Annotated in this window: 69 protein-coding genes and 2 other annotated features (1 of these 71 running past the window's edge); all 69 genes read left to right on the plus strand. The window is 36.7% G+C overall.

What is annotated here, in order from left to right; all coding sequences use genetic code 11:
• The first annotated feature begins 380 nt into the window (after positions 1-380).
• Positions 381-842 (plus strand): CtsR family transcriptional regulator, encoded by a 462-nt coding sequence (locus RAH41_RS19780; RefSeq protein WP_331224992.1) that lies wholly within the window; start codon positions 381-383, stop codon positions 840-842.
• Positions 843-861: 19 nt separating this feature from the next.
• Positions 862-1,410, plus strand: a complete 549-nt coding sequence (locus tag RAH41_RS19785; RefSeq protein WP_331224994.1) for a UvrB/UvrC motif-containing protein — start codon at positions 862-864, stop codon at positions 1,408-1,410.
• A 5-nt stretch (positions 1,411-1,415) separates the two neighbouring features.
• Positions 1,416-2,483, plus strand: coding sequence for a protein arginine kinase (locus RAH41_RS19790; protein ID WP_331224996.1), 1,068 nt, complete (start codon positions 1,416-1,418; stop codon positions 2,481-2,483).
• A gap of 20 nt (positions 2,484-2,503) precedes the next feature.
• Positions 2,504-4,945, plus strand: a complete 2,442-nt coding sequence (gene clpC / locus RAH41_RS19795; protein WP_331224997.1) for an ATP-dependent protease ATP-binding subunit ClpC — start codon at positions 2,504-2,506, stop codon at positions 4,943-4,945.
• A 179-nt stretch (positions 4,946-5,124) separates the two neighbouring features.
• Positions 5,125-6,501, plus strand: coding sequence for a DNA repair protein RadA (radA, locus tag RAH41_RS19800; protein WP_331224998.1), 1,377 nt, complete (start codon positions 5,125-5,127; stop codon positions 6,499-6,501).
• 2 nt (positions 6,502-6,503) lie between these two features.
• Positions 6,504-7,577, plus strand: a complete 1,074-nt coding sequence (gene disA, locus RAH41_RS19805) for a DNA integrity scanning diadenylate cyclase DisA (protein WP_129692059.1) — start codon at positions 6,504-6,506, stop codon at positions 7,575-7,577.
• Between the two features lie 49 nt (positions 7,578-7,626).
• Complete coding sequence (locus tag RAH41_RS19810) at positions 7,627-8,697, plus strand: PIN/TRAM domain-containing protein (protein WP_331225000.1); 1,071 nt, start codon at positions 7,627-7,629, stop codon at positions 8,695-8,697.
• 20 nt (positions 8,698-8,717) lie between these two features.
• Positions 8,718-9,404 (plus strand): 2-C-methyl-D-erythritol 4-phosphate cytidylyltransferase, encoded by a 687-nt coding sequence (ispD, locus tag RAH41_RS19815; protein WP_331225001.1) that lies wholly within the window; start codon positions 8,718-8,720, stop codon positions 9,402-9,404.
• An 11-nt stretch (positions 9,405-9,415) separates the two neighbouring features.
• Complete coding sequence (gene ispF, locus RAH41_RS19820) at positions 9,416-9,895, plus strand: 2-C-methyl-D-erythritol 2,4-cyclodiphosphate synthase (RefSeq protein WP_056467343.1); 480 nt, start codon at positions 9,416-9,418, stop codon at positions 9,893-9,895.
• Between the two features lie 41 nt (positions 9,896-9,936).
• On the plus strand, positions 9,937-11,397 hold the full coding sequence (gltX, locus tag RAH41_RS19825; protein WP_331225004.1) for a glutamate--tRNA ligase: 1,461 nt from the start codon (positions 9,937-9,939) through the stop codon (positions 11,395-11,397).
• Positions 11,398-11,439: 42 nt separating this feature from the next.
• Positions 11,440-11,659: a binding site (T-box leader), on the plus strand.
• A gap of 78 nt (positions 11,660-11,737) precedes the next feature.
• On the plus strand, positions 11,738-12,376 hold the full coding sequence (gene cysE / locus RAH41_RS19830; RefSeq protein ID WP_331225006.1) for a serine O-acetyltransferase: 639 nt from the start codon (positions 11,738-11,740) through the stop codon (positions 12,374-12,376).
• 4 nt (positions 12,377-12,380) lie between these two features.
• A complete protein-coding gene (cysS, locus tag RAH41_RS19835; protein ID WP_331225008.1) occupies positions 12,381-13,781 on the plus strand; it encodes a cysteine--tRNA ligase in 1,401 nt (466 codons plus the stop codon).
• A gap of 4 nt (positions 13,782-13,785) precedes the next feature.
• Positions 13,786-14,202: a Mini-ribonuclease 3 gene (locus tag RAH41_RS19840; RefSeq protein WP_331225010.1), complete on the plus strand. Its 417-nt coding sequence runs from the start codon at positions 13,786-13,788 to the stop codon at positions 14,200-14,202.
• Between the two features lies 1 nt (position 14,203).
• Positions 14,204-14,947, plus strand: coding sequence for a 23S rRNA (guanosine(2251)-2'-O)-methyltransferase RlmB (rlmB, locus tag RAH41_RS19845; RefSeq protein ID WP_097978208.1), 744 nt, complete (start codon positions 14,204-14,206; stop codon positions 14,945-14,947).
• Between the two features lie 34 nt (positions 14,948-14,981).
• Positions 14,982-15,461, plus strand: a complete 480-nt coding sequence (locus RAH41_RS19850; protein WP_387332445.1) for an NYN domain-containing protein — start codon at positions 14,982-14,984, stop codon at positions 15,459-15,461.
• A 65-nt stretch (positions 15,462-15,526) separates the two neighbouring features.
• Entirely contained in the window at positions 15,527-16,177 is a 651-nt protein-coding gene (sigH, locus tag RAH41_RS19855) for an RNA polymerase sporulation sigma factor SigH (RefSeq protein WP_056467364.1), read from the plus strand.
• Between the two features lie 132 nt (positions 16,178-16,309).
• Complete coding sequence (gene rpmG / locus RAH41_RS19860; RefSeq protein WP_331225014.1) at positions 16,310-16,456, plus strand: 50S ribosomal protein L33; 147 nt, start codon at positions 16,310-16,312, stop codon at positions 16,454-16,456.
• 111 nt (positions 16,457-16,567) lie between these two features.
• The gene (gene secE / locus RAH41_RS19865; RefSeq protein WP_235832964.1) at positions 16,568-16,765 is read left to right on the plus strand and encodes a preprotein translocase subunit SecE; all 198 of its coding nucleotides are present in this window, start codon (positions 16,568-16,570) and stop codon (positions 16,763-16,765) included.
• A gap of 114 nt (positions 16,766-16,879) precedes the next feature.
• Positions 16,880-17,413, plus strand: coding sequence for a transcription termination/antitermination protein NusG (gene nusG / locus RAH41_RS19870; protein WP_098848460.1), 534 nt, complete (start codon positions 16,880-16,882; stop codon positions 17,411-17,413).
• Positions 17,414-17,582: 169 nt separating this feature from the next.
• Entirely contained in the window at positions 17,583-18,008 is a 426-nt protein-coding gene (gene rplK, locus RAH41_RS19875; protein WP_056467373.1) for a 50S ribosomal protein L11, read from the plus strand.
• A 115-nt stretch (positions 18,009-18,123) separates the two neighbouring features.
• Entirely contained in the window at positions 18,124-18,813 is a 690-nt protein-coding gene (gene rplA, locus RAH41_RS19880; RefSeq protein ID WP_331225019.1) for a 50S ribosomal protein L1, read from the plus strand.
• Positions 18,814-18,867: 54 nt separating this feature from the next.
• Positions 18,868-19,003 (plus strand) — a sequence feature (ribosomal protein L10 leader region).
• Between the two features lie 44 nt (positions 19,004-19,047).
• On the plus strand, positions 19,048-19,548 hold the full coding sequence (gene rplJ, locus RAH41_RS19885; protein ID WP_331225021.1) for a 50S ribosomal protein L10: 501 nt from the start codon (positions 19,048-19,050) through the stop codon (positions 19,546-19,548).
• 56 nt (positions 19,549-19,604) lie between these two features.
• Positions 19,605-19,964 (plus strand): 50S ribosomal protein L7/L12, encoded by a 360-nt coding sequence (gene rplL, locus RAH41_RS19890; RefSeq protein ID WP_069033604.1) that lies wholly within the window; start codon positions 19,605-19,607, stop codon positions 19,962-19,964.
• 107 nt (positions 19,965-20,071) lie between these two features.
• Complete coding sequence (locus tag RAH41_RS19895) at positions 20,072-20,671, plus strand: class I SAM-dependent methyltransferase (RefSeq protein ID WP_331225024.1); 600 nt, start codon at positions 20,072-20,074, stop codon at positions 20,669-20,671.
• 245 nt (positions 20,672-20,916) lie between these two features.
• Positions 20,917-24,447, plus strand: coding sequence for a DNA-directed RNA polymerase subunit beta (gene rpoB / locus RAH41_RS19900; RefSeq protein WP_331225026.1), 3,531 nt, complete (start codon positions 20,917-20,919; stop codon positions 24,445-24,447).
• Positions 24,448-24,493: 46 nt separating this feature from the next.
• Positions 24,494-28,102, plus strand: a complete 3,609-nt coding sequence (rpoC, locus tag RAH41_RS19905) for a DNA-directed RNA polymerase subunit beta' (protein WP_331225028.1) — start codon at positions 24,494-24,496, stop codon at positions 28,100-28,102.
• Between the two features lie 245 nt (positions 28,103-28,347).
• On the plus strand, positions 28,348-28,770 hold the full coding sequence (rpsL, locus tag RAH41_RS19910; RefSeq protein WP_056467392.1) for a 30S ribosomal protein S12: 423 nt from the start codon (positions 28,348-28,350) through the stop codon (positions 28,768-28,770).
• A gap of 32 nt (positions 28,771-28,802) precedes the next feature.
• Complete coding sequence (rpsG, locus tag RAH41_RS19915) at positions 28,803-29,273, plus strand: 30S ribosomal protein S7 (RefSeq protein ID WP_088014608.1); 471 nt, start codon at positions 28,803-28,805, stop codon at positions 29,271-29,273.
• A 235-nt stretch (positions 29,274-29,508) separates the two neighbouring features.
• Positions 29,509-31,587: an elongation factor G gene (fusA, locus tag RAH41_RS19920; protein WP_331225030.1), complete on the plus strand. Its 2,079-nt coding sequence runs from the start codon at positions 29,509-29,511 to the stop codon at positions 31,585-31,587.
• A 132-nt stretch (positions 31,588-31,719) separates the two neighbouring features.
• A complete protein-coding gene (tuf, locus tag RAH41_RS19925; RefSeq protein WP_088014606.1) occupies positions 31,720-32,907 on the plus strand; it encodes an elongation factor Tu in 1,188 nt (395 codons plus the stop codon).
• Positions 32,908-33,243: 336 nt separating this feature from the next.
• Positions 33,244-33,552: a 30S ribosomal protein S10 gene (rpsJ, locus tag RAH41_RS19930; protein WP_056467407.1), complete on the plus strand. Its 309-nt coding sequence runs from the start codon at positions 33,244-33,246 to the stop codon at positions 33,550-33,552.
• Between the two features lie 33 nt (positions 33,553-33,585).
• A complete protein-coding gene (gene rplC, locus RAH41_RS19935; RefSeq protein ID WP_056467410.1) occupies positions 33,586-34,215 on the plus strand; it encodes a 50S ribosomal protein L3 in 630 nt (209 codons plus the stop codon).
• A gap of 27 nt (positions 34,216-34,242) precedes the next feature.
• Positions 34,243-34,866, plus strand: coding sequence for a 50S ribosomal protein L4 (gene rplD / locus RAH41_RS19940; protein ID WP_331225034.1), 624 nt, complete (start codon positions 34,243-34,245; stop codon positions 34,864-34,866).
• The gene (gene rplW, locus RAH41_RS19945; protein ID WP_056467416.1) at positions 34,866-35,156 is read left to right on the plus strand and encodes a 50S ribosomal protein L23; all 291 of its coding nucleotides are present in this window, start codon (positions 34,866-34,868) and stop codon (positions 35,154-35,156) included. Before rplD ends, rplW begins: the two co-directional genes overlap by 1 nt.
• 31 nt (positions 35,157-35,187) lie before the next feature.
• Positions 35,188-36,018: a 50S ribosomal protein L2 gene (gene rplB / locus RAH41_RS19950; protein WP_056467419.1), complete on the plus strand. Its 831-nt coding sequence runs from the start codon at positions 35,188-35,190 to the stop codon at positions 36,016-36,018.
• Between the two features lie 57 nt (positions 36,019-36,075).
• Positions 36,076-36,354, plus strand: coding sequence for a 30S ribosomal protein S19 (gene rpsS, locus RAH41_RS19955; RefSeq protein WP_069033610.1), 279 nt, complete (start codon positions 36,076-36,078; stop codon positions 36,352-36,354).
• A gap of 17 nt (positions 36,355-36,371) precedes the next feature.
• Positions 36,372-36,713: a 50S ribosomal protein L22 gene (gene rplV / locus RAH41_RS19960; RefSeq protein ID WP_056467425.1), complete on the plus strand. Its 342-nt coding sequence runs from the start codon at positions 36,372-36,374 to the stop codon at positions 36,711-36,713.
• Between the two features lie 3 nt (positions 36,714-36,716).
• On the plus strand, positions 36,717-37,376 hold the full coding sequence (gene rpsC, locus RAH41_RS19965) for a 30S ribosomal protein S3 (protein WP_088014603.1): 660 nt from the start codon (positions 36,717-36,719) through the stop codon (positions 37,374-37,376).
• A gap of 2 nt (positions 37,377-37,378) precedes the next feature.
• Positions 37,379-37,813, plus strand: a complete 435-nt coding sequence (gene rplP / locus RAH41_RS19970; protein WP_069033611.1) for a 50S ribosomal protein L16 — start codon at positions 37,379-37,381, stop codon at positions 37,811-37,813.
• Positions 37,803-38,003, plus strand: a complete 201-nt coding sequence (rpmC, locus tag RAH41_RS19975; protein WP_056467434.1) for a 50S ribosomal protein L29 — start codon at positions 37,803-37,805, stop codon at positions 38,001-38,003. Before rplP ends, rpmC begins: the two co-directional genes overlap by 11 nt.
• A gap of 20 nt (positions 38,004-38,023) precedes the next feature.
• Positions 38,024-38,287 carry a 30S ribosomal protein S17 gene (gene rpsQ, locus RAH41_RS19980; protein ID WP_056467437.1) on the plus strand — a complete coding sequence of 88 codons (264 nt, stop codon included), beginning with the start codon at positions 38,024-38,026 and terminating at the stop codon, positions 38,285-38,287.
• Between the two features lie 46 nt (positions 38,288-38,333).
• Positions 38,334-38,702 carry a 50S ribosomal protein L14 gene (gene rplN / locus RAH41_RS19985; protein WP_088014602.1) on the plus strand — a complete coding sequence of 123 codons (369 nt, stop codon included), beginning with the start codon at positions 38,334-38,336 and terminating at the stop codon, positions 38,700-38,702.
• Between the two features lie 56 nt (positions 38,703-38,758).
• The gene (gene rplX, locus RAH41_RS19990) at positions 38,759-39,070 is read left to right on the plus strand and encodes a 50S ribosomal protein L24 (protein ID WP_056467443.1); all 312 of its coding nucleotides are present in this window, start codon (positions 38,759-38,761) and stop codon (positions 39,068-39,070) included.
• A gap of 28 nt (positions 39,071-39,098) precedes the next feature.
• Positions 39,099-39,638, plus strand: coding sequence for a 50S ribosomal protein L5 (rplE, locus tag RAH41_RS19995; protein WP_248267601.1), 540 nt, complete (start codon positions 39,099-39,101; stop codon positions 39,636-39,638).
• Between the two features lie 34 nt (positions 39,639-39,672).
• Positions 39,673-39,858: a type Z 30S ribosomal protein S14 gene (locus tag RAH41_RS20000; RefSeq protein ID WP_056467450.1), complete on the plus strand. Its 186-nt coding sequence runs from the start codon at positions 39,673-39,675 to the stop codon at positions 39,856-39,858.
• A gap of 33 nt (positions 39,859-39,891) precedes the next feature.
• Positions 39,892-40,290 carry a 30S ribosomal protein S8 gene (gene rpsH / locus RAH41_RS20005; RefSeq protein ID WP_056467453.1) on the plus strand — a complete coding sequence of 133 codons (399 nt, stop codon included), beginning with the start codon at positions 39,892-39,894 and terminating at the stop codon, positions 40,288-40,290.
• A 30-nt stretch (positions 40,291-40,320) separates the two neighbouring features.
• Positions 40,321-40,857, plus strand: coding sequence for a 50S ribosomal protein L6 (gene rplF / locus RAH41_RS20010; protein WP_056467456.1), 537 nt, complete (start codon positions 40,321-40,323; stop codon positions 40,855-40,857).
• Between the two features lie 33 nt (positions 40,858-40,890).
• Positions 40,891-41,253 (plus strand): 50S ribosomal protein L18, encoded by a 363-nt coding sequence (gene rplR, locus RAH41_RS20015; protein ID WP_098848446.1) that lies wholly within the window; start codon positions 40,891-40,893, stop codon positions 41,251-41,253.
• Between the two features lie 20 nt (positions 41,254-41,273).
• Positions 41,274-41,774: a 30S ribosomal protein S5 gene (gene rpsE / locus RAH41_RS20020; protein WP_056467462.1), complete on the plus strand. Its 501-nt coding sequence runs from the start codon at positions 41,274-41,276 to the stop codon at positions 41,772-41,774.
• A 15-nt stretch (positions 41,775-41,789) separates the two neighbouring features.
• Complete coding sequence (gene rpmD / locus RAH41_RS20025) at positions 41,790-41,972, plus strand: 50S ribosomal protein L30 (protein ID WP_088070790.1); 183 nt, start codon at positions 41,790-41,792, stop codon at positions 41,970-41,972.
• Positions 41,973-42,002: 30 nt separating this feature from the next.
• The gene (rplO, locus tag RAH41_RS20030; RefSeq protein ID WP_056467467.1) at positions 42,003-42,443 is read left to right on the plus strand and encodes a 50S ribosomal protein L15; all 441 of its coding nucleotides are present in this window, start codon (positions 42,003-42,005) and stop codon (positions 42,441-42,443) included.
• Between the two features lies 1 nt (position 42,444).
• Positions 42,445-43,752, plus strand: a complete 1,308-nt coding sequence (gene secY, locus RAH41_RS20035; protein WP_331225039.1) for a preprotein translocase subunit SecY — start codon at positions 42,445-42,447, stop codon at positions 43,750-43,752.
• Between the two features lie 49 nt (positions 43,753-43,801).
• Complete coding sequence (locus RAH41_RS20040; protein ID WP_331225040.1) at positions 43,802-44,452, plus strand: adenylate kinase; 651 nt, start codon at positions 43,802-43,804, stop codon at positions 44,450-44,452.
• 226 nt (positions 44,453-44,678) lie between these two features.
• Positions 44,679-44,897: a translation initiation factor IF-1 gene (gene infA, locus RAH41_RS20045; protein WP_056467475.1), complete on the plus strand. Its 219-nt coding sequence runs from the start codon at positions 44,679-44,681 to the stop codon at positions 44,895-44,897.
• Between the two features lie 38 nt (positions 44,898-44,935).
• Positions 44,936-45,049: a 50S ribosomal protein L36 gene (gene rpmJ / locus RAH41_RS20050; protein WP_000868344.1), complete on the plus strand. Its 114-nt coding sequence runs from the start codon at positions 44,936-44,938 to the stop codon at positions 45,047-45,049.
• Between the two features lie 21 nt (positions 45,050-45,070).
• Positions 45,071-45,436, plus strand: a complete 366-nt coding sequence (gene rpsM, locus RAH41_RS20055) for a 30S ribosomal protein S13 (protein ID WP_056467478.1) — start codon at positions 45,071-45,073, stop codon at positions 45,434-45,436.
• Between the two features lie 29 nt (positions 45,437-45,465).
• Positions 45,466-45,855, plus strand: coding sequence for a 30S ribosomal protein S11 (gene rpsK / locus RAH41_RS20060; RefSeq protein ID WP_056467481.1), 390 nt, complete (start codon positions 45,466-45,468; stop codon positions 45,853-45,855).
• A 167-nt stretch (positions 45,856-46,022) separates the two neighbouring features.
• Positions 46,023-46,967: a DNA-directed RNA polymerase subunit alpha gene (locus RAH41_RS20065; RefSeq protein WP_056467484.1), complete on the plus strand. Its 945-nt coding sequence runs from the start codon at positions 46,023-46,025 to the stop codon at positions 46,965-46,967.
• An 84-nt stretch (positions 46,968-47,051) separates the two neighbouring features.
• Positions 47,052-47,414 (plus strand): 50S ribosomal protein L17, encoded by a 363-nt coding sequence (gene rplQ / locus RAH41_RS20070; protein ID WP_056467487.1) that lies wholly within the window; start codon positions 47,052-47,054, stop codon positions 47,412-47,414.
• A gap of 112 nt (positions 47,415-47,526) precedes the next feature.
• Positions 47,527-48,369 (plus strand): energy-coupling factor ABC transporter ATP-binding protein, encoded by an 843-nt coding sequence (locus tag RAH41_RS20075; RefSeq protein WP_331225043.1) that lies wholly within the window; start codon positions 47,527-47,529, stop codon positions 48,367-48,369.
• Positions 48,345-49,211, plus strand: a complete 867-nt coding sequence (locus RAH41_RS20080; RefSeq protein ID WP_331225044.1) for an energy-coupling factor ABC transporter ATP-binding protein — start codon at positions 48,345-48,347, stop codon at positions 49,209-49,211. The genes RAH41_RS20075 and RAH41_RS20080 overlap by 25 nt, the downstream gene beginning before the upstream one ends.
• Complete coding sequence (cbiQ, locus tag RAH41_RS20085) at positions 49,208-50,002, plus strand: cobalt ECF transporter T component CbiQ (RefSeq protein WP_331225045.1); 795 nt, start codon at positions 49,208-49,210, stop codon at positions 50,000-50,002. The genes RAH41_RS20080 and cbiQ overlap by 4 nt, the downstream gene beginning before the upstream one ends.
• A gap of 12 nt (positions 50,003-50,014) precedes the next feature.
• Entirely contained in the window at positions 50,015-50,758 is a 744-nt protein-coding gene (gene truA, locus RAH41_RS20090) for a tRNA pseudouridine(38-40) synthase TruA (RefSeq protein WP_331225046.1), read from the plus strand.
• A 157-nt stretch (positions 50,759-50,915) separates the two neighbouring features.
• Complete coding sequence (rplM, locus tag RAH41_RS20095; protein WP_056467502.1) at positions 50,916-51,353, plus strand: 50S ribosomal protein L13; 438 nt, start codon at positions 50,916-50,918, stop codon at positions 51,351-51,353.
• 21 nt (positions 51,354-51,374) lie between these two features.
• Positions 51,375-51,767, plus strand: a complete 393-nt coding sequence (gene rpsI, locus RAH41_RS20100; RefSeq protein WP_056467505.1) for a 30S ribosomal protein S9 — start codon at positions 51,375-51,377, stop codon at positions 51,765-51,767.
• A 306-nt stretch (positions 51,768-52,073) separates the two neighbouring features.
• Positions 52,074-53,345, plus strand: a complete 1,272-nt coding sequence (locus tag RAH41_RS20105; RefSeq protein ID WP_331225047.1) for a cation:dicarboxylate symporter family transporter — start codon at positions 52,074-52,076, stop codon at positions 53,343-53,345.
• An 18-nt stretch (positions 53,346-53,363) separates the two neighbouring features.
• On the plus strand, positions 53,364-54,800 hold the full coding sequence (aspA, locus tag RAH41_RS20110) for an aspartate ammonia-lyase (protein WP_331225049.1): 1,437 nt from the start codon (positions 53,364-53,366) through the stop codon (positions 54,798-54,800).
• 219 nt (positions 54,801-55,019) lie between these two features.
• Positions 55,020-56,714: an NAD-dependent malic enzyme gene (locus RAH41_RS20115; RefSeq protein ID WP_331225050.1), complete on the plus strand. Its 1,695-nt coding sequence runs from the start codon at positions 55,020-55,022 to the stop codon at positions 56,712-56,714.
• Between the two features lie 174 nt (positions 56,715-56,888).
• A protein-coding gene (locus RAH41_RS20120) for an ATP-binding protein (RefSeq protein WP_331225062.1) crosses the window boundary here: on the plus strand, positions 56,889-57,671 show its 5' portion. Its footprint extends 471 nt past the window's final position; only the first 783 of its 1,254 coding nucleotides appear in the window; its start codon is at positions 56,889-56,891; the stop codon falls past the right edge of the window.

The raw sequence follows: 57,671 nt of genomic DNA on the forward strand, positions 1-57,671 counted from the left end.
TGTGTTCACAAATGCTCATATGATCAAATGAAATAGATCAAGATAATAAATTTTTAATAAAAGTAAAAAGGAAAAAAAGCTTCTTAAAAGAATTGTATAACATATATATATATATACTGATAAAAAAATCGCCGATTCCAATTAGTAAGACTTTAAATAAAGACAGAGAGGATAAAGCAAATCTTCTATTTAATACGCAAAATTGAAAAATAATTCAATATTTCATCCAGGTTACCAATTTATACAATTCTTATTGTGTAAAAAAAGATTAAGAGCTGTATCGTTTGGAAAAAATGGTAAAGAGATAATAGTTGAAATTTTTCATGAAAGGAATATAATAATAGTCAAAGATAGTCAAAGTCAGTAAAGGTGGTAAATAGATGAAGAATATATCAGATATTATTGAACAATATCTAATGCACTACTTTGACATATCCGATAAAGATTATGTCGAGATAAAAAGAAGTGAAATAGCGAATAAATTTGATTGTGTACCTTCTCAAATAAATTATGTAATTAATACTAGATTCACATTAGAAAGAGGATATGTAGTAGAAAGTAAACGTGGTGGTGGCGGCTATATTCGAATTATTAAAGTGCAATTTCATGATAAAGCGAGCGTGATTGATCAAATATTAAGTAGCTTTACTAATAATATTGCACAGTCTAGCTCAGAGGATTATATTCGTCTACTACTTGAAAAAAATGTAATTACTGAGCGAGAAGCAAAAATGATGTTGAGTGTATTAGACCGTTCAGTAATAATGGTTAATTTACCTTATCGAGACGAGTTAAGAGCAAGAATGTTCAAGGCAATGCTAAGAAGTTTAAAGTATAAATAGAATATGGAGGTTGCCCATAATGATTTGTCAAGAGTGTAAAGAACGTCCGGCAACATTACACTATTCTAAAATTATAAATGGTGAGAAAACAGATATTCACTTATGTGAGAACTGCGCAAATGAATCGAACAATAAACATATTTTTTCTGAAATAAGTGGTTATTCTGTAAACGATTTGTTAGCTGGATTGTTTAAAGGTAATAATGGTATTTATGAAATGAAGAAAAATAAATTTCATCAAGATTCCCAAATTGAATGTCCTAGATGTAAGATGACTTTTCAAAAGTTTACTAAGATTGGACGTTTAGGTTGTTCTACTTGTTATGAAACATTTATGGATCAGATGAAACCAATTGTTAAAAGAATTCATAGCGGTAATGTATCGCATACAGGGAAAATACCTCAAAAGATTAATGGGGCAATCTCCTTGAAAAGGAAGTTACAAGACTTGAAGTCTCAAATGCAAACTTTTATTGATAAAGAAGACTTTGAGCAAGCAATTAAGATTCGAGATGAAATTCGTGAAATTGAGAAAGAATTACAAGCCCTTCAAAAGGAGGTGGAGTAAGTTATATGTCTATTAATCGAATTATTAATGAGGCCATCAGTCCATGGATGAAACAAGAAGGTCCAGATGATGATATTGTTTTAAGTAGTCGCATTAGGTTAGCTAGAAATTTCAGTGCATATTTGTATCCAACTTTACTTAGTCAAGACAAGGCTAAAGAAATTTGTCATTTAGTTAAACATTATTTTGAAGGTAGTACAGCTTTACCAAACGGACCTTTTGAATATATTGAAATGAATAAGTTAGAACCAGTAGAGAAAAGAGTATTAATTGAAAAACACTTAATAAGTCCTAATTTAGTTCAAGAGTCGGTACATGGTGCATGTATATTATCTCAAGATGAACAAATTAGCATTATGATCAATGAAGAAGACCATTTAAGAATTCAAGCTCTATTTCCAGGTTTACAACTTAGAGAGGCACTTACTCAAGCGAATCATATTGATAATTATATAGAGAGTCAGCTTGAATATGCTTTCGATGAAACAATTGGTTATTTAACCAGCTGTCCTACTAATGTTGGTACCGGATTAAGGGCCTCAGTGATGATGCATCTACCAGCACTAGTCATCACGAAACAATTTAACCGTTTAATCCCTACTATCAATCAACTTGGTTTAGTAGTAAGAGGAATTTATGGTGAAGGTAGCGAAGCATTAGGTAATATCTTTCAGATTTCAAATCAAATAACATTAGGGAAATCGGAAGAAGAAATAATAGAAGATTTAACGACAATTGTTCAACAACTGATTAAACACGAGAAATCAGCAAGAGATGCACTTGCCAGAACTTCTTTAATTCTTTTAGAAGATCGAGTCTTTCGTTCTTTAGGTACACTAAAATACGGAAGAATAATAGAAACAAAGGAAAGTGCTAAGTGTTTATCGGATGTGCAATTAGGAATTGATTTAGGTTTAATTGATGGATTATCTAAAAACTTTTTACATGAATTAATGATATTAACTCAACCAGGTATTTTACAACAGTATGTAGGTGATCAGCTTACTCCCGAAGAAAGGGATATTAAAAGAGCATCACTAATACGCGAAAGACTATCTAACAAAAATAATTAATTATATGGGAGGAACCAATTATGATGTTTGGTCGATTTACAGAACGTGCTCAAAAAGTATTAGCTCTTTCTCAAGAAGAGGCAATCCGAATTGGACACTCAAATATAGGTACAGAACATATTTTACTAGGACTTGTTCGAGAAGGTGAAGGGATTGCTGCTAAAGCATTACTTGCTCTTGGATTAAGCCCAGAAAAAGTACAACAAGAAGTGGAAACATTAATAGGACGTGGCCAAGGAGTTGCTCAAACAGTACATTACACTCCAAGAGCTAAAAAAGTAATTGAATTATCAATGGATGAAGCTCGTAAGTTAGGACATTCATATGTAGGAACAGAACACATCCTTTTAGGATTAATTCGAGAAGGAGAAGGTGTGGCAGCAAGAGTATTAAATAATCTTGGTGTTAGCTTAAATAAAGCTCGTCAACAAGTTCTTCAATTATTAGGTAGCAATGAAAGCTCGTCTAATCATCAAAATGGATCTGCTAATCAAGCAAACACACCGACATTAGACAGCTTAGCTCGTGATTTAACAGTATCGGCTAGAGAGGGTCGCTTAGATCCTGTAATCGGTCGTGGTAAAGAAATTCAGCGAGTAATAGAAGTGTTAAGCCGACGCACTAAGAATAATCCAGTATTAATTGGTGAGCCTGGTGTAGGTAAAACAGCTATCGCAGAAGGATTAGCTCAACAAATTGTTAATAATGAAGTGCCAGAAATTTTAAGAGATAAACGAGTAATGACACTCGATATGGGAACTGTCGTAGCGGGAACTAAGTATCGTGGTGAATTCGAGGATCGCCTGAAAAAAGTAATGGACGAAATTCGTCAAGCTGGTAATATTATTCTTTTCATTGATGAACTTCATACATTAATCGGTGCAGGTGGAGCGGAAGGTGCAATTGATGCATCTAACATCTTAAAGCCATCATTAGCTCGTGGTGAACTACAATGTATCGGTGCAACAACAATTGATGAATACCGTAAATATATCGAAAAGGATGCTGCGTTAGAGCGTCGTTTCCAACCAATTCAAGTTGATCAACCAAGCGTAGAGGAGTCAATTCAAATTCTTCAAGGCTTACGTGACCGTTATGAAGCACATCATAGAGTATCAATTTCTGATCAGGCAATTATTGAAGCTGTAAAACTATCTGATCGATATATTACAGACCGTTTCTTACCAGATAAAGCAATTGATGTTATCGATGAGGCAGGTTCTAAAGTACGTCTACGTAGTTTTACAACACCGCCAAATTTAAAAGAATTAGAATTAAAATTAGAGGAAGTTCGTAAAGAGAAAGATGCAGCTGTTCAAAGTCAAGAATTTGAAAAAGCAGCATCATTAAGAGATTCAGAACAAAGACTACGCGAACAATTAGAAGATACAAAACGTCAATGGAAAGAGAAACAAGGTAAAGAAAATTCTGAAGTAACAGTAGAAGATATAGCGAATGTTGTATCATCGTGGACGAATATTCCAGTTACAAAACTTGCTCAAACAGAGGCAGATAAATTGTTAAATATGGAAAGTGTTCTTCATAAACGAGTGATTGGTCAAGAAGAAGCAGTAGTAGCAGTTTCTAAAGCTGTAAGACGTGCAAGAGCTGGATTAAAAGATCCAAAACGCCCAATTGGTTCATTTATTTTCTTAGGTCCTACAGGGGTAGGTAAAACAGAGCTAGCACGAGCATTAGCTGAAACAATTTTCGGCGATGAAGATGCGATGATTCGTATTGATATGTCGGAGTATATGGAAAAACATGCAACATCTCGTTTAGTAGGAGCACCTCCAGGATATGTAGGGTATGATGAAGGTGGTCAATTGACTGAGAAAGTTAGACGTAAACCATACTCAGTAATTCTATTAGATGAAATCGAGAAAGCTCATCCAGACGTATTTAATATCCTACTTCAAGTATTAGAAGACGGTCGATTAACTGATTCAAAAGGCCGTACAGTGGACTTTAGAAATACACTTGTTATCATGACTTCAAACGTTGGTGCAAGTGCTTTAAAAACAAATAAATATGTTGGATTCAATATTAACGATGGAGAAAAAGATTACAAAGATATGAAAGGAAAAGTGTTAGAGGAACTGAAAAAAGCATTCCGTCCTGAATTCCTAAACCGTATCGATGAAACAATCGTCTTCCATTCATTAGAGAAGAAACATATTAAAGAAATTGTTCACTTAATGGTTAATAGCTTAACGAAGCGTTTAAAAGAACAAGAAATTGAATTAGAATTATCAGATGCAGCAATCGATAAAATTTCAGATGAAGGATTCGATGCTGAATACGGAGCTCGTCCATTAAGAAGAGCAATTCAAAAACAAGTAGAGGATCGTTTATCCGAAGAACTATTAAAAGGTAATGTAGAAAAAGGCCGAAAAGTTATTCTTGATGTAAAGGATAATGAATATTTGATTAGATCAGCGGCTGAAACTGTAAATCAATAAGCAATTACAAAGTTCATACCTTTTATGAAGGATAATTGAACAAATTAATTGTAAAGTTATCTAATTTGTGAAAAAGGGCGTGAAGCCCTTTTTCTTATATCAAAAAAGCGTTAGGATAGACTTTGAATACATACTCTATTAATATAGAAAATCATAGTAACAAAAGAGGTACTATACATATGGCTAAAAAGAAAACGAAATTCGTTTGTCAATCTTGTGGATATGAATCAGTTAAGTGGATTGGAAAGTGTCCTGCATGTAACGAGTGGAACACAATGGTTGAGTTTATTGAACAGCCTGCTAGTTCAAGAAGGCTAACATTTAATACAAATGCTACAGTAGAAGGAACGAAACCAATTTCAATCATGGAAGTCGAAATCGGTACTGAAACGCGTATCGAAACCTCCTTCGATGAGTTTAACCGGGTTTTAGGTGGCGGTATCGTTTTAGGTTCATTAGTATTAATTGGTGGTGACCCTGGAATTGGAAAGTCGACAATGCTATTACAGGTTTCCTCACAATTGGCTAAAAAGGACCATAAAGTTTTGTATGTTTCGGGCGAAGAATCTCAGAAGCAAATAAAATTAAGAGCGGAACGACTAGGTGTCGCTACTCAAAACTTATATGTTTTATCTGAGACAGATTTGTCTTATATTGCTCGATATATGGATGAGATGGCTCCTGATTTTGTTGTAATCGATTCGATTCAAACAATCTATTTACAAGAAGTAACTTCTGCTCCTGGTAGTGTTTCACAAGTTCGAGAGTGTACTTCCGAATTAATGAAAATCGCGAAGACAAAAGGCATCCCAATCTTTATAGTAGGACATGTGACAAAAGAGGGATCAATTGCTGGCCCACGATTACTGGAACACATGGTAGATGCAGTGTTATATTTTGAGGGTGAAAGACATCACACATATCGCATATTAAGAGCGGTTAAAAACCGTTTTGGCTCTACTAATGAAACAGGTATTTTTGAGATGAAAGAGTTAGGATTAGTGGAAGTGCTAAATCCTTCAGAAATATTCTTAGAAGAAAGACCATTTGGCGTAGCAGGTTCAACTGTTGTTGCTTCTATGGAAGGCACTAGACCTGTACTTGTTGAATTACAAGCACTTGTATCGCCAACGAGCTTTGGAAATGCAAGAAGAATGGCAACTGGTATAGATCATAATAGAGTATCGTTAATTATGGCAGTATTAGAAAAGAGAATGGGCCTTTTATTACAAAATCAAGATGCTTATTTAAAGGTTGCCGGAGGACTGAAGTTAGATGAGCCAGCTGTAGACTTAGCTGTTGCGGTAAGTATAGCATCAAGCTTTCAGGATAAACCTACTAATCCAACAGATGTAGTAATTGGTGAGATCGGTTTAACTGGAGAAGTTCGAAGGGTTTCTAGAATTGAGCAAAGAGTACAAGAAGCAGCAAAACTTGGATTTAAAAGAGCAATAATTCCATCAAAAAATATTGGAGGATGGAGTTTTCCTGAAGGAATGGAAATAATAGGTATTAATACAGTACATGAGGCATTAAAATACGTGTTAGGAGGGTAGAGATGGAGGATCAAAAACAAAAAGCTAAATCAATGTTGCCAGTTTTAGAAATGATTGCTCCAGGTACACCATTGCGTGATGGCATTGATAATGTACTTAGAGCACAGACTGGTGGATTAATTGTACTAGGCTTTAATGATGAAACAAAAGAAATGGTCGATGGTGGTTTTCATATTAATGACCCTTTTTCTCCAGCTAGCTTATATGAATTAGCAAAAATGGATGGAGCACTCATTTTAAATGAAACTGGGACAAAAATCCTGTTGGCAAATGCTCAATTGATACCAGATCAATCAATCTTTACAAAAGAAACTGGTATGCGCCATCGAACTGCAGAACGAGTATCAAGACAGACTGGAAACTTAGTAATTGCTATTTCTCAAAGACGTAATGTTATTACCTTATATAAAGGTAATTTGCGTTATACATTGCGAGATATTGGCGTAATTCTAACAAAAGCCAACCAGGCGATTCAGACTCTTGAAAAATATAAAATTGTTTGGAATCAAGGGATTACTTCACTTAGTATTTTAGAGTTTGAAGAGCTAGTTACATTATTTGAAGTTGTAAATGTTTTACATAGTGTTGAAATGGTTCTTCGAATAAAAAATGAAATTAATAACTATGTAATTGAGCTTGGTGATGAAGGAAGACTGATTGAATTACAGTTAATTGAGATCATTTCGGACCTTGAGGAGGAGGCATTACTTTTAATTAAGGATTATCATTATAGTAAGGAACAAGATCCTAAAAGTATTTTGCAAAAACTCCAGGAACTAGCAAATGAAGAATTGTTAGAGGATCATGCCATTATTAAATTACTAGGTTATCCGAATAACACAAATCTTGAGGAAATGGTAGAGCCGAGAGGGTATCGTATGTTGATGAAAATCTCTAGACTGCCGCCGCTAGTAATTGAAAATTTAACACAGCGATTTAAGCACCTTAAAGGGATCTACAAAGCTACTCTTGCTGAGTTAGATGATGTTGATGGAATTGGTGAAATTCGTGCAAAAAAAATCAAAGAAGGATTAAAACGAATTCAGGAGCAACTGTATATCAATAGACATAACTAAGCTATTTCGTCTAAGATAGAGTTATTATTTATTTAAAGGAGGTGGCGAATTGATAAAGAGGATCGTTCAAGTTATTTATATTTTTGTCGGAAGTACTTTAGGTTTAGTACTTTTTCCACTATTAGATAAACTGTTAAAAACAGAGTTACCTAATATTTTGCATAATTCATATGTGCAGGCTTTAAGTGGAGCAGTGATCTTTTTTATTTTATCGCTTTGGTTAGTTGATCCAACAGTAACGTTTATCAAGTATATTGAGGAGAAATTATTAAAAGCTCCTATTTCAATGATTTTGTTTGGTAGTTTAGGACTTGTTTTTGGACTTATTCTGGCATTTCTTATTTCATTGCCAATTGACTCAATTAGATTACAGTATGTTTCATCAATTATTCAAATAGTTGTTACGATTTTATTAGGATATTTAGGTTTTCAAGTTGGGATTAAAAAGAGAGAAGAATTATTAAGTTTATTTACTTTATCTTCTAAGGCCAAGAAAAAGGCTGCTGAAGAGCAAGATACATCATTCGATATTCCAGTTAAAATTTTAGATACTAGTGTAATCATTGATGGTCGTATTGCTGATATATGCCAAACTGGATTCATAGAAGGAACAATTGTGATTCCACAATTTGTATTAGCAGAATTACAATATATAGCTGATTCCTCAGATACGTTAAAACGAAATAGAGGACGAAGAGGATTAGATATTCTAAATAGAATCCAAAAAGAGCTAGCTATGAAAGTTGAAATCTACGAAGGGGATTTTGAAGATGTTCCTGAAGTAGATGCTAAATTAGTAAAGCTTACTAAATTAAAAAATGGTATTTTAGTGACAAATGACTTTAATTTGAATAAAGTAAGTGAACTTCAGCAAATTAAAGTTTGGAATATTAATGATCTAGCAAATGCAATTAAACCAGTAGTATTACCTGGGGAAGTATTAACTGCTTTTGTAGTAAAAGAAGGTAAAGAAAAATTACAAGGTGTTGCATATTTAGATGATGGTACGATGATTGTTGTAGAAGACGGTAAAGAATCAATTGGTAAACGAGTAGAGACAGTCGTTACGAGCGTACTACAAACTTCTGCTGGTCGCATGATTTTTGCAAAAGTAAAGTAAGTTAGAGGGGTATACGTAAAATGCAATATAAGGTCATCATTCCAGCAGCGGGTTCTGGCTCTCGAATGGGTGCAGGCTATAATAAATTATTTCTAAAAATAATTAACTCGCCAATTATTGAATTAACTTTAAAAGTATTTGGCGATGATCATCGTTGCAATGAGATTATCTTACCGATTAAAGAATCTGAAAAACAGTTCTTTGAAACTTTAAATTTACCAAGTTGTATTCAAAATAAAATAACCTATGTAAAAGGTGGAGCAGAACGGCAAGAAAGTGTTTATAATGGTTTAATTTCAATCGAGGATACTGAAAGTTTTATTTTAGTACACGATGGGGCAAGACCTTTTGTAACAAATGCAGTGATTGAGCGGATTCTTGAAAAGATGAATGAACATGAGGCAGTCATCTGTGCTGTTCCAATGAAAGATACAATAAAGAAAGTTATTGATCAAGAAGTGGTTGAAACAATCGATCGTTCTACACTTTGGGGAGTACAGACTCCCCAAGCTTTTACATACAAATGCTTAATAGAAGCGCATGAAAAAGCAATCGAAAATGGTTATTTAGGAACTGATGATGCAAGTTTAGTTGAATGGAACGGCAGTAAAGTTTTTGTAGTAAATGGAGACTATAACAATATTAAAGTGACAACTAAAGAAGATTTGTTTTTTGCAAAAACAATCTATGAACAATATAGAGGTTAGAAGGTGTTTACATGTTTAGAATTGGACAAGGGTTTGATGTTCACGCTTTTGCAGAAAATCGCCCGTTAATTATAGGTGGAATTGAAATCCCATACGAGTTAGGTTTATTAGGTCATTCTGATGCCGATGTTCTTCTTCATACAATATCGGATGCATTGCTAGGGGCTATTGGTGAAGGAGATATAGGTAGACATTTCCCGGATACAGATCCAGCTTTTAAAGATGCTGATTCAGCAAAACTTCTTCAACATGTATTTCATATTGTTAAGGATAAAGGCTATGAATTAGTTAACGCGGACTGTACGATTATTGCTCAAGCGCCTAAAATGGCGCCATATATCCAATTAATGAGAGAGCGAATTGCAGAACTGCTTGAAACGACATCTGATTGTATTAATGTTAAAGCAACAACAACTGAAAAATTAGGTTTTACAGGAAGAAAAGAAGGAATTGCATCACAAGCAGTTGTATTGTTACAAAAGAAGGCTTAAACTATAAAGTATACTAATTATTCAGTGGAGAGTGTCTATAAATGTCAAATAGAGTAAGAGTTCGTTATGCACCTAGTCCGACAGGTCATTTACATATTGGAAATGCACGTACAGCTTTATACGTATATTTATTTGCTAAGCATTTTAATGGAGATATGGTATTACGTATTGAAGATACAGATATAGAACGTAATGTTGAAGGTGGCGAAGAAAGCCAAGCGAAATATTTACACTGGTTAGGTATTGATTGGGATGAAGGTCCAGATAAAGGTGGCGAGTACGGTCCTTATCGTCAGCTAGAAAGACTAGACTTATACAAACAATATGCTAATGATTTAATTGAGAATGGTCATGCATACAAGTGTTATTGTACAGAAGAAGAGCTTGCAGCGGAACGTGAAGCACAATTAGCGGCTGGTCATCCAACTACACGTTATAGCGGGAAATGCCGTCATTTAACAGCTGAAGAAAGAGCTGTAAAAGAAGCAGCAGGTGCAGAGTACACGATTCGTTTTGCAGTACCTGCAAACGATACGTATGAGTGGGAAGATATCGTTCGTGGAAATATTAAATTTGAATCAAAAGATATTGGTGACTGGGTTCTTGTTAAAAAGAACGGAATTGCTACTTATAACTATGCAGTAGTAGTAGACGATGCACTAATGAAAATTAGTCATGTACTGCGTGGTGAAGAGCATATTTCTAATACACCTAAACAATTAATGGTATATCGTGCGTTAAATTGGGATGCTCCAGATTTTGGTCATATGGCAGTAATCGTAAACGAAAACCGTAAAAAGCTTTCAAAACGTGACGAATCTGTATTACAATTTATTGAACAATATCAAAATCTTGGTTACTTACCAGAAGCGTTATTTAACTTTATTGCTCTTCTTGGTTGGTCACCAGTTGGTGAAGAAGAAATTTTCAGCAAGGATGAGTTTATTAAAATTTTCGATCCTAGCCGATTAAGTTCTGCTCCTGCTATGTTTGATAAGCAAAAATTAACTTGGATTAACAACCGATATATTAAAGAGCAACCATTAGAAAAAGTGGTAGAAATTTCTTTACCACATCTAATTAAAGCTGGTTTTGTAAGTGAAGAACGCACTGCAGATGAAAATCTATGGGTTACAAATCTAGTAGCTTTATATCAAGACCAAATGAGCTTTGGTGCTGAGATTGTAGAATTATCAAGCTTATTCTTTAAAGAAGAATTAACATTCGGTGAAGAAGAGCAAGCTGTTATTTCTGAAGAGCAAGTAAAGGAAGTACTTTCAGCATTAGTTGAAGAACTTAAAGCTTCTGAAGAATTTACAGTGGATTCAATTAAAGCTGCAATGAAATCAGTTCAAAAGTCAACTGGACAAAAAGGCAAAAAGTTATTTATGCCAATTCGTGTTGCAACAACTGGTCAATGTCATGGTCCAGAATTACCAGCAGCGATGACTTTATTAGGAAAAGAAAAAGTTATTGCTCGTTTACAACAAATAATTGGTTAACATTTTAATTAATTTGTAATATATATAAGTAATATTTATATAGGTAAAATGTTGATAGGGAAAAGTAAATGGTTACTAGTTATCCAGAGAGAATCACGTTGGTGAAAGTGATTTTAACGGTAGTCATGGAAGTGCCCCCTTGAGTCCTTAGCTGAAAAATACGTTTTAGTAGGCTAAGGCGGTGGAAACCGTTACATTACATGAGTTGAGATAAATTTATTTTATCTAAACAGAGTGGAACCGCGCATAAAGCGTCTCTGTGTATTTTATGTACACTGGGACGCTTTTTATTTTTTATAGAGAAAAAAATTCTTAATAAATTCTTTAAGGGGAAATGAAGATGCTAAAGTACATGAAGGAAGATGTAGCGACGATATTTGAACGCGATCCAGCCGCTACTAGCTATTTAGAAGTTATTCTTACGTATGCTGGTTTACATGCATTATGGCTTTATCGATTTGCTCATTATTTCTATCGGAAAAAATGGCACTTTATTGCAAGAAGTATTTCACAGTTTGCTCGTTTTTTAACAGGAATTGAGATTCACCCAGGGGCAAAAATTGGTAGACGATTCTTTATCGATCATGGAGCAGGTGTCGTAATTGGAGAAACATGTGAAATAGGTGATGATGTAACGATTTATCAGGGAGTAACATTAGGTGGAACCGGTAAGGAAAAAGGTAAGCGACATCCAACCTTATTGAGTGGAGTACTAGTAGCTACGGGAGCAAAAGTTCTAGGATCAATCACAATCGGAGAAAATGCAAAAATCGGTGCAAATTCAGTTGTACTAAAGGATGTTCCAAATAATACTACGGTTGTTGGTATACCTGGTAAGATAGTTGTTCAAGATGGAATTAGAGTAAATAATCAGTTTGATCACTGTGATCTACCTGACCCAGTAGCGGATCGATTACTACAACTTGAAGCGGAATTAGAAGAGCTAAGAGGTTTAATGAGAATATCTGAAAGGAAGTAAAACGATGGCAATTCAAATTTATAATACATTAACAAGAAATAAAGAAGATTTTAAGCCTTTAGAAGAAGGCAAGGTAAAAATGTATGTATGTGGACCTACTGTATATAACTATATTCACATTGGTAACGCAAGACCTGCTATTGTTTTTGATACAGTGAGACGCTATTTTGAATATCGTGGATACGAAGTAAACTATGTTTCAAATTTCACTGATGTTGATGATAAGTTAATTAAAGCAGCAAATGAATTAGGTTCAGATGTCCCAACGATAGCAGATCGTTTTATTAATGCATATTTTGAAGATGTTCAAGCGCTAGGTTGCAAAACAGCAACAAATCATCCTCGTGTAATGGATAATATGGATATTATTATTGAGTTTATCGATGAGCTAGTGAAAAAAGGTTATGCATATGAATCCGAAGGTGATGTTTACTTCAAAACAAAGGAATTTGATGGTTACGGTAAACTGTCACACCAATCAATTGAAGATCTTCGAATTGGTGAAAGAATTGAAATTGGTGAAAAGAAAGAAGATCCATTAGATTTCGCTCTATGGAAAGCAGCTAAACCAGGGGAAATATTCTGGGAAAGTCCGTGGGGGAAAGGTAGACCGGGATGGCATATTGAGTGCTCAGCGATGGCAAAGAAATATCTTGGAGAAACAATTGATATTCATGCAGGTGGTCAAGACTTATCATTTCCTCACCATGAGAATGAGATCGCTCAATCAGAAGCTTTAAGTGGGAAAACCTTTTCAAATTATTGGATGCACAATGGATACATCAATATTGACAATGAAAAAATGTCTAAATCATTAGGTAACTTTGTATTAGTACATGACATTATTAAAATTGTTGACCCTATGTTATTACGTTTCTTCATGTTATCGGTGCATTATCGTCACCCAATTAACTATAGCGAAGAACTTTTGCAAGAAGCTAAAAATGGTTTTGAACGAATTAAAACGGCATACCAAAATAGTAAGCACCGTTTAGAAAGCAGTACTAATTTAACAGAAGATGACAATAAGTGGTTAAAAGAAATAGAAGATGAAAAAAATGTCTTCAAAAAAGTAATGGATGATGACTTTAATACGGCTAATGCAATTTCTGTTTTATATCAATTAGCTAAATTGGCAAATCAGTATTTACTAGAGACACATACTTCTACGAATGTATTAAACCAATTAGTAGCAACTTTTGATGAATTATCACATGTACTAGGCATAACACTAGTTAAAGAAGAAGCAATGTTAGATGATGAAATCGAAGCATTAATTCAGAAACGTACAGATGCACGTAAAAATCGTGATTTTGCATTAGCGGACCAAATTCGTGATCAATTAAAAGAAATGAATATAATCATTGAAGATACTCCGCAAGGTATTCGCTGGAAAAGAGGATAACTTCATGATTGAAAGTAACCAAAATATTGATGCTAAACAACTAAACAGTTTAGCTCTTGCTTATATAGGTGATGCTGTATATGAAATTTATGTACGTCATCACCTCCTTGAAAAAGGGACAGTTAGACCTAATCAACTTCACCGAGCAGCAACAAGATTTGTTTCTGCGAAAGGACAAGCTAAAGTAATTAGAGAAATGCTTTTTACTGAGATATTGTCAGATGAAGAAGTTGCAGTTGTTAAAAGGGGCCGTAATGCAAAATCAGGAACAGTACCAAAAAATACTGATGTACAAACATATCGATACGCAACCGCAATGGAAGCGTTAATTGGATACCACTATTTATTAAAAAATGAAGATAGACTCAATACAATTATACATTTTGCGATTCAATTTATTGAGAATGATAAAGGAGCATAATATGTCTGAGGAATTTATTATTGGACGAAATCCAGTTATGGAAGCAATACGTTCAGGTCGTGATATAAATAAAATTTGGGTTAGCGAAGGAGCAAATAAAGGCCAAATCCATAAACTTTTAGAATTAGCTAACCAAAACAAAGTAATCGTTCAAACAGCACCAAACAAGAAGTTAGATGGGATGGTTAAAGGAAACCACCAAGGTGTAGTAGCGCAAGTAGCTGCATATGAATATGTGGAAATTGATGATTTGTTTGAAGTGGCTAGTAGTCGAAATGAACAACCATTCTTCTTAATTCTTGATGAAATAGAAGACCCTCATAATTTAGGTTCAATTATGAGAACTGCAGATGCAGTTGGAGCTCATGGCATCATTATTCCTAAGAGAAGAGCGGTAGGTTTAACTTCAGCGGTTGCTAAAGCCTCGACTGGAGCAATTGAATACATTCCAGTAGCTCGAGTAACGAACTTAGCAAGAACTATAGATGAATTAAAAGAAAGAGGAGTTTGGATTTTTGGTACAGATGCAAAAGGTGCTGATGACTATCGAAACATGGATGGCCAAATTTCTCTTGGTTTAATTATTGGTAGCGAAGGTAAAGGTATGAGCAGGATCTTAAAGGAAAAATGTGATTTCCTAATTAAGTTACCAATGGTCGGTAAAGTTACATCTTTAAATGCGTCTGTTGCGGCTAGTTTATTAATGTATGAAATACATCGTAAGAGACACCCGCTTGGATCATAAGAAGAAAGAGATTCTTATTGTAGATGGTTATAACATGATTGGAGCTTGGCCGAATCTTAGAAAACTTCGTGAAATTGACTTTGATAAATCACGTGATTATCTAATTACTCAACTTGCAGAGTATAAGGCATATACGGGAATGTATATAATTGTTGTTTTTGATGCTCATTTTGTGAATGGGATCGAAAAAGTCGACAAGAATTCAAAGGTCGAAGTGATTTTTACTCGAAAAAACCAGACGGCTGATGAAAAAATCGAAAAACTTGCAATCGAGCTTCGTCATGTTAACCATCATATTTATGTTGCGACATCTGACTTTACTGAGCAATGGCAAATATTTGGACAAGGTGCACTTCGTATACCTGCAATGGAACTATATCGATCGGTTACTCAAAATAAAAAAATGATAAGTAGTCGAATTAGTGAAATACCTGATCAAAGACTGACAATTAGTAAGACTTTAAATTCAAAACAAACAGAAATTTTAGAAAAATGGCGAAGAGGGGAACGATGACTTATTGTTTCCTTCTTCTTTGTGCTGTATAATTTAATTAAATTGTTTGGTCGGAGGTGCTAATTTTGAACGTTGAACAGGAATTGAAGCTAATGATAGAGTATGGCCCTTTAGAAGATGAGGTAATTCTCGAATATGTTCGAGAGGGTGATCAAGAGGCACTAACATTTTTAATTCAAAAGTACCGAAATTTCGTTAAAGCAAAATCTAGGTCTTATTTCCTAATAGGAGCTGACCGTGAAGACATCATTCAAGAAGGTATGATTGGATTATACAAAGCAATTCGTGATTACAAAGAAGATAAACTTTCGTCCTTCAAAGCGTTTGCAGAATTATGCATTACAAGACAAATTATTACAGCCATTAAAACAGCAACTAGACAAAAGCACATCCCATTAAATTCGTATGTTTCATTGGACAAGCCTATTTATGATGAGGAATCTGATCGTACATTACTGGATGTTTTAACAGAAACAAAAAACATGGACCCAGAGGAACTTGTTATCAATCAAGAAGAAAATGTGGACATAGAGCTTAAAATGTCTGAATTATTAAGCGATTTAGAAAGAAAAGTATTATCACTCTATTTAGATGGTCGATCTTACCAAGAGATATCAGAAGAGTTAAACAGACATGTAAAATCGATTGATAATGCCTTACAAAGAGTGAAAAGAAAGCTTGAACGATATATGGAAATAAGGGAACTTTCAGTTTAGTTAGATCAGGAAAACCTTTCGAATTAATTATAATTTATAGGAATACAAGGGTTTAGAAATGAGTTTGACAGTTTATAGTTCGCATGGTACATTTTTAATGGATAATTATAGATGAATTAGGCTGGTGTCACCATGAGAAAAAAAGTTGTCCTGTCGTGCACTACTTGCAATAATAGAAATTACTCCACGATGAAGAATTCTTCTTCTGTAGAACGTTTGGAGATGAAAAAGTTTTGTAAAACGTGCAACGAACATACTACACATAAAGAAACAAAATAAATGAAGTAAGATAAATGATAATTGCGAATGTCCTTATTCTGTATATAAACTAAGATCATGCACTATTTTTTGGACAAGGCGGACGTTTCGTAAATCTCTAAACTAGTATATATGGGGGTTGCATCTGTGGGTCGTATCGGTAAGTTTTTTCGCGAAGTAAAAAGTGAAATGAAAAAAGTTTCATGGCCTAAACGTAAAGAATTAGTTAATTCAACAGTTACAGTATTAGCTACAGTTTTATTCTTTGTAGTGTTCTTCGCTGTAATTGACACAGGACTTTCTAAACTAATTCGACTTATTCTTGAATAAGTTAAAACTAATTGTGCTATAATGAGTGATAATGTTTAAAAAAAAGCCCGGTGACGGGTTTTTTAATTTGCAAAGAAAGTTGACCGGGGAGGGAAGGACAAGTAGTCCTCTAACATGGAAAAAAGATGGTATGTAGTTCATACTTACTCAGGATATGAGAATAAAGTAAAAGCGAATTTAGAAAAACGTGTAGAAACAATGGGAATGCAGGATAAAATTTTCCGTGTAATAGTTCCAGAAGAATCAGAAGTAGAAATGAAGAACGGTAAAGAGAAAGTCACGAAACGTAAAGTGTTTCCAGGTTATGTGTTAGTTGAACTAGTCATGACTGACGATTCTTGGTATGTAGTTCGAAATACACCGGGAGTAACTGGTTTTGTTGGCTCAGCTGGATCTGGTTCAAAACCAACCCCACTTTTAGAAGAAGAAATTACACATATTCTAAAACATATGGGTCTAGATGAACAAATCATTGATTTTGATTTAGATATAAATGAAGTTGTTCGATTAAAAGAAGGTCCATTTGCGAATTATACTGGATCAATTAAGGAAATTGACTTCGAAAAGAAAAAAGTTACTGTGCTAGTAGAATTCTTTAATAAAGAAACGCCAGTAGAACTGGATTTACATCTTGTTGAAAAATTATAATACAAGACCTTGCATTTTTAATTTGAAAATGTTAGACTTTTAAAGGTCAATATGCATCGAAAAGATGATATTAACTTCTGTATAAGAATATGCATGTAAATGCAAAACGATATGAGTGGGAGGGTATAAAACCCCATTACCACATCACGGACTTAAGGAGGTGTGTCTCGTGGCTAAAAAAGTAATTAAAATGGTAAAATTGCAAATTCCTGCAGGGAAAGCAAACCCAGCACCACCAGTTGGTCCTGCACTAGGACAAGCAGGTGTTAACATCATGGGATTCTGTAAAGAGTTCAACGCTCGTACAGCTGACCAAGCTGGTCTAATTATTCCTGTTGAAATCACTGTATTCGAAGATCGTTCGTTTACATTTATTACGAAAACTCCTCCTGCTGCTGTACTTCTTAAAGTAGCGGCTGGTATCGAGTCTGGTTCAGGTGAACCAAATCGTAAAAAAGTAGCAACAGTTAAACGCGATAAAGTGCGTGAGATTGCTGAACAAAAAATGCCTGACTTAAATGCTGCTTCTGTTGAAGCTGCTATGCGTATGGTAGAAGGTACTGCACGTAGTATGGGTATCGTTATTGAAGACTAATCCCATCTTCAATAAGGTGTGATTGAGGAGGTTGCGAACATCATTTGATGTGTTTTATCGCAACCTTTATTCGTGGGAGGAAAATCCGTTAAAACCACATTAGGAGGAATATAACATGGCTAACAAAGGTAAAAAATACCAAGAAGCTATTAAATTAGTAGATCGTACAGCTGTATACGCAGTAAACGAAGCTGTTGAACTTGTTAAAAAGACTACAACTGTTAACTTTGATGCAACAGTTGAAGTAGCATTCCGTTTAGGAGTAGATCCAAAGAAAGCTGACCAACAAATTCGTGGTGCAGTAGTTCTTCCACACGGTACTGGTAAAGTACAACGTGTATTAGTATTCGCTAAAGGTGAAAAAGCTAAAGAAGCTGAAGCTGCTGGTGCTGATTTCGTAGGCGATGCTGACATGATTAACAAAATCCAACAAGGTTGGTTCGAATTTGATGTAGTAGTAGCAACTCCAGACATGATGGCTGAAGTTGGTAAATTAGGACGTGTATTAGGACCTAAAGGTTTAATGCCAAACCCGAAAACAGGTACAGTTACATTTGACGTAACTAAAGCTGTTAACGAAATCAAAGCTGGTAAAGTTGAATACCGTGTTGATAAAGCTGGTAACATTCACGTACCAATCGGTAAAGTATCTTTCGAAAACGAAAAGTTAGTAGAAAACTTTACAACAATCTTTGAAACTATGGTAAAAGTTAAACCTGCTGCTGCTAAAGGAACATACATGAAGAACGTAGCAATCACTTCAACTATGGGCCCTGGTATCAAAGTAGATCCAGCTAGTTTCTAAGATAAAAAACAAAGTTGACAATTCGACAAGAAGTCTCTATAATGGAGATTGTCTTGCTAATTAAATAGACTACCGTAGACAGTAGGTGCTTAAGCTTAATATCCTACCGAGGTGTATAACTGATAAATTCGTGCATATACAACCTCCATGTCTTTTTTTGAAAAGTTCGTGGAGGTTTTGCTATGGTTACACTTTTGCGGTATATACACTAAAATCCACAGGAGGTGTAATAAAATGAGCGCAGTATTAGAAGCTAAAAAACAAGTTGTATCTGAAGTAGCTGCTAAATTACGTGATAGCAAATCAACAGTCGTTGTTGACTACCGTGGTTTAAATGTTGCTGAAGTAACAGAATTACGTAAGCAATTACGTGAAGCTGGCGTTGAGTTCAAAGTTTACAAAAACACTTTAACTCGTCGTGCTGCTGAAGAGGCTGGCTTAGCTGGTTTAAACGAATCATTAACTGGTCCAAACGCAATCGCGTTTAGCATGGAGGATGTAATTGCTCCTGCTAAAGTAATCAATGATTTCGCTAAAAAACATGAAGCTTTAGAAATTAAAGCTGGTGTAATCGAAGGAAACGTTGCTACTGTTGAAGAAGTAAAAGCTCTTGCTGAACTTCCATCTCGCGAAGGTTTACTTTCTATGTTGCTTAGCGTGCTACAAGCACCAATCCGCAACTTCGCTCTTGCAACTAAAGCAGTTGCAGAACAAAAAGAAGAACAAGGCGCTTAATGCCAAGATCGCTTAAAATATATAATTTAAAGGTATAAACAAGGAGGAAATTAACAATGACTAAAGAACAAATCATTGAAGCAGTTAAAAACATGACTGTATTAGAATTAAATGACTTAGTAAAAGCAATCGAAGAAGAGTTCGGCGTAACTGCTGCTGCTCCTGTAGCTATGATGGGTGGCGCTGTAGAAGCTGCTGCTGAGCAAACTGAATTTGATTTAGTATTAGCTAGCCCTGGCGACCAAAAAATCAAAGTTATCAAAGTTGTTCGTGAATTAACTGGTTTAGGATTAAAAGAAGCTAAAGAATTAGTTGACAACACTCCTAAAGCAATTAAAGAAGGAATCAGCAAAGAAGAAGCTGAAGAAATGAAAGCTAAACTTGAAGAAGTTGGCGCTAACGTAGAAGTTAAGTAATTTCTAAAAGTATTTAGAAAAGCTCGCATTTATGCGAGCTTTTTTTGTACATATGGGATTACTTTTGGGAAGACTGTTGATAAGTATATATGGAAGAAGGATTTTTTATGGCAGATCATTATTTTACAAATCAACCGAATAGTAAAACTGATAAAAAGGTATTTTCGTTTACTCTGAGAGGTAATGATTTAAAGTTCCAATCTGATTCAGGTGTTTTTTCTAGGAATGAAGTTGATTTTGGATCCCGTGTTTTAATTAACGCGTTCACATTTCCAGAAATTGAAGGTAATATTTTAGATGTTGGATGTGGGTATGGGCCAATTGGATTATCAATCGCAAAAGATGCTTCTAATCGAATGGTGGAAATGATCGATGTGAATTTAAGAGCGATTGAATTAGCGAAAGAAAATGCTAATGTAAATAAGATAGATAATGTGAAAATCTATGAAAGTAGCATCTATGAAAATGTAATTGGTGAATATGCTGCTATTTTAACAAATCCGCCAATTCGTGCTGGAAAAAGTGTTGTTCATGAAATTTTAAAAGGTGCTCATGATAAATTACTCCCTGGTGGAGAGCTTTGGGTAGTTATACAAAAGAAGCAAGGAGCGCCATCTGCTCTTGATTTATTAAAAGAAACTTTCGACGAGGTTGAGGTAGTAAAAAAAGATAAAGGATATTATATCATAAAAAGTAAAAAAGATTGACTGTAATTTTTGCTTGTGATAGTATTATTAAATGCCAATATATATTTATTTTCAAAAAGGATTTTTGAAAGTGGGTATATTTCTATATTCTTTGGAAATGATAGTAAAATGACTGTCGTTGAGTTTAATAAATGGTTTTCATTTTGAAACCATTTTATTTTTTGTCTAACAAGTAAGGGGTATTTTTCTGCTTATTTGTTACTATTTTTTTGTTATAAATACTCTTAATTTAAGGGGTGAATATGTTGACAGGTCAACTAGTTCAATATGGACGACACCGCCAACGCAGAAGTTATGCTCGTATCAGTGAAGTTTTAGAGTTACCTAACTTAATTGAAATTCAAACAGCATCTTACCAATGGTTTTTAGATGAAGGTTTGAGAGAAATGTTCCAAGACATTTCACCAATTGAGGATTTCACAGGTAATCTATCATTAGAGTTCATTGATTACAGTTTAGGTGAGCCGAAGTATGTTGTAGAAGAATCGAAAGAGCGTGACGTAAACTACGCTGCTCCACTTCGAGTAAAAGTTCGCCTATTAAATAAGGAAACTGGCGAAGTTAAGGAGCAAGACGTTTTCATGGGGGATTTCCCACTGATGACGGACACAGGCACATTCATTATTAATGGTGCTGAACGTGTAATCGTTTCACAATTAGTACGTTCTCCAAGTGTGTACTATAGTGGAAAGATTGACAAAAATGGTAAAAAAGGTTTTACGGCTACAGTTATTCCGAACCGTGGTGCTTGGTTAGAGTACGAAACGGACGCGAAGGATGTAGTTTATGTACGTATTGACCGTACAAGAAAATTACCTGTAACGGTACTACTACGTTCGCTTGGGTTTGGTACAGACCAAGAGATTCTAGACTTATTAGGCGAAAATGAATACCTACGTAATACTCTTGAAAAAGATAACACAGATAGCACTGAAAAGGCGCTTCTTGAAATCTATGAAAGATTACGTCCAGGTGAACCACCTACAGTAGAAAACGCTAAAAACCTATTAATCACTCGCTTCTTTGATCCGAAGCGTTATGACTTAGCTAGTGTTGGACGCTACAAAATAAATAAAAAATTACACATTAAAAATAGACTGTTTAACCAACGTATTGCAGAAACGCTAGTGGATCCAGAAACTGGTGAAATTATTGTAGAAAAAGGGACAACTCTTGATCGCCGTACGTTAGACCGTATTCTTCCATTCTTAGAAAAGAATATCGGTGAAAAAGTTGCTCACCCTGCTGGTGGCGTATTAGAAGATGAGATTACTTTACAATCTATTAAAATTTACGCTCCTGTAGAAGATGGTGAACAAGTTATTCAAGTTATTGGAAATGCGAATGTAAGCAAAAGTGTGAAAAACATTTCACCTGCGGACATCATCGCTTCAATTTCTTACTTCTTTAACCTGCTACATAACGTAGGTGACACTGACGATATTGACCATTTAGGAAATCGTCGTTTACGTTCAGTTGGTGAATTACTTCAAAACCAATTCCGTATCGGTCTATCTCGTATGGAACGTGTAGTACGTGAACGTATGTCAATTCAAGATACAAATGCAGTTACTCCACAGGCATTAATTAATATTCGCCCTGTAATTGCTTCAATTAAAGAATTCTTTGGTAGTTCACAGCTATCTCAATTCATGGACCAAACGAATCCTCTTGCTGAATTAACTCATAAACGAAGACTATCAGCACTTGGACCAGGTGGTTTAACACGTGAACGTGCAGGATTTGAAGTACGTGACGTTCATTACTCTCACTATGGTCGTATGTGTCCGATTGAAACGCCTGAGGGACCAAACATCGGATTAATTAACTCACTTTCTTCTTATGCAAAAGTAAATCAATTTGGTTTCATTGAAACTCCTTATCGTCGTGTAGACTCTGAAACTGGACGTCTAACTGATAAAATTGATTACTTAACTGCAGATGAAGAGGATCTATACGTTGTAGCCCAAGCGAATGCTCGATTAGGTGAAGATGGTAGTTTCTTAGATGAAGATGTAGTTGCTCGTTTCCGTGGAGACAACACTGTTGTAAAACGTGAGCGTATTGACTACATGGATGTATCTCCAAAACAAGTAGTATCAGCTGCGACAGCGTGTATTCCTTTCTTAGAGAACGATGACTCGAACCGTGCCCTAATGGGAGCGAACATGCAACGTCAAGCAGTACCGTTATTAAACCCTGAATCTCCAATCGTAGGTACAGGTATGGAATACGTTTCAGCAAAAGACTCAGGTGCTGCAGTAATTTGTAAACATCCAGGTATCGTTGAACGTGTTGAAGCGAAAGAAGTTTGGGTACGTCGCTACTTAGAAGTAGATGGACAAAAAGTAAAAGGTGACCTTGATAAATATCGTATGTTAAAATTCGTACGTTCTAACCAAGGTACTTGTTATAACCAACGCCCAATCGTAAGTGTTGGTGACGAAGTAGTAAGAGGCGAAATTCTTGCAGATGGACCTTCAATGGAAAAAGGTGAATTAGCTCTAGGACGTAACGTATTAGTAGCATTCATGACATGGGATGGTTACAACTACGAAGATGCGATCATTATGAGTCGTCGTCTTGTTAAAGAAGATGTATACACTTCAGTTCATATTGAAGAATATGAATCAGAAGCTCGTGATACAAAATTAGGACCTGAAGAAATCACTCGTGATATTCCAAACGTTGGTGAAGATGCACTTAAAAATCTTGATGAGCGTGGAATTATCCGAATTGGTGCGGAAGTAAAAGATGGGGATTTATTAGTTGGTAAAGTAACGCCTAAAGGTGTAACGGAATTAACTGCTGAAGAACGTCTTCTACATGCAATCTTCGGTGAAAAAGCTCGTGAAGTTCGTGATACATCTTTACGTGTTCCACACGGTGGAGGCGGAATTATTCTTGATGTAAAAGTATTCACTCGTGAAAACGGTGATGAATTACCACCAGGAGTAAACCAACTTGTTCGTGTTTATATCGTTCAGAAACGTAAAATCTCTGAAGGGGATAAAATGGCTGGACGACATGGTAATAAAGGGGTTATCTCTCGTATTTTACCAGAAGAAGATATGCCATTCTTACCTGATGGAACGCCAGTTGATATCATGTTAAACCCATTAGGGGTACCTTCTCGTATGAACATCGGTCAAGTATTAGAGCTACACTTAGGTATGGCTGCAAGATATCTTGGCATTCATGTTGCTTCTCCAGTATTTGACGGAGCGCGTGAGGAAGATGTTTGGGGAACAATTGAAGAAGCTGGTATGGCACGTGATGCGAAAACTGTACTTTATGATGGACGTACAGGTGAGCCATTCGATAACCGTGTATCTGTTGGTGTCATGTATATGATTAAACTTGCACACATGGTTGACGATAAGCTACATGCTCGTTCAACAGGACCTTACTCACTTGTTACGCAACAACCACTTGGTGGTAAAGCACAATTTGGTGGACAACGTTTTGGTGAGATGGAGGTTTGGGCACTTGAAGCATACGGTGCTGCTTACACACTACAAGAAATCTTAACAGTTAAATCTGACGACGTTGTTGGACGTGTGAAAACATACGAAGCAATCGTTAAAGGTGAAAATGTACCGGAACCTGGTGTTCCTGAATCATTCAAAGTATTAATTAAAGAATTACAGTCACTTGGTATGGATGTTAAGATGATGTCTGCTACAGACGAAGAAATTGAAATGCGTGATACTGAAGATGATGATGATCAAGCTTCAGAACATTTAGCGATGGATATGGAATACGTAAAAGAATAAGTATTATACAGGGTAAAACCTTAGGACAGAAAGGGAGGTAGGCCCCTTGATAGATGTAAATAATTTCGAGTATATGAAGATCGGACTTGCATCGCCTGACAAAATTCGCTCGTGGTCATACGGGGAAATTAAAAAACCTGAAACAATTAACTACCGTACATTAAAACCTGAAAAAGATGGTCTTTTCTGTGAACGCATTTTCGGTCCTACGAAAGATTGGGAATGTCACTGCGGAAAATATAAACGTGTACGTTATAAAGGTGTAGTTTGTGATCGTTGTGGAGTTGAAGTAACTCGTGCAAAAGTACGTCGTGAGCGTATGGGTCACATTGAATTAGCTGCACCAGTATCACATATTTGGTATTTCAAAGGTATTCCAAGCCGAATGGGACTTGTTTTAGACATGTCCCCTCGTGCTCTGGAAGAAGTAATCTACTTTGCTTCTTACGTAGTAACAGAAGCTGGAGATACTCCTTTAGAAAAGAAACAATTGCTTTCTGAGAAAGAGTTCCGTGCTTATCGTGAGCGTTACGGTCAAACTTTCCAAGCATCTATGGGTGCTGAAGCAATTAAAAAGTTATTAAGCGATATTAATCTTGAAAAAGATGTTGATTCATTAAAAGAAGAGTTAAAAACGGCTCAAGGTCAACGTCGTACAAGAGCAATTAAACGTTTAGAAGTTTTAGAAGCATTCCGTAACTCTGGTAATGAGCCTTCTTGGATGATCTTAGATGTGCTACCAGTAATCCCACCTGAATTACGACCTATGGTTCAATTAGATGGTGGACGTTTTGCAACTTCAGATCTAAACGATTTATATCGTCGTGTAATTAACCGTAACAACCGTTTAAAACGTTTATTAGACCTTGGTGCACCAAGCATCATCGTACAAAACGAAAAACGTATGCTTCAAGAAGCAGTTGATGCGTTAATTGACAATGGTCGCCGTGGCCGTCCAGTTACTGGACCAGGTAACCGTCCATTAAAATCTCTTTCACACATGCTTAAAGGTAAGCAAGGACGTTTCCGTCAAAACTTACTTGGTAAACGTGTTGACTACTCTGGTCGTTCGGTTATCGTTGTAGGACCAAACTTACAAATGTATCAATGTGGATTACCAAAAGAAATGGCAATTGAATTATTCAAGCCATTCGTGATGAAAGAGTTAGTAGAGCGTGGATTAGCACATAACATTAAGTCTGCGAAACGTAAAATTGAGCGTTTACACCCTGAGATTTGGGATGTATTAGAATCAGTTATTCGTGAGCATCCGGTGTTACTAAACCGTGCCCCAACTCTGCACAGACTTGGTATCCAAGCGTTTGAACCTACATTGGTAGAAGGCCGCGCAATCCGTCTACATCCACTTGTATGTACTGCATACAATGCCGATTTTGATGGTGACCAAATGGCTGTTCACGTACCGTTATCAAGTGAAGCACAAGCAGAAGCGCGTATTCTAATGCTTGCAGCACAAAACATCCTGAACCCGAAAGATGGTAAACCAGTAGTTACACCATCTCAAGATATGGTATTAGGTAACTATTACTTAACTCTTGAGCGTGCAGGCGCTGTTGGTGAAGGTATGGTATTTAAAGATATTAATGAAGCGTTAATTGCATACCAAAATGGTTATGTACATTTACACTCTCGTGTTGCTGTTGCAGCAAATTCATTAAATAACGAAACATTTACTGAAGAACAAAATAATTCATTATTAATCACAACGGTTGGTAAGTTAATCTTCAATGAAATCTTACCTACATCGTTCCCATATATTAATGAGCCTACTCAGAGTAACCTTGAGAAGGAAACTCCTCAGATGTATTTTGTAGCTAAAGGTTCGAATATTAAAGAAATTATTGAAAGTAGAGAAGAAATTGCTCCTTTCAAAAAGAAAATACTTGGAAATATCATCGCAGAAGTATTTAAACGTTTCAAAATAACTGAAACGTCAAAAATGCTAGACCGCATGAAAGATCTTGGGTTTAGACACTCTACTAAAGCTGGTATTACAGTTGGTGTATCCGATATCATCGTATTACCTGAGAAACAGTTAATTATTGCTGAAGCTCAAGAAAAAGTAGATAAAGTACTAAAACAATTCCGTCGTGGTTTAATCACAGAAGATGAGCGTTATGATCGTGTAATCGCAATTTGGAGTGATGCGAAGGATGTTATTCAAGGCAAACTGATGGCTTCCCTAAATAAACGTAACCCAATCTTCATGATGAGTGACTCTGGTGCCCGTGGTAACGCATCTAACTTCACTCAGCTTGCAGGTATGCGTGGTCTGATGGCCAACCCGGCTGGTCGTATTATAGAGTTACCAATCAAATCTTCATTCCGTGAAGGTCTAACGGTACTTGAATACTTCATCTCTACACACGGTGCGCGTAAAGGTCTTGCCGATACAGCACTAAAAACAGCCGATTCAGGTTACTTAACTCGTCGTCTAGTTGACGTTGCACAAGATGTAATCGTTCGTCAAGATGATTGTGGTACTGACCGTGGATTACATGTTAAAGCAATTAAAGAGGGTAACGAAATTATTGAAGGATTATACGATCGTTTAGTTGGTCGTCACTTACGTTCAACTATACGCCACCCAGAAACAGGTGTATTACTTGCTCAAGAGAACGATTTAATTACAGAAGACTTAGCGCGTGAAATTATCGATGCTGGTATTGAAGAAGTTAATATCCGTTCTGCGTTCACATGTAATACGAACCATGGAGTATGTAAAAAATGTTATGGCCGTAACTTAGCTACAGGTGCTGAGGTTGAAGTTGGTGAGGCAGTAGGTATTATCGCTGCACAATCAATCGGTGAACCAGGTACTCAGTTAACGATGCGTACATTCCATACAGGTGGGGTAGCAGGAGACGATATTACTCAAGGTTTACCTCGTATTCAAGAGCTATTTGAAGCGCGTAATCCTAAAGGTCAAGCTGTTATTTCTGAAATTGATGGTATTATTTCAATTTCTACTGACGCTAAAGATAAACAAGAAATTATTGTTCAAGGCTCAGTTGAATCTAGAAACTACCCAGTTCCTTATGGCGCTAGACTTAAAGTTCAAGAAGGTGAATCAATTGAACGTGGTCAAGTAATGACGGAAGGTTCAATCGATCCTAAAGAACTTCTAAAAGTAAAGGGTACAAATGCTGTTCAAGAATACTTACTACGTGAAGTACAAAAAGTATACCGTATGCAAGGGGTAGAAATTGGTGACAAACACGTAGAGGTAATGGTTCGTCAAATGCTGAAGAAAGTTCGTGTAATGGATGCAGGTGAGACTGATTTATTACCTGGTACATTATTAGAACTTCACCAATTTACTGAAGCAAATAAAGAAGCTTTATTTGCAGGTAAACAACCAGCTACTGCACGCCCATTATTACTAGGTATTACAAAAGCATCATTAGAAACAGACTCATTCCTTTCTGCCGCATCATTCCAAGAAACAACGCGTGTATTAACAGACGCTGCGATTAAAGGAAAACGTGATGAGTTGCTAGGATTGAAAGAGAATGTTATTATAGGTAAGTTGGTTCCAGCTGGTACTGGTATGAATAGATACCGTAAAGTAGATCTTGTTAAAGATTTAAATGAATCAGTTGAAATGAACGAAGAAGTATTAGTTGAAAAATAAACTTAAAATATTTTAAAACTTGAGTTGACATCATTTGATGAAAAATGATATTATATTCAAGGTTGCTCCTAGACAATAGCACTGCTAATCTAAGCAGGTTAGATCCGGGGCTAATTTAGGAATATACAGTTAAAACTGTTTTTGTGAGAAGGAAGGTTTCTTCCTTCTTGCAAAAACTTTGTTTTCAACTTATTATGAACCACCTGGATGTGTGGTCTTATAAATATTTGAAGGGAGGAAAACTCATGCCTACTATTAACCAGTTAGTGCGTAATGGACGTACTTCTAAAGTATGGAAATCAAAATCACCAGCATTAAATAAAGGTTTCAACTCATTAAAGAAAAAATCAACTGATTTATCAGCTCCACAAAAACGTGGTGTTTGTACTCGTGTTGGTACAATGACTCCAAAGAAACCAAACTCAGCTTTACGTAAATATGCTCGTGTGCGTTTAACTAACCAAATCGAGGTAACTGCTTATATCCCAGGTATCGGACACAACTTACAAGAGCACAGTGTTGTTCTTATCCGTGGTGGACGTGTAAAAGACTTACCGGGGGTACGTTACCATATCGTTCGTGGTGCGTTAGATACTGCAGGTGTTGACAAGCGTATGCAAGGTCGTTCTAAATACGGAACTAAGAGACCAAAAGCAGCTAAGAAGTAATAGATAAGATTTAGTCGAAAGGAGGAAATCACATGCCACGTAAAGGTCCTGTTGCAAAAAGAGATGTATTGCCAGATCCAATTTACAATTCAAAATTAGTTTCTCGTTTAATCAACAAAATGATGATTGACGGTAAGAGAGGAAAATCTCAAGCTATCTTATACGGAGCTTTTGAATTAATCCAAGAACGTTCTGGTAAAGAACCAATGGAAGTATTCGAAGCAGCTCTTAAAAATATCATGCCAGTTCTAGAAGTTAGAGCTCGTCGTGTTGGTGGTTCTAACTACCAAGTACCAGTTGAGGTACGTCCAGAGCGTCGTACTACTCTAGGTCTTCGTTGGTTAGTAAACTATGCTCGTCTTCGTGGAGAAAAAACGATGGAAGAGCGTTTAGCTAATGAAATTCTTGATGCAGCTAACAACTCAGGTGCTGCAGTTAAGAAACGTGAAGATACTCACAAAATGGCAGAAGCGAACAAAGCGTTTGCTCACTACCGTTGGTAAGATTAAAAGCAATTTAGTTATTTCTGCACATAATGAATGTTGGTTAAGTCGTTCACCTATTTATAATTTAGCTTGCTAGATTAAATAGGTGAACGTCGGATTACATAACTTAGGATGACACAAAGGTTCCTTAATTGTAGTGCTTGCTTAACTTAATAACATGAAGTATGTATAGGAATAACTTTTTCTTGTACTAAAAAATCCTAACTAATACTGGAAGGGAGAAAGAACCCTGATGACAAGAGAGTTCTCCTTAAATAACACTCGTAATATCGGGATCATGGCTCACATTGATGCTGGTAAAACAACAACAACTGAGCGTATCCTTTATTACACAGGTCGTATTCACAAAATTGGTGAAACTCATGAAGGAGCTTCACAAATGGACTGGATGGAGCAAGAGCAAGAGCGTGGTATCACTATCACATCTGCTGCTACAACAGCTCAGTGGAATAACCACCGTGTAAATATCATTGATACTCCAGGTCACGTAGACTTCACTGTAGAAGTTGAACGTTCTCTACGTGTACTTGATGGCGCAGTAGCAGTACTTGATGCACAATCAGGTGTTGAGCCTCAAACTGAAACAGTTTGGCGTCAAGCAACTACTTACGGAGTTCCACGTGTAGTATTCGTTAACAAAATGGATAAAATCGGCGCGGATTTCTTATACTCTGTAGGTACATTACATGACCGTTTACAAGCTAACGCTCACCCAATCCAATTAGCGATGGGTGCTGAAGATAACTTCTGGGGTATTGTTGACTTAGTTGAAATGAAAGCTATTAAGTACAATAATGACTTAGGAACTGACATTGAAACAATCGAAATTCCAGAAGAATATAAAGAACTAGCTGATGAGTACCGTGGTCGTTTAATCGAAGCGGTAGCTGAGTTAGATGAAGAATTAATGATGAAATACCTTGAAGGTGAAGAAATCACAATTCCTGAATTAAAAGCTGCTATTCGTACAGCTACATGTTCAGTACAATTCTACCCAGTAGTATGTGGTTCTGCTTTCAAAAACAAAGGTGTTCAATTAATGCTTGATGCAGTAATTGATTACTTACCATCTCCATTAGATGTACCAGCAATTAAAGGAACATTACCTGATACTGATGAAGAGAAAGTTGTTCCATCAAGTGATGAAGAGCCTTTCGCAGCATTAGCATTCAAAATCATGACTGATCCTTATGTTGGTAAATTAACGTTCTTCCGAGTATACTCAGGTACGTTAGAATCTGGTTCATACGTTCAAAACTCTACAAAAGGTAAGCGTGAGCGTGTAGGACGTATCCTACAAATGCATGCTAACTCTCGTCAAGAGATTTCGAAAGTATACGCTGGAGATATCGCAGCAGCTGTAGGTCTTAAAGATACTACAACTGGTGATACTTTATGTGATGAAAAGAATCTAGTAATTCTTGAGTCTATGGAATTCCCTGAACCAGTTATCTCAATTGCTATTGAGCCAAAATCTAAAGCTGACCAAGATAAAATGGGTCAAGCATTAGTAAAATTAACTGAAGAAGATCCAACATTCCGTGCACACACTGACCAAGAAACTGGTCAAGTAATCATCGCTGGTATGGGTGAACTTCACCTTGATATCATCGTTGACCGTATGCGTCGTGAATTCAAAGTAGAAGCAAACGTTGGTGCTCCTCAAGTAGCATACCGTGAAACTTTCCGTTCTTCTGCACAAGTAGAAGGTAAATTCGTTCGTCAATCAGGTGGACGTGGACAATTCGGACACGTTTGGATTGAATTCTCACCAAACGAAGAAGGAAAAGGCTTCGAATTTGAAAACGCAATCGTTGGTGGTGTTGTTCCTCGTGAATACATCCCGGCTGTAGCTGCAGGTCTTGAAGATTCACTTAAAAATGGTGTATTAGCTGGTTTCCCACTAATCGACATTAAAGCGAAATTATTCGATGGATCATACCATGATGTTGACTCAAACGAGATGGCGTTTAAAGTAGCTGCTTCATTAGCTCTTAAAAACGCTGTTAAGAAATGTAACCCAGTTCTACTTGAACCATTAATGAAAGTAGAAGTTGTTATCCCTGAAGAATATTTAGGAGATATCATGGGTGATGTTACTTCTCGTCGTGGACGCGTTGAAGGTATGGAAGCACGTGGTAACGCTCAAGTTGTTCGTGCTATGGTACCACTTTCAGAAATGTTTGGATATGCAACTTCATTACGTTCTAACACACAAGGTCGTGGAACGTTCTCAATGGTATTTGACCACTATGAAGATGTACCAAAATCAATTTCTGAAGAAATTATCAAAAAATATAAAGGTGAGTAATTGATTATTTAGTTCTCATCATGTATAACTATTTATGTTAGATGTTAGCTATAAGGGGTACAAGTTACCCTTTATGGCATAATCATATAAACTAAAAAATAATTTTTTTACATTATAAGGAGGATTTTTAGAATGGCTAAAGCTAAATTCGAACGTTCTAAACCACACGTTAACATTGGTACAATCGGACACGTTGACCATGGTAAAACTACATTAACTGCTGCTATTACAACTGTATTAGCTAAAGTAGGTGGAGCTGAAGCTCGCGCTTACGATCAAATCGATGGTGCACCAGAAGAAAGAGAGCGTGGTATCACAATCTCTACTGCACACGTTGAGTACGAAACAGAAACTCGTCACTATGCACACGTTGACTGCCCAGGTCACGCTGACTATGTTAAAAACATGATCACTGGTGCTGCTCAAATGGACGGCGGTATCTTAGTAGTATCTGCTGCTGATGGTCCAATGCCTCAAACACGTGAGCACATCCTTTTATCTCGTCAAGTAGGTGTACCTTACATCGTAGTATTCATGAACAAATGTGACATGGTTGACGACGAAGAGTTACTTGAATTAGTTGAAATGGAAATCCGTGATCTATTATCAGAATACGAATTCCCTGGCGATGACATTCCAGTAATCAAAGGTTCTGCTCTTAAAGCTCTTGAAGGAGATGCTGAGTGGGAAGCTAAAATTCATGAATTAATGGCTGAAGTTGATTCTTACATTCCAACACCAGCTCGTGAAACTGACAAGCCTTTCTTAATGCCAGTTGAGGATGTATTCTCAATCACTGGTCGTGGAACAGTTGCTACTGGTCGTGTTGAGCGTGGTATCGTTAAAGTTGGTGACGTAGTAGAAATCATCGGTCTTGTTGAAGAACCAAAATCAACTACTGTAACAGGTGTTGAAATGTTCCGTAAACTTCTTGACCAAGCAGAAGCTGGAGATAACATCGGTGCACTTCTTCGTGGGGTTGCTCGTGACGATATCCAACGTGGTCAAGTTTTAGCTAAACCAGGTTCAGTTAAACAACACACTAAGTTCAAAGCTGAAGTTTACGTTTTATCTAAAGAAGAAGGTGGACGTCACACTCCATTCTTCGCTAACTACCGTCCACAATTCTATTTCCGTACAACTGACGTAACTGGAATCATCCAATTACCAGAAGGCGTTGAAATGGTTATGCCTGGCGACAACATCGAAATGACTGTTGAGTTAATCAACGCAATCGCTGTTGAAGAAGGAACTAAGTTCTCTATCCGTGAGGGTGGACGTACTGTAGGCGCTGGCGTAGTTGCTACAATCGTTGAATAATTAAACTTAAAAGCTTAGAAGATTTATTCTTCTAAGCTTTTTTTATAAGTAAATTGGAAATATTTAAAATATGCATTAAAACCGATTCTTGCTTGATTTTAATAATTGAAGATAATATAATAACTAAGTACTGAAGACGACGAGAACATTATTTATCTAAACTTATAACAAATGCTTGCAATAGCATTATTTTTTATGTATAATAGATGATGTTGGTCTTTGACTGCGTAGAAGTGGAAGGTTGCTGATACACCCGGCCGCTTTGCCATGGCGAGTGTAAGGAAATTTCCATGGAGTATGTCTATTATTTAAATAGGCGAAAAAGGAGGGAAAATTATGGCAAAAGAAAAAATTCGTATTCGTTTAAAAGCTTATGATCACCGTATTTTAGATCAATCTGCAGAGAAAATCGTTGAAACAGCGAAACGTTCAGGTGCTTCTGTATCTGGTCCGATTCCGTTACCAACTGAGAAATCAGTTTACACGATCCTTCGTGCGGTTCATAAATACAAAGATTCTCGTGAGCAATTCGAAATGCGCACTCACAAACGTTTAATCGATATCGTGAATCCAACTCCACAAACAGTTGATTCATTAATGAGACTAGATTTACCATCTGGCGTTGATATTGAAATCAAACTTTAATAACATTATATATAAATTCAGGAGGTGTGACTTATGACTAAAGGAATCTTAGGGAAAAAGATCGGTATGACACAAGTATTTGCTGAAAACGGCGAGTTAATTCCAGTAACTGTAATCGAAGCTACTCCAAACGTGGTTTTACAAAAGAAAACTACTGAAACTGATGGTTACGAAGCTATCCAAATCGGTTTCGCTGACAAACGTGAAAAATTAGCTAACAAACCAGAAAAAGGACACTCTGCTAAAGCAAACACTGCACCTAAGCGCTTCGTTCGTGAACTTCGCAACGCTGACGTATCAGCTTATGAAGTTGGTCAAGAAGTCAAAGTAGATATTTTTGCAAATGGTGACATCGTTGATGTAACTGGAACTTCAAAAGGTAAAGGATTCCAAGGTAGCATCAAGCGCCACGGACAATCTCGTGGACCAATGTCTCACGGTTCTCGTTACCACCGTCGTCCAGGTTCAATGGGTCCTGTTGCTCCGAACCGTGTATTCAAAAACAAAGCTTTACCTGGTCAAATGGGTGGAGAAAAAGTAACAGTACAAAACCTACAAATCGTTAAAGTTGACGTTGAACGTAACTTACTTTTAGTAAAAGGTAATGTACCAGGTTCTAAAAAATCTTACGTAACAATCCGTACTGCGGTTAAATCTAAATAATTAATTTAGAAGAAAGGAGGAAATAAAATGCCTAAAGTTACTATGTTTAATCAAACAGGCGCTCAAGTAGGAGAAATCGAATTAGCAGATGCTGTATTCGGAATCGCTCCAAACGAACATGCTTTATTTGATGCTGTAATGATGCAACGTGCATCTTTACGTCAAGGTACTCACAAAGTTAAAACACGTTCTGAAGTACGTGGTGGTGGTCGTAAACCATGGAGACAAAAAGGAACTGGACGTGCTCGTCAAGGTTCAATCCGTTCTCCACAATGGCGTGGTGGTGGTATCGTATTCGGTCCAACTCCAAGATCATACTCTTATAAATTACCTAAAAAGGTACGTCGCTTAGCGATTAAATCTGCTTTATCTACTAAAGTATTAGAACAAAACATGTTAGTTCTTGAAGATTTAGCGTTAAACGCACCAAAAACAAAAGATATGGTTACTGTATTAACTGGCTTATCAGTTGCTAAGAAAGTTTTAATCGTAACAGCTGACCTAAATGAAAACGTAGCTTTATCTGCTCGCAATATTCCTGGAATCACAGTTATTGCAGCAAATGAAGTAAACGTAATCGACGTTTTACATCATGATACATTAATCATGACTAAAGCTGCGGTGGAAAAAGTAGAGGAGGTGCTTGCGTAATGAAGGATCCTCGTGATATTATCAAACGCCCAGTTATCACTGAAGCTTCTATGGAAGCAATCGCTGAAAAAAAATACACTTTTGAAGTTGATGTAAGAGCTAATAAAACTGAAGTTAAAGATGCTGTTGAAGCAATCTTCGGTGTTAAAGTAGAAAAAGTTAACGTAATGAACTACAAAGGTAAGTTTAAACGTATGGGTAAACATGCTGGTTACACAAACCGTCGTAGAAAAGCAATCGTTAAATTAACTGCTGATAGCCAAGAAATTACATTATTCGAAGGCGTTTAATATTAACTACTAGAAAAGGAGGGAAATTACGATGGGAATCAAAAAGTATAAACCAACCACTAACGGTCGCCGTGGTATGACTACTAATGATTTTGCTGAGATCACTACTGACAAGCCAGAAAAATCATTATTAGCACCACTTAGCAAAAAAGCTGGCCGTAATAACCAAGGTAAAATTACTGTTCGTCACCAAGGTGGTGGACACAAACGTCAATACCGTATCATCGATTTCAAACGAGATAAAGATGGTATACCAGGACGCGTTGCTACAATCGAGTACGATCCAAACCGTTCTGCAAACATTGCGTTAATTAACTACGCTGATGGAGAAAAACGTTACATCCTTGCTCCTAAAAACTTAGTAGTAGGAATGGAAATCGTTTCAGGTCCTGAAGCAGATATTAAAGTAGGTAACGCTTTACCACTTGTAAACATTCCAGTAGGTACTACAATCCACAACATCGAGTTAAAACCAGGTCGTGGAGGACAATTAGTACGTTCAGCTGGTACTTCTGCTCAAGTATTAGGTAAAGAAGATCGTTATGTACTAGTTCGTTTAAACTCTGGTGAAGTACGTATGATTTTAGCAACTTGCCGCGCGACAGTAGGTCAAGTTGGTAACGAACATCACGAACTTATTAACATCGGTAAAGCAGGTCGTTCTCGTTGGATGGGTAAACGCCCAACTGTACGTGGATCTGTAATGAACCCAGTTGATCACCCACACGGTGGTGGTGAAGGACGCTCTCCAATCGGACGTAAATCACCAATGTCTCCATGGGGTAAACCAACTCTTGGTTACAAAACTCGTAAGAAAAACAAAGCGTCTGACAAGTTTATCGTTCGTCGTCGTAAAAAATAACGCGATTGTGCTACGGTTCACTAGAACCGTAGGTCAATCACGAAGGGAGGTACCACAATGGGACGCAGCCTAAAAAAAGGTCCATTTATTGATGATCACTTATTAGCTAAAGTTGAGAAATTAAACGAAACTGACTCTAAACAAGTTGTTAAAACTTGGTCACGTCGTTCGACAATTTTCCCACAATTTATCGGACATACTATTGCAGTATACGATGGTCGTAAACACGTACCTGTATATGTATCGGAAGATATGGTAGGTCACAAACTTGGTGAATTTGCTCCAACTCGTACTTATAAAGGTCACGATGCGGATGACAAGAAAACTAGAAGATAATGAGAGGAGGCACTCCAATGCAAGCTAAAGCTGTACTGAGAACAGTTCGTATCGCTCCTCGTAAAGTTCGTCTAGTAGTCGATTTAATCCGAGGTAAACAAGTTGGCGAAGCGATCGCAATCCTTCGACACACACCAAAAACTGCTTCTCCTGTTGTAGAAAAATTATTAAAATCTGCTATTGCTAACGCAGAGCATAACTATGATATGGATGTTAATAACTTATACATCGAAAAAGTATTCGTTGATGAAGGTGCTACTTTAAAACGTTTCCGCCCTCGTGCACAAGGACGTGCTAGCGCAATCAACAAACGCACAAGCCACATTACAATCGTGGTATCAGAGAAGAAGGAGGGATAATCGATGGGACAAAAGGTAAATCCAGTCGGACTTCGTGTTGGTATTATTAAAGATTGGGAATCTAAATGGTACGCTGAAAAAGATTACGCTGATCTTTTACATGAAGACATCAAAATTCGTGAGTACATCAGCACTCGTTTAAAAGATTCTGCTGTTTCTAAAGTAGAAATCGAAAGAGCTGCTAACCGTGTAAACATTACAGTTCACACTGCAAAACCAGGTATGGTAATCGGTAAAGGTGGTTCGGAAGTTGAAGCTCTTCGTAAAGCTTTAAACAACCTTACTGGCAAACGTGTTCATATCAACATCATTGAAATTAAAAGAGCAGATCTTGATGCTAAATTAGTAGCTGAAAACATCGCTCGTCAATTAGAAAACCGTGTTTCTTTCCGTCGTGCTCAAAAGCAAGTACTTCAACGTGCTATGCGTGCTGGTGCACTTGGTATTAAAACACAAGTTTCTGGTCGTCTTGGCGGAGCAGATATTGCTCGTGCAGAATCATATAGTGAAGGTACAGTGCCACTTCATACATTACGTGCAGATATCGATTATGCAACTGCAGAAGCAGATACAACATACGGTAAACTAGGAGTAAAAGTATGGATTTACAAAGGTGAAGTTCTTCCTACAAAAAAGAAAGCTTCTGAGGAAGGAGGAAATTAATTATGTTAATGCCTAAACGTGTTAAATATAGAAGAGAGCATCGTGGAAAAATGCGCGGACGTGCCAAAGGTGGTACTGAAGTAGCATTCGGTGAATTCGGTTTACAATCTACTGAAGCTTCTTGGATTACTAACCGTCAAATTGAAGCAGCGCGTCGTGCTATGACTCGTTACATGAAACGTGGCGGTAAAGTATGGATTAAAATCTTCCCTTCTAAGCCTTACACAGCTAAACCTCTTGAGGTTCGTATGGGTAGCGGTAAAGGTGCTCCAGAAGGTTGGGTAGCAGTCGTTAAACCAGGAAAAATTATGTTCGAAATCGCTGGTGTATCTGAAGAAGTAGCTCGTGAAGCACTACGCTTAGCAGCTCACAAATTACCAGTTAAATGTAAGTTTGTAAAACGTGAAGACAATGGTGGTGATTCTAATGAAAACTAATGAGATTCGCGATCTTACCACTGCTGAAATTGAATTAAAAGTGAAATCTCTTAAAGAAGAGTTATTCAACCTTCGTTTCCAATTAGCTACAGGACAATTAGAGAACACTGCTCGTATCCGCGAGGTTCGTAAAGCAATTGCTCGTATGAAAACTGTAGTTCGTGAAAGAGAAATTAACTCTAATAATTAATAAGAGGGGAGGTTTGCACAGTGAGCGAACGTAACCAACGTAAAGTTTACACAGGACGTGTAGTTTCTGATAAGATGGATAAGACAATTACTGTTGTAGTTGAAACTTATAAAACACATAAACTATACGGTAAACGCGTTAAATATTCTAAGAAATATAAAGCGCACGATGAGCTAAACACTGCAAAAGTTGGCGATATCGTAAAAATCATGGAGACTCGTCCATTATCAGCTACAAAACGTTTCCGTTTAGTTGAAATCGTAGAAGAAGCTGTTATTATCTAATAGATGATCGGATATCATTCTTAATCCGAAAGGAGGTCAATTTGACATGATCCAACAAGAAACTCGTTTAAAAGTTGCTGACAATTCAGGTGCACGTGAATTACTTACTATTAAAGTATTAGGTGGTTCTGGCCGTAAAACTGCTAACATCGGTGATATCATCGTATGTTCAGTAAAACAAGCAACACCAGGTGGCGTTGTTAAAAAAGGTGATGTAGTTAAAGCTGTTATCGTTCGTACGAAACGCGGTGTTCGTCGTCCAGACGGTACTTACATCAAATTTGATGAAAACGCAGCTGTTATCATTAAAGATGATAAGAGCCCACGTGGTACTCGTATTTTCGGACCAGTTGCACGTGAATTACGTGATAGCAACTTCATGAAAATCGTATCATTAGCTCCAGAAGTACTTTAATTAATGTACTTTAATAAATACTTCAGAAAGCCTTATTAAGGAGGTGCACGAAGAAGATGCATGTAAAAAAAGGTGATAAAGTTCAAGTTATCTCTGGTAAAGACAAAGGAAAACAAGGTGTTATCCTTGCTGCTTTTCCAAAGAATAACCGCGTACTAGTTGAAGGTGTTAACATCATTAAAAAACACTCAAAACCTACTCAAGCTAACCCACAAGGTGGCATCATCGAGAAAGAAGCACCAATCCATGTTTCTAATGTTATGGCATTAGATCCAAAAACTGGAGTACCTACACGCGTAGGTTACCAATTAGTGGATGGTAAAAAAGTACGTATTGCAAAAAAATCAGGCGAATTACTTGATAAATAATAGAAATTTATGAAAGGAGGTCAACTGAATGAACCGCCTAGTCGAGAAATATCAAAATGAAATCACTCCTGCTCTAATGAGCAAGTTTAACTATAAATCAGTTATGCAAGTGCCAAAAATTGAAAAGATCGTCATCAACATGGGTGTTGGTGAGGCTGTTTCAAATTCAAAAGCATTAGATACTGCTGTTGAGGAATTAACTTTAATCGCAGGTCAAAAACCTGTTGTAACTAGAGCTAAGAAATCAATCGCTCAATTCCGTCTTCGTGAAGGAATGCCTATCGGTGCAAAAGTTACATTACGCGGTGAGCGTATGTATGAATTCTTTGAGAAATTAGTTTCTGTAACATTACCTCGTGTACGTGACTTCCGTGGAATCTCTAAAAAAGCATTCGATGGCCGTGGAAACTACACTTTAGGTGTTAAAGAGCAATTAATCTTCCCAGAGATCGATTATGATAAAGTAAACAAAGTACGTGGTATGGACATCGTTATTGTAACTACTGCAAATACTGATGAAGAAGCTCGTGAAATGCTAACATTATTCGGAATGCCTTTTCAAAAATAATGAAAGCCAGCGCTAAAGAAGAGGAGGCGAAAACGTGGCTAAAAAATCAATGATTGCGAAACAAAAACGTGCTCAGAAATTTAAAGTACAAGAGTATACACGTTGCGAACGTTGCGGACGTCCACACTCAGTATTACGTAAATTTAAACTTTGCCGTATTTGTTTCCGTGAACTTGCTTATAAAGGACAAATCCCTGGCGTTAAAAAAGCTAGTTGGTAATTCTATAGATATTAGGAAGGAGGTTATCTGAACATGGTCATGACAGATCCTATTGCAGATATGCTTACTCGCATTCGTAATGCGAACATGGTACGTCACGAGAAATTAGAATTCCCAGGTTCTAACCTAAAGAAAGAGGTTGCTGAAATTCTAAAACGTGAAGGTTTCATCCGTGACGTTGAGTACATTGAAGATGATAAACAAGGTATCATCCGTATTTTCTTAAAATATGGTGTGAACAACGAACGTGTTATCACTGGATTAAAAAGAATTTCTAAGCCTGGCTTACGTGTATACGCGAAAGCTGACGAAGTACCTCGCGTACTTAACGGTTTAGGTGTTGCTATTGTTTCAACATCTAAAGGTGTAATGACAGATAAAGAAGCTCGTCAAGCAAAAACTGGTGGCGAAATCTTAGCATACGTTTGGTAATATAACACAGAGAGAATGGAGGTGTAGTGAATGTCTCGTGTTGGTAAAAAAGAACTTGTAATTCCTGCTGGAGTTACTCTTACTAATAACAACAATACTATTACAGTAAAAGGACCTAAAGGTGAGTTAACTCGTACTTTTAGCCCTGATATGACAATCGAAGTTAACGAGAACGTATTAACAGTTGCACGTCCAACTGATAACAAAGAGCACCGTGCTCTTCATGGTACAACTCGTGCTATCTTAGGTAACATGGTTGAAGGTGTAACTAATGGTTATACTCGTAACCTTGAATTAGTTGGGGTAGGTTACCGTGCTACTAAAACTGGTGACAAACTTGTTTTAGCTGTTGGTTATTCTCACCCAGTTGAGATCACTCCTGAAAATGGTGTTGAAATCGAAGTACCTTCAAATACTAAAATCAGTATTAAAGGTATCGACAAAGAACGTGTAGGCGCTCTTGCTGCTTACATCCGTCAAGTACGTCCACCAGAGCCTTACAAAGGTAAAGGTATTCGTTACGAAGGCGAAATGGTTCGTCGTAAAGAAGGTAAAACTGCGAAGTAATCTATAACTAGATAAGAGAAAGGAGTGACCAAGATGATCTTTAAGGCTGATAAAAATGCAGTACGTAAAAAAAGACATGCTCGTGTTCGTACTAAATTATCTGGTACTCAAGAACGTCCACGTTTAAACGTTTATCGTTCAAACAACCATATCTATGCTCAAATCATTGATGATGTTAATGGTGTAACATTAGCAAGTGCATCAACTTTAGATAAAGAATTAACTTTAAATGGTACTGGTAATATCGAAGCAGCAACATTAGTTGGTAGCTTAGTTGCAAAACGTGCTACTGAAAAAGGTGTTACTGAAGTTGTATTCGACCGCGGTGGTTACTTATATCATGGTCGCGTAAAAGCTTTAGCTGAAGCTGCTCGTGAAGCTGGTTTACAATTTTAATAAAAGAAGGAGGGACATACATGCGTCGCATTGATCCTAATAAATTAGAGCTTGAAGAACGCTTAGTTACGATCAACCGTGTTGCTAAAGTTGTAAAAGGTGGTCGTCGTTTCCGCTTTGCAGCATTAGTAGTTGTTGGTGACAAAAACGGTCATGTAGGTTTTGGTACTGGTAAAGCTCAAGAAGTACCTGATGCTATTCGTAAAGCTGTTGAAGATGCTAAGAAAAATCTAATTAATGTACCAATCGTTGGAACTACAATTCCTCACGTAATTACTGGTCGTTTTGGAGCTGGTGAAGTATTCTTAAAACCTGCTTCTGAAGGTACTGGAGTTATCGCTGGAGGTCCTGTTCGTGCGGTATTAGAACTTGCTGGAGTACATGATATTTTATCTAAATCTCTTGGTTCTAACACACCAGTAAACATTGTACGTGCTACTATCGAAGGTTTAAGTAACTTAAAACGTGCGGATGAAGTTGCTAAATTACGTGGTAAATCTGTAGAAGAATTACTAGGTTAATAAGGAGGGATAACGATGGCTAAACAGTTAGAAATTACCCTTACTCGCAGTGTAATTGGTCGTAAACAAGATCAAATCGCAACAGTTCGTGCTTTAGGTATTACTAAAACAAATCAAACTGTTGTTAAAGAAGATAACGCTGCAATGCGTGGGATGATTAACAAAGTTTCTCACCTTGTATCTGTAAAAGAAATTTAATTGAACATGAATAAGTAAGGAGGTGCCCTAATGAAACTTCATGAATTAAAACCTACAGAAGGTTCTCGTAAAGTATCTAAACGTATCGGTCGTGGTATTGGTTCAGGTACTGGTAAAACTGCAGGTAAAGGTCATAAAGGACAAAACGCTCGTTCAGGTGGCGGCGTTCGTCTTGGATTTGAAGGTGGTCAAACTCCTTTATTCCGTCGTTTACCAAAACGTGGTTTCACTAACATCAACCGTAAAGATTACGCAATCGTTAATGTTGAAACGTTAAATCGCTTCGAAAACGGAACTGAAGTAACTCCTGAGTTACTGATCGAAACTGGTATTGTTCGTAAAGAATTAGCTGGTATTAAGATTTTAGGTAAAGGTAAGTTAGAAGTTAAACTTACTGTTAAAGCTCACAAGTTCTCATCTTCTGCGGTAGAGGCAATCGAAGCAGCTGGTGGAAATGCTGAGGTGATCTAAAATGTTCCGGACAATCTCCAACTTTATGCGCATTGCAGATATTAGAAAAAAAATATTCTTTACGTTACTAATGTTAATTGTATTTCGTATTGGAACGTTTATACCTGTTCCAAACGTCAACGCCGATGTATTAGCATCTCAAGATAGTGCAACTAGTATTTTCGGAGTGCTAAATACATTTGGTGGAGGAGCTCTTAAACAGTTCTCGATTTTTGCAATGGGTATAATGCCTTACATTACTGCTTCAATCATTATTCAGTTACTTCAAATGGACGTTGTTCCGAAGTTAACTGAATGGTCGAAGCAAGGTGAGATTGGTCGACGTAAATTGACTCAACTGACTAGATACATCACAATTATTCTAGGTTTTGTAGAAGCAATTGGATTATCAATCAGTATGAACAATGTTACTGGCGGAATGTTAATTGAAAATCCAGGTTGGTCAACCTATATTTATATAGCAATTGTACTAACAGCTGGAACATCTTTCTTATTGTGGTTAGGTGAGCAGATTACTGCTAAAGGTGTAGGGAACGGTATATCAGTTATCATCTTTGGCGGTATAGTTGCTGCTATACCTAATACACTTCACCAAGTCTATCAGCAACAATTTCAAGGTGCTGGAGATGCGCTATTCATGAACATCGTAAAAGTTGGCATAGTGTTTTTAGTTTTACTATTAGTAATCGTAGCTGTAATATACATCCAACAAGCTAATCGTAAAATTCCAATTCAATATGCTAAACGTAACAATGGAAATAATAGCTATGTCGGAGGACAATCTACTCACTTGCCATTAAAAGTAAATGGCGCTGGGGTTATTCCGGTAATCTTCGCTGTTTCATTTTTAATTACTCCTTCAACAATTGCATCGTTCTTACCAAGTAACAATGTAACTGAATGGATTAAAACGCATTTTACGTATAATAATCCATGGGGAATGGCATTTTATTTAATCTTGATCATTGCTTTCACATATTTTTATACTTTTGTTCAGGCTAATCCAGAGCAAATGGCTGAAAATCTTCAGAAGCAAGGTGGCTACATCCCGGGTATTCGCCCAGGTAAGAGTACTCAAGAATATATCATTAAAGTCTTATATCGTTTAACTTTCGTAGGAGCTATTTTCTTAGCTGTCATCGCTTTATTACCAATCGTTTTTGGTAAAATTGCGAACTTACCACCTTCAGCTCAAATTGGAGGAACAAGTTTACTAATCGTAGTCGGAGTTGCGCTAGAAACAATGAAACAATTAGAAAGTCAGCTTGTTAAGAGAAACTACAAAGGCTTTATTAAAGAACGAGCATAGGGAAATGCTTTATTCCCTATTGCTCACCTAATTTTGAGGAGGATTAACCATGAATTTAATTCTTATGGGGCTTCCTGGTGCAGGCAAAGGCACACAAGCTGAGAAAATTGTCGAAAAATACGGCATTCCTCATATATCTACTGGCGATATGTTCCGTGCAGCGATTAAAGACGGCACTGAACTAGGTCTTAAAGCAAAATCGTTTATGGATCAAGGTCATCTTGTTCCTGATGAGGTAACAATTGGTATTGTACGTGAACGATTAGCAAAAGATGATTGCCAAAATGGTTTTTTACTGGATGGCTTTCCTAGAACAGTTGCGCAGGCTGAAGCACTAGAAGAGACTCTGAAAGTAATGAATCGTAAAATTGACTTCGTGTTAAACATTCATGTAGACCAACAACTTTTAATTGAACGTTTAACAGGTCGTCGTATTTGCAAAGAGTGTGGAGCAACTTATCATTTAATTTTCAATCCACCTGTTGAAGAGGGTGTTTGCCCTAAATGTGGCGGAGAACTTTATCAACGTGCGGATGACAATAAAGAAACAGTTGCAAATCGCCTTGAAGTAAATATCAAACAAACTCAACCATTACTTGATTTCTACAATAATCTTGGTTATGTAAAAACAATTGAAGGTGAACAAGAGATTAATAAAGTTTTTAATGACATTGATAATCTTTTAAAAGAGTTAGTTTAATAAATGAACGATAAGATCGTCGTTCCTTGTGTATGACGTATTGTTGTTTCGTCAAAACTGATACTGTTATTAAAGCTTAAACATAGCTTTGCTTGGAACGATTGATATAAATAGGTCTTTAGTAGGCCAAAAAATCTCCAACATATCAGAGCACTTTGGCTTAATGTTCCTAAGCGTATGTTTGCCTACAAGCAAGCTACTGATTTGAAGAAAGGAGAATGCCCTAATGGCGAAAGATGATGTAATTGAAATTGAAGGTACCGTTACGGAAACACTTCCGAATGCGATGTTCAAAGTTGAATTGGAAAATGGTCATGTCGTTCTTGCACACGTTTCTGGTAAAATTCGTATGAACTTCATTCGTATTCTTCCAGGTGACAAGGTTACTGTAGAACTATCTCCATATGATTTAACTCGTGGCCGTATTACGTACCGTTTTAAATAATAAATATGCACTCCGTAATCTACAAGGAGGTTGAAATCATGAAAGTGAGACCATCAGTAAAACCAATCTGTGAAAAATGTAAAGTTATCCGCAGACGTGGTAAAGTAATGGTAATTTGTGAAAATCCAAAACATAAACAAAAACAAGGTTAATAAAGAAGGAGGTGCACTAGAATGGCTCGTATTGCTGGTGTAGATATTCCTCGCGACAAACGCGTGGTTGTTTCTTTAACTTATGTATACGGAATCGGTCGTGCAACTTCTGAAAAAATCTTAGCTGAAGCTGGTATTTCAGAAGACACTCGTGTACGTGATTTAACAGAAGAAGAATTAGGTAAAATTCGTGAATTAATCGATAAGTTGAAAGTTGAAGGGGATCTTCGTCGTGAAGTTTCTTTAAACATTAAACGTCTAATCGAAATCGGTTCATATCGTGGTATTCGCCACCGTCGTAGCTTACCTGTTCGTGGTCAAAACACTAAAAACAATGCTCGTACTCGTAAAGGCCCACGCCGTACAGTAGCGAACAAGAAGAAATAATATTTTTTAAGTAAAGGAGGGTATTCAACATGGCACGTAAAACAAATGTACGTAAACGTCGTGTGAAAAAGAATATTGAAGCTGGTACAGCTCATATTCGTTCAACTTTCAATAACACAATCGTAACAATCACTGATGTTCATGGTAACGCAATTTCTTGGTCAAGCGCTGGTTCATTAGGTTTCAAAGGATCACGTAAATCTACTCCATTCGCTGCACAAATGGCTGCTGAAACTGCTGCTAAAGCTTCTATGGAACACGGTTTAAAAACTCTTGACGTAACTGTTAAAGGTCCGGGTGCTGGTCGTGAGGCTGCTATCCGTGCTCTTCAAGCTGCTGGTCTTGAAGTAACTGCTATCAGAGACGTTACTCCAGTTCCACATAACGGATGCCGTCCACCAAAACGTCGTCGTGTATAATTTGTCTGTATAAATTTTCAAAAATTGTCTATAATGGATTATGATATATGTTTGGCAAATATTAACAGACATCTCTTGTTGTGCACAATTAGGAACTGCCTAATAGGGACTTTCGGTTAGCATAAGTCTAACCGAGGGTTTCGACGTTTTGAAGGAGGGTTTAAAAAATGATTGAAATCGAAAAGCCGAAAATCGAAACGGTTGAGATCAGTGACGATTCCAAATATGGTAAATTCGTTATTGAACCACTTGAGCGTGGATATGGTACAACGCTAGGTAACTCCTTACGTCGTATCCTTTTATCCTCACTTCCTGGTGCCGCTGTAACTGCTATTCAAATTGATGGCGTGTTACATGAGTTCTCTACAGTTGAAGGTGTTGTAGAAGACGTTACAACAATTATCCTTAATGTTAAAAAACTTGCTCTGAAAATTTATTCAGACGAAGAAAAAACATTAGAAATTGATGTACGCGGTGAAGGGCCAATTACTGCAGCCGATATTACGCATGATAGCGATGTTGAAGTTCTAAATCCAGATCTTCATATTGCAACTCTTGCTAAAGATGCTCATTTACGTATGCGTCTAACTGCTAGACGTGGACGTGGATACATCCCTGCAGATGGTAACAAAAGAGAGGATCAAGCAATAGGTGTTATTCCTATCGACTCGATTTACACTCCAGTGTCTCGTGTCACATACCAAGTTGAAAATACACGTGTGGGACAGGTTTCAAATTTCGATAAGTTAACACTTGATGTTTGGACTGACGGAAGTATTGGACCAAAGGATGCTATTGCACTTGGTTCAAAAATTCTTACTGAACACTTAAACATTTTTGTAGGTTTAACTGACGAAGCTAAAAATGCAGAAATCATGGTCGAAAAAGAAGAAGATCAAAAAGATAAAGTCCTTGAAATGACGATTGAAGAACTTGATCTTTCTGTTCGTTCATATAACTGCTTAAAGCGAGCAGGTATTAATACTGTACAAGAGCTTGCGAATAAGACAGAAGAAGACATGATGAAAGTACGTAACTTAGGTCGTAAGTCTTTAGAAGAAGTAAAACATAAGTTAGAAGAGTTAGGTCTTGGCCTACGTAAAGAAGACTGATTGTAGCTTCGATAAAGGGAGAGGCGTTCTCTTCATGTCTATATGACCCAATTTTGATACTACTTACAAAGGAGGGAACTAGAAATGGGATACAGAAAATTAGGACGTACTAGCTCACAACGTAAAGCTATGTTACGTGACTTAGCTACTGATTTAATTATCAACGAACGTATTCAAACTACTGAAACTCGTGCGAAGGAGTTACGTTCAGTTGTTGAAAAAATGATTACTTTAGGTAAACGTGGAGACTTACACGCTCGTCGTCTAGCTGCTGCTTACATCCGTAATGAAGTTGCTAACGCTGAAAACGGTCAAGACGCTTTACAAAAATTATTTGCTGACATCGCTCCTCGTTACACTGAGCGCCAAGGTGGATACACTCGTATCGCAAAAATTGGTCCTCGTCGCGGAGACGCAGCACCAATGGTTGTTATCGAATTAGTTTAATATTCGAATACAAAAGGGCTCGACGTTTCTTGTAAACATGTCGTTGCCCTTTTTTTCTGTTTACTTTTAGACTATTATATATCTATAACAATGAGAAATTATAGGTGAACAAATGAGAAAAGATAGTATTAAAGTAGATAACATCTCTTTTAAATATCCACAAGCACAATCAAATGCAGTTCATTCTGTATCATTTAATATAAAAGAAAATGAATGGATCGCTATTGTAGGTCGAAACGGGTCAGGAAAGTCAACATTAGCTAAACTTTTAAATGGACTAATCTTACCTGAAGAAGGTCAAATTGTGATTGATGAGGAAATTAGCTTATCAGAAAATACGATTTGGGACGTGCGTAAGAAAATAGCGATGGTATTTCAAAATCCTGATAATCAGTTTGTAGGCACGACAGTAATAGATGATATAGCATTTGGATTAGAAAACCATGGGATTGAGAAAAAAGAAATGGACCGTCGAATTGAAGAGGTTTTAAACATCGTCAATATGAACGAATTTGTACTCCACGAGCCACACTCTCTTTCAGGTGGCCAAAAACAAAGAGTAGCAATAGCAGGAGCTTTAGCAATTCAACCAAGTATATTAATTTTAGATGAAGCTACTTCAATGTTAGATCCTTTCGGTAGAAAAGAAGTAATCGAAACAATTCGTGATTTACATAAAGACATTAATATGACAGTTATATCAATTACTCATGATATAGAAGAAGCAATACATGCAGACCGTATTTTAATTATGCATGATGGTCATTTAGTTCAAAGCGTAACACCAGAAGAGCTTTTAAAAACAGAGTTTTCTTTAGAGTCGCTTGGATTAGCATCTCCTTTTACAAATAACCTTTCTAGTTTATTAATAGAAAAAGGTTTACCTTTGAGACAAGACCATCTAGAGCAAGAAAGCTTGGTGAGCGAATTATGCAAATTACTTTTGAAAAAGTAGGCTATACTTATCAGCCGAAGACACCTTTTGAGCATCGTGCTCTTTATGATATTGATGTTTCGATACCAGATGGGTCATATTATGCTGTAATTGGTCACACAGGCTCAGGTAAATCTACTTTTCTGCAACATTTAAATGGCCTCTTACAACCAACAGAGGGCATCGCGAAAATAGACGATATTACCCTTTTATCAAATAAGAAAAACAAAAATTTAAAATCATTAAGAAAAAAAGTAGGATTAGTTTTTCAGTTTCCTGAGCAGCAATTATTTGAAGAGACTGTAGAGAAAGATATTTGCTTTGGTCCAATGAATTTTGGTGTATCTGAGGATGAAGCAAAAAAAAGAGCGAAAGATTTAATCGAAAAAGTAGGCTTAAGTGAAGAATATTTAATGAAGTCACCATTTGAATTAAGTGGTGGTCAAATGAGAAGGGTTGCTATTGCCGGTGTTTTAGCAATGGAGCCAGAAGTTTTAGTTTTGGATGAACCAACTGCTGGTCTTGATCCTAGTGGTCAGAAGGCGTTAATGGATATGTTTTACGAATTGCATAAAGAAAAGGGCCTGACAATCATTTTAGTGACGCATAGCATGGAAGATGCAGCAAGATATGCTGATACGATCCATGTGCTCCAAAAAGGGACTACGTATTTAAAGGGAAGCCCTTTAGAAGTGTTCTCATATGAAAAGGAACTAGAGGAAATAGGATTACAAATTCCACTTTCGTTAAAATTCCACCAAGAACTAAACGAAAAATTGGGCATTAATGAAAAAGCTACAAGTTTAACAATCGAACAACTCGCTAATTATATAGAGAATCTTTATAATGAGGAAACAAAATGAATAGTCTAATTATCGGTAAATATATTCCAATCGATTCACTTATTCATCGTCTAGATGCTAGAGCAAAACTTCTTACAATGTTCATTTTTATTTGTATCGTTTTCTTAGCAAATAATTTTATAACATACGGTATTTTATTTTTATTTTCAATTGTAACAGTATTGCTATCAAGAGTACCTCTTACTTATTATTTAAAAGGATTAAGAGCAATCTGGTTGTTAGCAGTGTTCACGTTTTTATTACATGTCTTTACAAATAAAGAGGGACCACTAATTTATCATTTTGGATGGGTAGAAATTCATAAAGAAGGAATTATTCAAGGTATTTATATATCTTTGAGGTTTTTTCTTTTAGTTTCAATAACTACTTTACTGACATTAACAACAAATCCAATCGAAATTACCGATGGACTTGAGTCATTGTTCAACCCATTTAAAAGATTTGGCCTACCTGTGCATGAAATGGCTTTAATGATGTCAATTTCATTACGATTTATTCCAACGCTTATGGAAGAGACTGAAAAGATTATGAAGGCACAATCGTCTCGAGGAGTGGATTTCTCTTCAGGACCTATAAAAGACAGGTTAAAAGCATTAGTCTCTTTACTTGTGCCATTATTTATCCATTCATTTAAACGAGCCGAAGACTTAGCAGTTGCGATGGAAGCCAGAGGTTACCAAGGTGGAGATGGAAGATCAAAGTTTCGTATTATGAAGTGGCATTTACGGGATACAGCATGTTTTATTGTATTACTGATTTTATTTTTACTATTATTGTTTTTACGTAAGTAATGGAGATAAGCTATGAATCGAATAAAATGTATAATTTCATATGATGGCACACTATTTAATGGATACCAAGTTCAACCAAATCAGAGAACAGTCCAAACAGATTTTGAGAAAGTTCTAACAAAAATGCACAAAGGTAATCCAATAAGAATCCATGCATCTGGTAGGACAGATACAGGGGTACACGCAGTAGGACAAGTCATTCATTTTGATAGTGAGTATGCGCTTCAACCAGAGCAATGGAAGAGAGCATTAAACGCACAATTGCCTAAAGATATTTATGTGAGATGTGTAGAAATTGTCGATGATCATTTCCATTCTAGATTTGACGTTGTTCGGAAAGAATACCGTTATTTCATTTGGAATGAAAAAGACGAAAATGTTTTTTCTAGAAACCATCATTATTTTTTTCCTTTTGATCTAAATATTGTTAAAATGCAAGAAGCGTTAGATTGCTTACTAGGCACACATGATTTTAGTTCCTTTTGTGCATCAAATACGGATATTAAGGACAAAGTACGAACGATTTATAAAGGAAGTATTAATAAAACAGATCAGGGTATTGTCATCGCTCTTGAGGGAAATGGATTTCTTTATAATATGGTAAGAATAATTGTTGGAACATTAATTGAAGTAGGACAAGGAAAGCGTGATGTAAAAAGTGTTAAAAACGCATTATTAGCACGTGATCGCGCCAAGGCTGGCAAGACTTCACCGCCTAATGGGCTGTTTTTATGGAAAGTTGATTATAACAACTAATCCTGGTGTAACATTTGCTTGACATTAGAAGGTATAAAGTTTAATATTAAATACGGTATTGTTTTAAGAACCACGATTAGCCCCGGAACCAGTCGTGTTAAAGATAAACAATAAAAACAATTTTACTTTATGTATATTGTATTAGGAGGAAAATAGAATGCGCACAACTTATATGGCAAAAGCTAGCGAAGTTGAACGTAAGTGGTTCGTTGTAGACGCTGAAGGAAAAACTTTAGGTCGTCTTGCAACTGAAGTAGCTACTTTACTTCGCGGTAAGCACAAACCAACTTTCACACCACACGTTGATACAGGTGATAACGTAATCATCATCAATGCTGAGAAAGTTGAATTAACAGGAAACAAATTAAACAATAAAATTTACTACCGTCATACAATGTATGCTGGTGGTTTAAAAGAGCGTACAGCTTTAGAAATGCGTACTAACTACCCAGTTAAAATGCTTGAGTTAGCTGTTAAAGGTATGCTTCCAAAAGGACGTCTTGGACGTGCTCAAATTAAAAAGTTACACGTGTATGCTGGTAACGAGCATCCACACCAAGCACAAAAACCAGAAGTTTACGAACTTCGCGGATAATTATAAAAGGAGGGCATTCACATGGCACAAGTACAATACTATGGCACAGGACGTCGTAAAAGCTCAGTAGCTCGTGTACGTTTAGTTCCTGGCGAAGGACGCGTTATCATTAACGGTCGTGATTTTGAAGATTACATCCCATTCGCTGCATTAAGAGAAGTTGTTAAACAACCACTTGTTGCAACTGAAACATTAGGTAGCTATGATATTCTAGTAAACGTTAACGGTGGTGGATACACTGGTCAAGCTGGTGCAATTCGTCACGGTATCTCTAGAGCATTATTACAAGTTGATCCTGAATACCGCGGAACTTTAAAACGCGCTGGATTATTAACTCGTGATGCACGTATGAAAGAGCGTAAAAAATACGGTCTTAAAGGTGCACGTAGAGCTCCTCAGTTCTCAAAACGTTAATTTTATTTATACGTTCAAAACTCCTCTCCACTTTGTGGACAGGAGTTTTTTTGTGGAGTTTATTTCATCTTGTTTAATTTCCGCTATTTTCCATTCGTCCTGATTTGTCCCCTTAATAGTTCCTTTTCACTATCTTTTCTTTTAAACGATCCCTTGTTCAATCCGTTCGACCATTTAGCGTTTTTGTAACTTTTTATAATTATTTTAAAAGTGTTTGTAGGTTTTTGTATTGTTTTGTAGGTTTGCATTTAAGATTAGTTATGTATTTCATTAATATATATGAAAGCGTTAACAAGGGGGATTTATATGAAGAAATTTGGATTAGCTACGCAAATCTTTGTTGCTCTTATATTAGGTATTGCTGTAGGAGCTTTAGTATACGGAAATGATAAGGTAATATCTTATATTCAACCGATTGGTGATATCTTTATTCATTTAATTAAAATGATTGTTATGCCAATTGTAATTTCAGCTCTTGTAGTAGCTGTAGCAGGTGTAGGGGATATAAAGAAGCTAGGAAAACTTGGAGGAAAAACACTTCTTTATTTTGAAATCATTACGACGATTGCGCTTGGAATTGGAATGCTTGCAGCGAATTTATTCCACCCAGGTAAAGGGGTAGATATGACTCATCTACAAAAGGGTGATATCTCAGCATATGAACAAACAGCAACTGCAACACAACAAAGTGGTTTTGCAGAGACAATTGTTCACATTTTCCCGAAAAATGTGTTTGAATCAATGGCACAAGGTGATCTATTACCGATCATTTTCTTCTCTGTACTGTTTGGCTTAGGAGTAGCAGCGATAGGCGAGAAAGGAAAGCCTGTTCTTGGATTTTTTGAAGGCGTATTAGAAGCAATGTTTTGGGTTACAAATCAAGTTATGAAAACTGCTCCGTTTGGGGTTTTCGCACTGATTGCTGTAACAGTAGCAAAGTTTGGTGTTAGTACTTTATTACCACTTGGTAAACTTGTTTTAGCTGTTTATATAACTGTAGCATTTTTTGCTATTGTTATTTTAGGTATAAATGCTAAAATGACAGGGACGAATATTTTTACACTTATGAAGATCTTAAAGGAAGAGCTGATTCTTTCATTTACAACAGCAAGTTCGGAAGCAGTACTTCCAAACATTATGAAAAAAATGGAAGACATGGGTTGTCCAAAAGCAATTGTTTCTTTTGTTATTCCGACAGGATACTCGTTTAACTTAACAGGTTCAGCGATTTATCAAGCTCTTGCTGCATTATTTGTTGCTCAGATGTACAATATTCACATGTCATTTACGGAGCAGGTAACATTATTATTTGTACTAATGCTTACATCAAAAGGTATGGCTGGTGTACCTGGTGCATCGTTCGTAGTAGTACTGGCTACACTAGGTTCAATGGGATTACCTTTAGAAGGAATCGCATTAATTGCAGGTATTGATCGTATTTTAGATATGGTTCGTTCTGCAGTAAATGTATTAGGAAACTCATTAGCAGCCATTACGATGGCGAAATGGGAAGGCGAATACGATAAAGATAAAGCGCAACAATATATTGATTCGATTAAGGAATCAAAAGTTGCGTAAAGATGGGAGAAAAAACAAATGGCGGCTACTGAAATTAAACCAAACATACGCATTGAAAAAGATTTTTTAGGGGAAAAAGAAATTCCTGCAGATGCCTACTATGGTGTCCAAACATTACGCGCAGTTGAGAATTTTCCTATAACTGGTTATAAAATTCACGAAGAGCTTATTAAAGCTTTAGCAATAGTAAAAAAAGCGGCAGCACTTGCTAACGTAGAAACAAAACGCCTTTATGAGGGAAATGGTAATGCAATTGCAGAGGCAGCTCAAGAAATTATTGATGGCAAATGGCATGATCAATTCATTGTTGATCCGATTCAAGGTGGAGCAGGGACATCAATGAATATGAATGCAAATGAAGTTATTGCAAATCGTGCGCTTGAAATACTAGGCAAAGAAAAAGGTGACTATTTCTGTATTAGTCCAAATAGCCATGTAAATATGTCGCAGTCTACAAATGACGCATTCCCAACTGCAATTCATATCGCGACTTTAAATATGTTAGAAAAATTATTAAACACAATAAAATATATGCGTGATGTATTTGAGTTAAAGGCTAAAGAATTTGACCATGTAATTAAAATGGGCCGTACTCACTTACAAGATGCAGTACCAATTCGTTTAGGACAAGAATTCGAAGCATATTCTCGAGTACTTGGTCGTGATATAAAGCGTATCGAACAATCTCGTCAGCACTTATATGAAGTAAATATGGGGGCTACAGCGGTTGGAACAGGTTTAAATGCAGATCCACGCTATATTGAACTAGTTGTTAAGCAACTTGCTGAAATAAGCGGTTTATCACTTGTTGGAGCTGAGCATCTTGTTGATGCTACTCAAAACACGGATGCATACACAGAAGTATCGGCTGCTCTAAAAGTATGTATGATGAATATGTCTAAAATTGCGAATGATTTACGTTTAATGGCTTCTGGCCCTCGTGCAGGTCTTGGTGAAATTTCATTGCCAGCACGTCAACCTGGTTCATCTATTATGCCAGGTAAAGTAAATCCTGTAATGGCAGAAGTTATTAACCAAGTTGCATTCCAAGTAATCGGTAATGATCATACAATCTGTTTGGCGTCTGAAGCAGGACAATTAGAATTAAACGTTATGGAGCCTGTTTTAGTATTTAATTTACTTCAATCAATTAACATTATGAATAATGCATTCCGTGCATTTACAGATAATTGTTTAAAAGGAATTGAAGCTAATGAAGACAGAATGAAAGAATATGTAGAAAAGAGCGTTGGTCTTATCACAGCGGTTAATCCACATATTGGTTATGAAGTTGCTGCGAGAATCGCGAGGGAAGCAATTTTAACAGGAAAGCCAATTCGTGAACTTTGCTTAAAATATGACGTATTATCAGAAGAAGAGCTTGATTTAATTTTAGATCCATTTGAAATGACTCACCCTGGTATTGCTGGTGCTGTTCTTTTAGAACGTCAATAAGACAGTCAAACTGTTGATATACGCTCACTTTCTATGTTGCTTAGCCTGATTGCGGTGCTTAGACCGCCATGTATGTACTTTAGCGCCGCTTTGAGGCTTTGCACATTGAAAGATAATTCGTTTCAATCAGTCTGACAATTAATTATTACAAAGTAAGGGCGAAAAGCCCTTTTTTGCTTAACAGATAAAAATAAAAGATAGAAAAGGGATGGGATTTATATGCATAAATTCAAGGTAGGTTCGAATGGAGAAGTGGAGACTACCTTGCGTGGTGCCGAATTATTAGGTGTGCCAATGCTTAATAAAGGAGTTGCATTTACTCAAGAGGAACGAAAAGAATTAGGTTTAACGGGATTATTACCGCCAGCTGTACTAACGCTGGAGGAGCAAGCTAAACGAGCTTACGAGCAATTCTCGTCACAACCAACTGATTTGCATAAAAATGTTGCATTATCAGCTTTACACGATCGTAATGAAACATTATTTTATCGAGTACTAACTGATCACTTACCTGAAATGCTACCGGTTGTTTATACACCAACAGTAGGTTTAGCAATTCAACGTTATAGTAATGAATATAGAAGACCTCGTGGTTTGTATCTTTCTATTAATGAAGAAGATGGTATAGAACAAGCATTTGATCATTATGGCGCAAATGCAGATGAAATTGATTTAATCGTTATTACTGACGGTGAAGGAATATTAGGAATTGGTGACTGGGGAGTTGGAGGTATTAATATCGCAATCGGCAAATTAGCGGTATATACAGCTGCGGCAGGAATTGATCCAGCAAGAGTATTGCCAGTTGTTTTAGATGTTGGTACTGATCGCGAAGAGCTACTAGATAATCCATTTTATGTTGGAAACCGTCATCCTCGCGTTCGTGATAGTCGATATGATGCGTTCATTGATAAGTTTGTAACAACAGCTGTAGAAAAATTCCCAAATGCATTACTTCATTGGGAGGATTTTAGCTCTAAAAATGCACGAAACATATTAGACAAGTATCGTCACCAAGTTTGTACTTTCAATGATGATATTCAAGGCACAGGAGCTGTATCACTTGCAGCTGTACTAGCAGCAGTGAATGCATCTGGTATTCCATTAAGTGAACATCGTGTAGTTGTATTCGGTGCAGGAGCGGCTGGAATTGGAATCGCAGATCAAGTACGTGATGCAATGGTACGTGAAGGCCTTTCATTCGAATTAGCAAACCGCAGATTCTGGTGTATTGACCGAAATGGATTGCTTTCAGAGGATATGGAAGGGTTGTTCGACTTCCAACAACCTTATGCACGCCCAATCGAAGAAAATAATTCAGGTGCAAGTTTAGCAGAAGTTGTGAGCCAGGTTCATCCAACGATCTTAATTGGAACTTCAACTGTTGCTGGTGCTTTCACAGAAGAAATTGTAAGAGAAATGGCAGCACATGTTGAAAGACCTGTAATTTTACCGATGTCCAATCCTACACCACTTGCAGAAGCAAAACCATCTGATTTAATCAAGTGGACTGAAGGAAGAGCATTGGTAGCAACAGGAAGTCCTTTTGCTCCAGTAACATATAACAAAACGGTGTATGTCATCGGTCAATCAAATAACGCGCTTATTTTCCCAGGCTTAGGTCTTGGAACAAATGTATCACGCGCTAGTATTATTACTGATGGAATGTTTGCAGCGGCTGCAGAAGCTGTAGCGGAAATGATTGATGTAAGTAAATTAGGTGCACCTTTACTTCCTCAAATCGAGAACCTACGTACAATTTCTGAAGTAGTTGCGATTGAAGTAGCAAAAGCAGCAGTCGCTGATGGAGTAGCTCGAGTTGTACACGACGATATTGAGCAAGCAGTACGAAACGCAATGTGGGAGCCTGCATATCGTCCGATTAAAGCTACAAAAGAATTGGTCACTATATAAAAACAAAAAATACAGCTTGTATAATCAAGCTGTATTTTCTTATGAAATTTAGTAGTATGGAGGATCATTGTGTTAATAACAACAAGACGATATACTAGTAGCAAAAATCAGGAAGTGACGGATTTGAAATCTAAAGGACTGCAAGGTAAAGATTTCTGGATTGTTATTGCACTTATGGTTATAGTTCCAATAGCGGGTGAACTGAACTTTCATCCGTTTGATAATATATTTCGCGTTAGTTTTGGAACCCCAATTTTTTTCTTTTCTTTATTGTATTTTAGGAAATATAATTCTGTTTTAATAGGACTATTAATAGGCATATCTGTCTTCGTATTCCGTGTTGGACTAGATTGGTTAGGATTGACCCATTTTAATCTTGCTTCATCTTTTTCAGTTAGATTTCCTACATTCTTATATTATTTTTCCTATTCCGTTTTATTTTATTTATTGAAGGTGAACCGGTATCAGCATCCTTTACTGATAGGAATCTTCGGTATTACTATTGAAATCACTTCTAGTTTAATCGAATTAATACTTCAACTATATGGAATGGGCTCTTCACTTACAGTCGAAGAATTAAATAAAATTATTATCATTGCGGTGTTTAGAAGTTTCTTTGTATTAGCGTTTATTAATATGATGAAACTATACGAACTAAAACTGAAGGAATCACAAACCCGTAAAGAAAATGAAAATATGCTTATGCATTTATCAAATTTGTATGTAGAGTCTGTATATTTGAAAAAGACATTACAAAATGCCGAAACAATAACGAAAGAATCATACAATTTATATCGAGATATGAGTAAGTATAAACAGGATATAGGAGTTCCAATTGAAAAATGGGGGAACAAATCTTTAAGAATTGCAGGAGAGGTACATGAAATAAAAAAGGATAACCAAAGAATTTTTGCTGGACTTTCTAAACTTATTACAAGTGAAAGTTTGCCTGAATAT

Source organism: Gottfriedia acidiceleris (assembly GCF_036421055.1).
Classification (GTDB): Bacteria; Bacillota; Bacilli; order Bacillales; family Bacillaceae_G; genus Gottfriedia; species Gottfriedia acidiceleris_C.

Bases quoted from the DNA above. Each gene is read 5' to 3' on its own strand.
- RAH41_RS19780 (WP_331224992.1), top strand. From the start codon at position 381: ATGAAGAATATATCAGATATTATTGAACAATATCTAATGCACTACTTT.
- RAH41_RS19785 (WP_331224994.1), top strand. From the start codon at position 862: ATGATTTGTCAAGAGTGTAAAGAACGTCCGGCAACATTACACTATTCT.
- RAH41_RS19790 (WP_331224996.1), top strand. From the start codon at position 1,416: ATGTCTATTAATCGAATTATTAATGAGGCCATCAGTCCATGGATGAAA.
- clpC (WP_331224997.1), top strand. From the start codon at position 2,504: ATGATGTTTGGTCGATTTACAGAACGTGCTCAAAAAGTATTAGCTCTT.
- radA (WP_331224998.1), top strand. From the start codon at position 5,125: ATGGCTAAAAAGAAAACGAAATTCGTTTGTCAATCTTGTGGATATGAA.
- disA (WP_129692059.1), top strand. From the start codon at position 6,504: ATGGAGGATCAAAAACAAAAAGCTAAATCAATGTTGCCAGTTTTAGAA.
- ispD (WP_331225001.1), top strand. From the start codon at position 8,718: ATGCAATATAAGGTCATCATTCCAGCAGCGGGTTCTGGCTCTCGAATG.
- ispF (WP_056467343.1), top strand. From the start codon at position 9,416: ATGTTTAGAATTGGACAAGGGTTTGATGTTCACGCTTTTGCAGAAAAT.
- gltX (WP_331225004.1), top strand. From the start codon at position 9,937: ATGTCAAATAGAGTAAGAGTTCGTTATGCACCTAGTCCGACAGGTCAT.
- cysE (WP_331225006.1), top strand. From the start codon at position 11,738: ATGCTAAAGTACATGAAGGAAGATGTAGCGACGATATTTGAACGCGAT.
- cysS (WP_331225008.1), top strand. From the start codon at position 12,381: ATGGCAATTCAAATTTATAATACATTAACAAGAAATAAAGAAGATTTT.
- RAH41_RS19840 (WP_331225010.1), top strand. From the start codon at position 13,786: ATGATTGAAAGTAACCAAAATATTGATGCTAAACAACTAAACAGTTTA.
- rlmB (WP_097978208.1), top strand. From the start codon at position 14,204: ATGTCTGAGGAATTTATTATTGGACGAAATCCAGTTATGGAAGCAATA.
- RAH41_RS19850 (WP_387332445.1), top strand. From the start codon at position 14,982: ATGATTGGAGCTTGGCCGAATCTTAGAAAACTTCGTGAAATTGACTTT.
- rpmG (WP_331225014.1), top strand. From the start codon at position 16,310: ATGAGAAAAAAAGTTGTCCTGTCGTGCACTACTTGCAATAATAGAAAT.
- secE (WP_235832964.1), top strand. From the start codon at position 16,568: ATGGGGGTTGCATCTGTGGGTCGTATCGGTAAGTTTTTTCGCGAAGTA.
- nusG (WP_098848460.1), top strand. From the start codon at position 16,880: ATGGAAAAAAGATGGTATGTAGTTCATACTTACTCAGGATATGAGAAT.
- rplA (WP_331225019.1), top strand. From the start codon at position 18,124: ATGGCTAACAAAGGTAAAAAATACCAAGAAGCTATTAAATTAGTAGAT.
- rplJ (WP_331225021.1), top strand. From the start codon at position 19,048: ATGAGCGCAGTATTAGAAGCTAAAAAACAAGTTGTATCTGAAGTAGCT.
- rplL (WP_069033604.1), top strand. From the start codon at position 19,605: ATGACTAAAGAACAAATCATTGAAGCAGTTAAAAACATGACTGTATTA.
- RAH41_RS19895 (WP_331225024.1), top strand. From the start codon at position 20,072: ATGGCAGATCATTATTTTACAAATCAACCGAATAGTAAAACTGATAAA.
- rpsL (WP_056467392.1), top strand. From the start codon at position 28,348: ATGCCTACTATTAACCAGTTAGTGCGTAATGGACGTACTTCTAAAGTA.
- rpsG (WP_088014608.1), top strand. From the start codon at position 28,803: ATGCCACGTAAAGGTCCTGTTGCAAAAAGAGATGTATTGCCAGATCCA.
- fusA (WP_331225030.1), top strand. From the start codon at position 29,509: ATGACAAGAGAGTTCTCCTTAAATAACACTCGTAATATCGGGATCATG.
- tuf (WP_088014606.1), top strand. From the start codon at position 31,720: ATGGCTAAAGCTAAATTCGAACGTTCTAAACCACACGTTAACATTGGT.
- rpsJ (WP_056467407.1), top strand. From the start codon at position 33,244: ATGGCAAAAGAAAAAATTCGTATTCGTTTAAAAGCTTATGATCACCGT.
- rplC (WP_056467410.1), top strand. From the start codon at position 33,586: ATGACTAAAGGAATCTTAGGGAAAAAGATCGGTATGACACAAGTATTT.
- rplD (WP_331225034.1), top strand. From the start codon at position 34,243: ATGCCTAAAGTTACTATGTTTAATCAAACAGGCGCTCAAGTAGGAGAA.
- rplW (WP_056467416.1), top strand. From the start codon at position 34,866: ATGAAGGATCCTCGTGATATTATCAAACGCCCAGTTATCACTGAAGCT.
- rplB (WP_056467419.1), top strand. From the start codon at position 35,188: ATGGGAATCAAAAAGTATAAACCAACCACTAACGGTCGCCGTGGTATG.
- rpsS (WP_069033610.1), top strand. From the start codon at position 36,076: ATGGGACGCAGCCTAAAAAAAGGTCCATTTATTGATGATCACTTATTA.
- rplV (WP_056467425.1), top strand. From the start codon at position 36,372: ATGCAAGCTAAAGCTGTACTGAGAACAGTTCGTATCGCTCCTCGTAAA.
- rpsC (WP_088014603.1), top strand. From the start codon at position 36,717: ATGGGACAAAAGGTAAATCCAGTCGGACTTCGTGTTGGTATTATTAAA.
- rplP (WP_069033611.1), top strand. From the start codon at position 37,379: ATGTTAATGCCTAAACGTGTTAAATATAGAAGAGAGCATCGTGGAAAA.
- rpmC (WP_056467434.1), top strand. From the start codon at position 37,803: ATGAAAACTAATGAGATTCGCGATCTTACCACTGCTGAAATTGAATTA.
- rplN (WP_088014602.1), top strand. From the start codon at position 38,334: ATGATCCAACAAGAAACTCGTTTAAAAGTTGCTGACAATTCAGGTGCA.
- rplX (WP_056467443.1), top strand. From the start codon at position 38,759: ATGCATGTAAAAAAAGGTGATAAAGTTCAAGTTATCTCTGGTAAAGAC.
- rplE (WP_248267601.1), top strand. From the start codon at position 39,099: ATGAACCGCCTAGTCGAGAAATATCAAAATGAAATCACTCCTGCTCTA.
- rpsH (WP_056467453.1), top strand. From the start codon at position 39,892: ATGGTCATGACAGATCCTATTGCAGATATGCTTACTCGCATTCGTAAT.
- rplF (WP_056467456.1), top strand. From the start codon at position 40,321: ATGTCTCGTGTTGGTAAAAAAGAACTTGTAATTCCTGCTGGAGTTACT.
- rplR (WP_098848446.1), top strand. From the start codon at position 40,891: ATGATCTTTAAGGCTGATAAAAATGCAGTACGTAAAAAAAGACATGCT.
- rpsE (WP_056467462.1), top strand. From the start codon at position 41,274: ATGCGTCGCATTGATCCTAATAAATTAGAGCTTGAAGAACGCTTAGTT.
- rpmD (WP_088070790.1), top strand. From the start codon at position 41,790: ATGGCTAAACAGTTAGAAATTACCCTTACTCGCAGTGTAATTGGTCGT.
- rplO (WP_056467467.1), top strand. From the start codon at position 42,003: ATGAAACTTCATGAATTAAAACCTACAGAAGGTTCTCGTAAAGTATCT.
- secY (WP_331225039.1), top strand. From the start codon at position 42,445: ATGTTCCGGACAATCTCCAACTTTATGCGCATTGCAGATATTAGAAAA.
- RAH41_RS20040 (WP_331225040.1), top strand. From the start codon at position 43,802: ATGAATTTAATTCTTATGGGGCTTCCTGGTGCAGGCAAAGGCACACAA.
- infA (WP_056467475.1), top strand. From the start codon at position 44,679: ATGGCGAAAGATGATGTAATTGAAATTGAAGGTACCGTTACGGAAACA.
- rpmJ (WP_000868344.1), top strand. From the start codon at position 44,936: ATGAAAGTGAGACCATCAGTAAAACCAATCTGTGAAAAATGTAAAGTT.
- rpsM (WP_056467478.1), top strand. From the start codon at position 45,071: ATGGCTCGTATTGCTGGTGTAGATATTCCTCGCGACAAACGCGTGGTT.
- rpsK (WP_056467481.1), top strand. From the start codon at position 45,466: ATGGCACGTAAAACAAATGTACGTAAACGTCGTGTGAAAAAGAATATT.
- RAH41_RS20065 (WP_056467484.1), top strand. From the start codon at position 46,023: ATGATTGAAATCGAAAAGCCGAAAATCGAAACGGTTGAGATCAGTGAC.
- rplQ (WP_056467487.1), top strand. From the start codon at position 47,052: ATGGGATACAGAAAATTAGGACGTACTAGCTCACAACGTAAAGCTATG.
- RAH41_RS20075 (WP_331225043.1), top strand. From the start codon at position 47,527: ATGAGAAAAGATAGTATTAAAGTAGATAACATCTCTTTTAAATATCCA.
- RAH41_RS20080 (WP_331225044.1), top strand. From the start codon at position 48,345: ATGCAAATTACTTTTGAAAAAGTAGGCTATACTTATCAGCCGAAGACA.
- cbiQ (WP_331225045.1), top strand. From the start codon at position 49,208: ATGAATAGTCTAATTATCGGTAAATATATTCCAATCGATTCACTTATT.
- truA (WP_331225046.1), top strand. From the start codon at position 50,015: ATGAATCGAATAAAATGTATAATTTCATATGATGGCACACTATTTAAT.
- rplM (WP_056467502.1), top strand. From the start codon at position 50,916: ATGCGCACAACTTATATGGCAAAAGCTAGCGAAGTTGAACGTAAGTGG.
- rpsI (WP_056467505.1), top strand. From the start codon at position 51,375: ATGGCACAAGTACAATACTATGGCACAGGACGTCGTAAAAGCTCAGTA.
- RAH41_RS20105 (WP_331225047.1), top strand. From the start codon at position 52,074: ATGAAGAAATTTGGATTAGCTACGCAAATCTTTGTTGCTCTTATATTA.
- aspA (WP_331225049.1), top strand. From the start codon at position 53,364: ATGGCGGCTACTGAAATTAAACCAAACATACGCATTGAAAAAGATTTT.
- RAH41_RS20115 (WP_331225050.1), top strand. From the start codon at position 55,020: ATGCATAAATTCAAGGTAGGTTCGAATGGAGAAGTGGAGACTACCTTG.